General features: G+C 64.8%; 50 protein-coding genes, 1 tRNA gene and 2 pseudogenes (1 of these 53 only partly in view). 22 read left to right on the top strand and 31 right to left on the bottom strand.

The features are described from left to right. From EJC47_RS03115 to EJC47_RS03105, 3 genes are all read left to right on the top strand, one after another. A protein-coding gene (locus EJC47_RS03115) for a substrate-binding periplasmic protein (protein ID WP_126845452.1) crosses the window boundary here: on the top strand, positions 1-248 show its 3' end. 607 nt of this gene lie to the left of the window's left edge; 248 of the gene's 855 nt are visible here — the last part of the coding sequence; its start codon lies off the left edge, out of view; the stop codon is at positions 246-248. Between the two features lie 123 nt (positions 249-371). After that, complete coding sequence (locus EJC47_RS03110; protein WP_171010502.1) at positions 372-2,159, top strand: methanol/ethanol family PQQ-dependent dehydrogenase; 1,788 nt, start codon at positions 372-374, stop codon at positions 2,157-2,159. A gap of 164 nt (positions 2,160-2,323) precedes the next feature. After that, on the top strand, positions 2,324-2,932 hold the full coding sequence (locus EJC47_RS03105) for a LuxR C-terminal-related transcriptional regulator (protein WP_409574469.1): 609 nt from the start codon (positions 2,324-2,326) through the stop codon (positions 2,930-2,932). Positions 2,933-2,934: 2 nt separating this feature from the next. Here EJC47_RS03105 and EJC47_RS03100 read toward each other — a convergent pair whose 3' ends face one another. The 4 genes from EJC47_RS03100 to adh all read right to left on the bottom strand — a co-directional run bounded on the left by EJC47_RS03100 (position 2,935) and on the right by adh (position 8,410). Continuing rightward, a complete protein-coding gene (locus EJC47_RS03100) occupies positions 2,935-5,190 on the bottom strand; it encodes a hybrid sensor histidine kinase/response regulator (protein ID WP_126845450.1) in 2,256 nt (751 codons plus the stop codon). Then, positions 5,190-6,368 (bottom strand): FIST N-terminal domain-containing protein, encoded by a 1,179-nt coding sequence (locus EJC47_RS03095; protein WP_052192057.1) that lies wholly within the window; start codon positions 6,366-6,368, stop codon positions 5,190-5,192. The genes EJC47_RS03100 and EJC47_RS03095 overlap by 1 nt, the downstream gene beginning before the upstream one ends. A gap of 34 nt (positions 6,369-6,402) precedes the next feature. Then, positions 6,403-6,795, bottom strand: coding sequence for a DUF779 domain-containing protein (locus tag EJC47_RS03090; protein WP_126845449.1), 393 nt, complete (start codon positions 6,793-6,795; stop codon positions 6,403-6,405). A 94-nt stretch (positions 6,796-6,889) separates the two neighbouring features. After that, a complete protein-coding gene (adh, locus tag EJC47_RS03085; protein ID WP_033963527.1) occupies positions 6,890-8,410 on the bottom strand; it encodes an aldehyde dehydrogenase in 1,521 nt (506 codons plus the stop codon). A 196-nt stretch (positions 8,411-8,606) separates the two neighbouring features. Here adh and EJC47_RS03080 point away from each other — a divergent pair, with 196 nt between their 5' ends. From EJC47_RS03080 to EJC47_RS03070, 3 genes are read left to right on the top strand one after another with little or no spacing between them, the layout of a single operon-like run. After that, on the top strand, positions 8,607-9,074 hold the full coding sequence (locus EJC47_RS03080; protein ID WP_052192054.1) for a pseudoazurin: 468 nt from the start codon (positions 8,607-8,609) through the stop codon (positions 9,072-9,074). Between the two features lies 1 nt (position 9,075). Further along, the gene (locus EJC47_RS03075; protein WP_033963526.1) at positions 9,076-9,375 is read left to right on the top strand and encodes an EthD family reductase; all 300 of its coding nucleotides are present in this window, start codon (positions 9,076-9,078) and stop codon (positions 9,373-9,375) included. Then, complete coding sequence (locus EJC47_RS03070) at positions 9,375-11,882, top strand: TonB-dependent receptor (RefSeq protein ID WP_126845448.1); 2,508 nt, start codon at positions 9,375-9,377, stop codon at positions 11,880-11,882. The genes EJC47_RS03075 and EJC47_RS03070 overlap by 1 nt, the downstream gene beginning before the upstream one ends. A 124-nt stretch (positions 11,883-12,006) precedes the next feature. Here EJC47_RS03070 and EJC47_RS03065 read toward each other — a convergent pair whose 3' ends face one another. After that, entirely contained in the window at positions 12,007-13,314 is a 1,308-nt protein-coding gene (locus tag EJC47_RS03065) for an MFS transporter (RefSeq protein ID WP_126845447.1), read from the bottom strand. A 73-nt stretch (positions 13,315-13,387) separates the two neighbouring features. Here EJC47_RS03065 and EJC47_RS03060 point away from each other — a divergent pair, with 73 nt between their 5' ends. The 3 genes from EJC47_RS03060 to EJC47_RS03050 all read left to right on the top strand — a co-directional run bounded on the left by EJC47_RS03060 (position 13,388) and on the right by EJC47_RS03050 (position 18,149). Beyond that, the gene (locus EJC47_RS03060) at positions 13,388-14,503 is read left to right on the top strand and encodes an ROK family transcriptional regulator (protein WP_126845446.1); all 1,116 of its coding nucleotides are present in this window, start codon (positions 13,388-13,390) and stop codon (positions 14,501-14,503) included. 97 nt (positions 14,504-14,600) lie between these two features. Beyond that, positions 14,601-17,111 (top strand): TonB-dependent receptor, encoded by a 2,511-nt coding sequence (locus EJC47_RS03055; protein ID WP_185867546.1) that lies wholly within the window; start codon positions 14,601-14,603, stop codon positions 17,109-17,111. A 102-nt stretch (positions 17,112-17,213) separates the two neighbouring features. Beyond that, a complete protein-coding gene (locus EJC47_RS03050; protein ID WP_126845445.1) occupies positions 17,214-18,149 on the top strand; it encodes a glycerophosphodiester phosphodiesterase family protein in 936 nt (311 codons plus the stop codon). 611 nt (positions 18,150-18,760) lie between these two features. Here EJC47_RS03050 and EJC47_RS03045 read toward each other — a convergent pair. The 3 genes and pseudogenes from EJC47_RS03045 to EJC47_RS21305 all read right to left on the bottom strand — a co-directional run. Then, positions 18,761-19,531, bottom strand: coding sequence for an enoyl-CoA hydratase/isomerase family protein (locus EJC47_RS03045; protein ID WP_033963523.1), 771 nt, complete (start codon positions 19,529-19,531; stop codon positions 18,761-18,763). 99 nt (positions 19,532-19,630) lie between these two features. Further along, entirely contained in the window at positions 19,631-20,095 is a 465-nt protein-coding gene (locus EJC47_RS21310) for a substrate binding domain-containing protein (RefSeq protein ID WP_260591458.1), read from the bottom strand. A gap of 82 nt (positions 20,096-20,177) precedes the next feature. Further along, positions 20,178-20,510: pseudogene (locus EJC47_RS21305) on the bottom strand (LysR family transcriptional regulator); the annotation flags it as partial. A gap of 88 nt (positions 20,511-20,598) precedes the next feature. Here EJC47_RS21305 and EJC47_RS03035 point away from each other — a divergent pair. From EJC47_RS03035 to EJC47_RS03025, 3 genes are read left to right on the top strand one after another with little or no spacing between them, the layout of a single operon-like run. Continuing rightward, on the top strand, positions 20,599-21,282 hold the full coding sequence (locus tag EJC47_RS03035) for a glutathione S-transferase family protein (protein WP_260591457.1): 684 nt from the start codon (positions 20,599-20,601) through the stop codon (positions 21,280-21,282). 36 nt (positions 21,283-21,318) lie between these two features. Beyond that, complete coding sequence (locus tag EJC47_RS03030) at positions 21,319-21,993, top strand: peroxiredoxin-like family protein (protein WP_033963521.1); 675 nt, start codon at positions 21,319-21,321, stop codon at positions 21,991-21,993. Between the two features lie 56 nt (positions 21,994-22,049). Then, positions 22,050-22,766 (top strand): SDR family oxidoreductase, encoded by a 717-nt coding sequence (locus EJC47_RS03025; protein ID WP_126845444.1) that lies wholly within the window; start codon positions 22,050-22,052, stop codon positions 22,764-22,766. 94 nt (positions 22,767-22,860) lie between these two features. Here EJC47_RS03025 and EJC47_RS03020 read toward each other — a convergent pair. Further along, a pseudogene (locus EJC47_RS03020) lies at positions 22,861-23,979 on the bottom strand (IS3 family transposase). 217 nt (positions 23,980-24,196) lie between these two features. Continuing rightward, positions 24,197-24,283 (bottom strand) — tRNA-Leu (locus EJC47_RS03015). A gap of 109 nt (positions 24,284-24,392) precedes the next feature. On the opposite strand from EJC47_RS03015, the gene EJC47_RS03010 reads away from it, so the two are divergent. The 8 genes from EJC47_RS03010 to EJC47_RS02975 all read left to right on the top strand — a co-directional run bounded on the left by EJC47_RS03010 (position 24,393) and on the right by EJC47_RS02975 (position 34,628). Continuing rightward, positions 24,393-25,325, top strand: coding sequence for a complex I NDUFA9 subunit family protein (locus EJC47_RS03010; RefSeq protein WP_033963518.1), 933 nt, complete (start codon positions 24,393-24,395; stop codon positions 25,323-25,325). 23 nt (positions 25,326-25,348) lie between these two features. Then, positions 25,349-26,158 (top strand): undecaprenyl-diphosphate phosphatase, encoded by an 810-nt coding sequence (locus EJC47_RS03005; protein ID WP_126845443.1) that lies wholly within the window; start codon positions 25,349-25,351, stop codon positions 26,156-26,158. Between the two features lie 155 nt (positions 26,159-26,313). Continuing rightward, positions 26,314-27,756: an NAD(P)-dependent oxidoreductase gene (locus EJC47_RS03000; protein ID WP_126845442.1), complete on the top strand. Its 1,443-nt coding sequence runs from the start codon at positions 26,314-26,316 to the stop codon at positions 27,754-27,756. 155 nt (positions 27,757-27,911) lie between these two features. Next, a complete protein-coding gene (locus EJC47_RS02995) occupies positions 27,912-28,508 on the top strand; it encodes a DUF2059 domain-containing protein (RefSeq protein ID WP_260591456.1) in 597 nt (198 codons plus the stop codon). Beyond that, the gene (gene gltB / locus EJC47_RS02990; RefSeq protein WP_126845440.1) at positions 28,505-33,016 is read left to right on the top strand and encodes a glutamate synthase large subunit; all 4,512 of its coding nucleotides are present in this window, start codon (positions 28,505-28,507) and stop codon (positions 33,014-33,016) included. Before EJC47_RS02995 ends, gltB begins: the two co-directional genes overlap by 4 nt. A 72-nt stretch (positions 33,017-33,088) precedes the next feature. Next, positions 33,089-33,523 carry a hypothetical protein gene (locus tag EJC47_RS02985; RefSeq protein ID WP_126845439.1) on the top strand — a complete coding sequence of 145 codons (435 nt, stop codon included), beginning with the start codon at positions 33,089-33,091 and terminating at the stop codon, positions 33,521-33,523. Positions 33,524-33,622: 99 nt separating this feature from the next. Next, a complete protein-coding gene (locus tag EJC47_RS02980; protein ID WP_033963514.1) occupies positions 33,623-34,294 on the top strand; it encodes a glutathione S-transferase family protein in 672 nt (223 codons plus the stop codon). Then, positions 34,281-34,628, top strand: a complete 348-nt coding sequence (locus EJC47_RS02975) for a tRNA-binding protein (protein ID WP_081988595.1) — start codon at positions 34,281-34,283, stop codon at positions 34,626-34,628. The genes EJC47_RS02980 and EJC47_RS02975 overlap by 14 nt, the downstream gene beginning before the upstream one ends. Here EJC47_RS02975 and EJC47_RS02970 read toward each other — a convergent pair. From EJC47_RS02970 to EJC47_RS02925, 10 genes are all read right to left on the bottom strand, one after another. Then, positions 34,620-36,104: a hypothetical protein gene (locus EJC47_RS02970; protein ID WP_126845438.1), complete on the bottom strand. Its 1,485-nt coding sequence runs from the start codon at positions 36,102-36,104 to the stop codon at positions 34,620-34,622. The two genes, EJC47_RS02975 and EJC47_RS02970, sit on opposite strands and share 9 nt — an antisense overlap. Positions 36,105-36,214: 110 nt before the next feature. Next, a complete protein-coding gene (locus EJC47_RS02965) occupies positions 36,215-36,634 on the bottom strand; it encodes a hypothetical protein (RefSeq protein WP_126845437.1) in 420 nt (139 codons plus the stop codon). 14 nt (positions 36,635-36,648) lie between these two features. Next, positions 36,649-37,185 (bottom strand): demethoxyubiquinone hydroxylase family protein, encoded by a 537-nt coding sequence (locus tag EJC47_RS02960; protein WP_126845436.1) that lies wholly within the window; start codon positions 37,183-37,185, stop codon positions 36,649-36,651. After that, entirely contained in the window at positions 37,182-37,655 is a 474-nt protein-coding gene (locus tag EJC47_RS02955; RefSeq protein ID WP_126845435.1) for a disulfide bond formation protein B, read from the bottom strand. The genes EJC47_RS02960 and EJC47_RS02955 overlap by 4 nt, the downstream gene beginning before the upstream one ends. Positions 37,656-37,658: 3 nt before the next feature. Continuing rightward, the gene (locus EJC47_RS02950; RefSeq protein WP_126845434.1) at positions 37,659-38,996 is read right to left on the bottom strand and encodes a S41 family peptidase; all 1,338 of its coding nucleotides are present in this window, start codon (positions 38,994-38,996) and stop codon (positions 37,659-37,661) included. Positions 38,997-39,089: 93 nt separating this feature from the next. Then, on the bottom strand, positions 39,090-40,271 hold the full coding sequence (locus tag EJC47_RS02945; protein WP_126845433.1) for a murein hydrolase activator EnvC family protein: 1,182 nt from the start codon (positions 40,269-40,271) through the stop codon (positions 39,090-39,092). 1 nt (position 40,272) lies between these two features. Beyond that, complete coding sequence (locus EJC47_RS02940; RefSeq protein WP_126845432.1) at positions 40,273-40,695, bottom strand: 23S rRNA (pseudouridine(1915)-N(3))-methyltransferase RlmH; 423 nt, start codon at positions 40,693-40,695, stop codon at positions 40,273-40,275. Positions 40,696-40,848: 153 nt separating this feature from the next. Further along, positions 40,849-41,250, bottom strand: a complete 402-nt coding sequence (gene rsfS / locus EJC47_RS02935) for a ribosome silencing factor (RefSeq protein WP_126845431.1) — start codon at positions 41,248-41,250, stop codon at positions 40,849-40,851. Positions 41,251-41,258: 8 nt separating this feature from the next. Beyond that, entirely contained in the window at positions 41,259-41,924 is a 666-nt protein-coding gene (locus tag EJC47_RS02930) for a nicotinate-nucleotide adenylyltransferase (RefSeq protein ID WP_126845430.1), read from the bottom strand. Next, positions 41,888-43,156, bottom strand: coding sequence for a glutamate-5-semialdehyde dehydrogenase (locus EJC47_RS02925; RefSeq protein ID WP_033964679.1), 1,269 nt, complete (start codon positions 43,154-43,156; stop codon positions 41,888-41,890). Before EJC47_RS02925 ends, EJC47_RS02930 begins: the two co-directional genes overlap by 37 nt. Before the next feature lie 77 nt (positions 43,157-43,233). On the opposite strand from EJC47_RS02925, the gene EJC47_RS02920 reads away from it, so the two are divergent. Then, positions 43,234-44,295: a DUF3667 domain-containing protein gene (locus EJC47_RS02920; protein ID WP_126845429.1), complete on the top strand. Its 1,062-nt coding sequence runs from the start codon at positions 43,234-43,236 to the stop codon at positions 44,293-44,295. Positions 44,296-44,394: 99 nt separating this feature from the next. Here the strand turns inward: EJC47_RS02920 and ftsH are convergent, their stop codons facing one another. The 6 genes from ftsH to ruvB all read right to left on the bottom strand — a co-directional run bounded on the left by ftsH (position 44,395) and on the right by ruvB (position 53,012). Continuing rightward, positions 44,395-46,359 carry an ATP-dependent zinc metalloprotease FtsH gene (gene ftsH, locus EJC47_RS02915; RefSeq protein WP_126845428.1) on the bottom strand — a complete coding sequence of 655 codons (1,965 nt, stop codon included), beginning with the start codon at positions 46,357-46,359 and terminating at the stop codon, positions 44,395-44,397. Positions 46,360-46,440: 81 nt separating this feature from the next. After that, positions 46,441-47,466 (bottom strand): tRNA lysidine(34) synthetase TilS, encoded by a 1,026-nt coding sequence (gene tilS / locus EJC47_RS02910; RefSeq protein ID WP_126845427.1) that lies wholly within the window; start codon positions 47,464-47,466, stop codon positions 46,441-46,443. 7 nt (positions 47,467-47,473) lie between these two features. Then, positions 47,474-48,475 carry a tetratricopeptide repeat protein gene (locus tag EJC47_RS02905; protein ID WP_126845426.1) on the bottom strand — a complete coding sequence of 334 codons (1,002 nt, stop codon included), beginning with the start codon at positions 48,473-48,475 and terminating at the stop codon, positions 47,474-47,476. A 58-nt stretch (positions 48,476-48,533) separates the two neighbouring features. Further along, positions 48,534-49,505 (bottom strand): helix-turn-helix domain-containing protein, encoded by a 972-nt coding sequence (locus EJC47_RS02900; RefSeq protein ID WP_126845425.1) that lies wholly within the window; start codon positions 49,503-49,505, stop codon positions 48,534-48,536. A gap of 109 nt (positions 49,506-49,614) precedes the next feature. After that, a complete protein-coding gene (ptsP, locus tag EJC47_RS02895) occupies positions 49,615-51,885 on the bottom strand; it encodes a phosphoenolpyruvate--protein phosphotransferase (protein WP_126845424.1) in 2,271 nt (756 codons plus the stop codon). A 104-nt stretch (positions 51,886-51,989) separates the two neighbouring features. Next, the gene (ruvB, locus tag EJC47_RS02890; RefSeq protein ID WP_126845423.1) at positions 51,990-53,012 is read right to left on the bottom strand and encodes a Holliday junction branch migration DNA helicase RuvB; all 1,023 of its coding nucleotides are present in this window, start codon (positions 53,010-53,012) and stop codon (positions 51,990-51,992) included. Positions 53,013-53,071: 59 nt separating this feature from the next. Between ruvB and EJC47_RS02885 the strand changes: the two genes are divergently transcribed. Beyond that, positions 53,072-53,974, top strand: a complete 903-nt coding sequence (locus EJC47_RS02885; protein ID WP_126845422.1) for a 2-hydroxyacid dehydrogenase — start codon at positions 53,072-53,074, stop codon at positions 53,972-53,974. Between the two features lie 20 nt (positions 53,975-53,994). Here the strand turns inward: EJC47_RS02885 and ruvA are convergent, their stop codons facing one another. The 5 genes from ruvA to EJC47_RS02860 form a co-directional block, all read right to left on the bottom strand. Next, positions 53,995-54,588 carry a Holliday junction branch migration protein RuvA gene (gene ruvA / locus EJC47_RS02880; protein WP_126845421.1) on the bottom strand — a complete coding sequence of 198 codons (594 nt, stop codon included), beginning with the start codon at positions 54,586-54,588 and terminating at the stop codon, positions 53,995-53,997. Positions 54,589-54,630: 42 nt separating this feature from the next. After that, positions 54,631-55,116 carry a crossover junction endodeoxyribonuclease RuvC gene (gene ruvC / locus EJC47_RS02875; protein ID WP_126845420.1) on the bottom strand — a complete coding sequence of 162 codons (486 nt, stop codon included), beginning with the start codon at positions 55,114-55,116 and terminating at the stop codon, positions 54,631-54,633. A 477-nt stretch (positions 55,117-55,593) separates the two neighbouring features. Beyond that, the gene (locus EJC47_RS02870) at positions 55,594-56,337 is read right to left on the bottom strand and encodes a YebC/PmpR family DNA-binding transcriptional regulator (RefSeq protein ID WP_033964702.1); all 744 of its coding nucleotides are present in this window, start codon (positions 56,335-56,337) and stop codon (positions 55,594-55,596) included. Between the two features lie 74 nt (positions 56,338-56,411). Continuing rightward, the gene (locus EJC47_RS02865; protein ID WP_126845419.1) at positions 56,412-56,651 is read right to left on the bottom strand and encodes a DUF2312 domain-containing protein; all 240 of its coding nucleotides are present in this window, start codon (positions 56,649-56,651) and stop codon (positions 56,412-56,414) included. 63 nt (positions 56,652-56,714) lie between these two features. Then, the gene (locus EJC47_RS02860) at positions 56,715-57,008 is read right to left on the bottom strand and encodes a DUF1244 domain-containing protein (protein ID WP_126845418.1); all 294 of its coding nucleotides are present in this window, start codon (positions 57,006-57,008) and stop codon (positions 56,715-56,717) included. Positions 57,009-57,180 lie beyond the last annotated feature (172 nt).

The following is a 57,180-nucleotide window of genomic DNA, read 5'->3' as shown; positions in this document are numbered from 1 at the left end:
TCGCAATGGCGACGCGCGCGCAAGTCGAGCACGCGCTGTCGAAGGGCGGCGACGCGATCGTTGCGCGCAAGGGGCCGATCCCGGCGCTGACCAGCCCGGGTTGGGACATCGGCCTGGCGGTGAAGGACGACAGCCGCGATCTCGGCGACCGGCTCGACACTCTGCTTCCCGAACTGATTGCCGACAAAACCGTTCCGGCGATCTTCGACCGGTACGGCGTGACGCTGCGCGCGCCGCTCGCATCGTGACCGCCGCCTAGGCCCAAGGTCCAATTGGCGGGCGCGCGTACCGTGATAGCGTGAAGCGATCGTACTGCAGCAGCAGCCGACCTCGCCGGAAATGGCGGGCGTAAAGAACAACCAGGGGAGAAGATGATGAAGCGCATTGTGCGACAGACGTCGATTTTCGCAATCGGAAGCGCGCTGCTCGCGGCACCGCTCGTGGCGGCACCCGATGCCGCACCGGGGGAGGCCGCTGCGCCGGGGGCGGCGGTCGGCCCGACCGATGCAGACTTGATGAACGACGCCAACACCCCGGGCGACGTGCTCACCTACGGCATGGGGCCGCGCGCACAGCGTTTTAGTGCGATCTCCACGATCAACGCCGACAACGTCGCCAAGCTCGTTCCCGCTTTTGCCGCCTCGCTTGGTGGGGAGAAGCAGCGTGGGCAGGAATCGCAGCCGCTCGTCTATGACGGCACGATCTACGTCACCGGCTCCTATTCCCGCGTCTTCGCCTTCGATGCGAAAACCGGCGAGGAGAAATGGGAATATGACGCGCGTCTGCCCGATGCGATCGTGCCGTGCTGCGACGTGGTCAATCGCGGGGCAGCGATCTACGGCGACAAGATCATCTTCGGCACGCTCGACGCCCGGCTCGTTGCGCTCAACCGCAACACCGGCAAGGTCATCTGGAACAAGCAGATCGCCGACTACAAGGCCGGCTACAGCTTCACCGCCGCGCCGATGATCGTCCACGGCAAGATCATCGTCGGCAATTCGGGTGGCGAATTCGGCGTGATCGGCGAGATCCAGGCGCGCGACGTCAACACCGGCGAGCTGATCTGGACGCGTCCGACGATCGAGGGGAACATGGGCACCCTGGGCGGCAAGGAAAACGGAATGACCGGCAAGCTCAATGCGAGCTGGCAGGGCGACCAGTACAAGCAGGGTGGCGGCGCGACGTGGTTGGGGGGCACCTACGATCCCGATACCAACCTGATCTACATGGGCACGGGCAATCCTGCGCCCTGGAACAGCCATTTGCGCCCCGGCGACAATCTCTACACCGCCTCTACGCTCGCGATCGATCCCGACACCGGCCAGATCAAATGGCACTATCAGACCACACCGCACGACGGCTGGGATTTCGACGGAGTCAACGAATTGATCCCGTTCGACGCGATGCGCGGCGGAAAGATGATGAAGCTCGGTGCCAAGGCCGACCGCAACGGCTATTTCTTCATTCTCGACCGCACCAACGGCAAGTTGCTGCAGGCCACCCCGTTCGTCTCAAAAACAACTTGGGCGACAGGCTATAACTTGAAGACCGGCAGGCCCAATTATGTCGAGGCCAACCGACCCGGCCCGCCCACCGCGGAAAAGGGAACGACCGTGTTCGCGGCCCCCGCCTTCCTTGGTGCCAAGAACTGGATGCCGATGTCGTACAGCCAGCAGACCGGTCTGTTCTACGTGCCCAGCAACGAATGGGGCATGGATATCTGGAATGAGCCGATCGCCTACAAGAAGGGTGCGGCGTTCCTCGGTGCCGGCTTCACGATCAAGCCGCTCTATGAGGATCATATCGGTGTGCTCCGCGCGATCGATCCGGCGACGGGAAAAATCGCGTGGGAATATAACAACAAGGCACCGCTATGGGGCGGCGTGCTGAGCACGGCAGGCAACCTCGTGTTCACAGGCACGCCCGAGGGATATCTCAAGGCGTTCGACGCCAAGAGCGGCAAGGAATTGTGGAAGTTCAACACGGGATCGGGCGTGGTCGGCACGCCGATCACCTGGGAAACCGATGGCGAGCAATATGTCGCGGTGATGTCGGGCTGGGGCGGCGCGGTGCCTTTGTGGGGCGGCGAAGTCGCCAAGGCGGTGCAGCACATCAATCAGGGTGGTGCGCTGTGGGTGTTTAAGCTGCCGAAATCGTGAGCGGCACGGCTCTATCCGGCGTCGAGCGGAGCCGTGCGGCGGGGGTGGCAAATGCCGCCCCCGTTTCGCTTTCCCGCGCAATCGGACTACGCTCGGCAAGCGGAACGGCGCAACAGGGGGATCTGGATTACGTGGAACGCGTGCTCATCGCCGACGACCATCCGATGGTGCGCGATGGTTTGCGCACCGTCATCGCGGTGGCGTTCGATCAATGCGAGCTGTTCGAGGCCTCCTCGCTCGACGAAGCCAGCGCGGTGATCGCGCGCGAGGGCGATTTCGACTTGGTGCTGCTCGATCTCAACATGCCCGGCGCGGTCGGCTTTTCCGGGCTGATCGCGCTACGCGAGCGCTTCCCCTCGGTACCCGTGGTCATCGTCTCGGCGGCGCAGGAGCGCGGTCTTGCACGCGGTGCGCTGGCGGCGGGGGCGGCCGGGTTCATCCCCAAATCGCTGCGGCGCAGTGCGATCGTCGATGCGCTCAAGACCGTACTCGCGGGGGATTTCTATGCCCCGGAGATGGACGAGATCGAGGCCACCGAGACGCTCGAGGATGCCGACATCCAGCGCCGCATCGACAGCCTGACGCCGCAGCAAAAGGTCGTGCTGCGGCTCGTCGTCGCGGGCAAGCTCAACAAGCAGATCGCCTATGAGCTCGATGTCTCGATGACGACGGTCAAGGCGCACGTCTCGGCGATCCTCGCCAAGCTCAAGGTGTTCAGCCGCACGCAGGCCGTCATCCTCGTCAACAAGGTGAAATTCGGGACCGACGCCTGACATTACTGCGTGAGCCGCGTGATCAGCGCGCGGAGCTGCGCGGGCTTGACCGGTTTCTGCAGGACGTGGAAGCCCGCCGCAGCGAGATGATCGCGCAATTCGGGGGTACGATCGGCTGTGATGATAATCGCGGGGATCGCGGCACCCTCCGCAGCCCGCAAGCCCTCAATCGCGCCGACCCCGGTCTGGCCGTCGTCGAGGTGATAGTCGGCAATGAGGAGATTGGGCCGCGAGATGTTGGCTTGCGCTATCCCGGTCGCCATGTCGCGTGCGTTCAGCACGGTGCAGCCCCACCCCTCGAGCAGAGCCGACATGCCTTCGAGGATCAATGTCTCATTGTCGATCACGAGCACGACCCGATCGTTGAGCAGCCCGCTGCGCGATGGCGCGACGGTATGCGACACGTGCGCGCTGGGCGTGCCGAGCGGAACCTCCACCCCGAAGCGCGAGCCCTCGCCGAGCGCGGAGCGGACGGTCAGCGCATGGCCGAGCATCCGCGCCGCACGCTGAACGATCGCCAGCCCCAGCCCCATCCCGCGATCACGCCCATGCGCGCCGATTCGCCGGAATTCCTCGAAGATCTCGACATGATGCTCGGGCGCGATCCCCGGGCCGGTGTCGACCACCTCGACCTGCAGCATTTCACCCTCGACGCGAACCGAGACATCGACCGACCCGGCCTGGGTATAGCGTAACGCATTGCCGATGAGGTTCTGCAGAATCCGCCGCAACAGGCGCGGATCGGAGCGCACCCAGAACACACCGTCATCGATCCGCAGCGTCAACCGACGCTCGCGCGCGACGGGTGCGAATTCGGCTTTCATGCTGCGCAGCATTTCGTCGAGCGCGAAGTCGATCGGTTCGGCGACGATCGCACCGGCATCGAGCCGGGATATCTCGAGCAGCGATTCGAGCAGATCCTCGACCGAATCGAGCGCCGACCCCGCCTGGCGCACCAGCGCGCGCGTCGGCAAGGCGAGCCGCCGGTCACTCAAGGCGGCGACAAACAGCCGCGCAGCGTTAAGCGGCTGCAACAGATCGTGGCTCGCCGCAGCGAGGAAACGCGTCTTGGAGATATTGGCTTGTTCGGCTGCAGTCTTGGCGTCGCGCAGTGCCGCCTCGACCGCGAGGCGCTCGGCATTTTCGCGGCTGAGCTCGCGATTGACCGCGTTGATGTCGGCGGTACGTTCCTCGACACGGCGTTCGAGCGTCTCGTTGGTCTCGCGCAGCCGCTCGGCGGCGCGCAGGCTTTCGGTGATATCGCCTAAGCTCATCACCATCCCGCCATCGGGCATGCGTGCACGGTGAACCTCTACGACCTTGCCGCTTCGGTAACGTCGGAGCGAGACGGCATCGCGCACGCCGTCTTCGAGCCAAGCGAGCGGCAGGTCTGGCTCCATCGGTCCGTTCAACGCCACACATCCCGCGACCAACCCGTCATGCGTCGCGACGATCGCGATCCCATCGGCGGGCAGACCGATTACTGCGAGCAGGGGATCGTTCCACGCGACCAGCCGGCGCTCGGCATCGTAGACGCACACGCCCTGCGGGATCGTATCGAGCGTCGCCTGGAGGATCGCGCTCTTCTCGGCGAGTTCACGCGCGCGCAGCCGCGCATCCTCGGCCTTCACTTCCGTGATGTCGGTATAGACGCCGACGATCCCGCCCTCGCTGGTGCGCAATTCGTTGATCTGGATCCAGCGGCCGTCGGCAAGCGCGTGGACATGCCCGCCGCTCGCGACCATGCGCTGCGCCATCCGCTCGGACACCCAGCGGTCGTGTGCGACCATCGCCCCAAGCGTGGTGCCGTCCTTGCCGATCATGTCAGTGATTTCGGAAAAGGAGATTCCGGGGACGATCCGGTCGGCGATCTTGGGCCACAGGCCGAGATAGGTCTGGTTGCACAGCACAAGCCGATCATCGGCATCGAAAATCGCAAAGCCTTCGTTGATGCTCTCGATCGCATCGCGCAAGCGGCGTTGCGCATCGTCGGCCGTCTCCTTGGCGATCCCGAGCGCCGCGTTGCTGCGCGCCAGCGCGTCGAGCGCCTGTTCCAGATCGGCGGTACGCTCGCGCACCTTGCCCTCCAGCGAGATCGCGGTCTCGAACAGCGAGAAGGCATTGCCCTGAAGATCGGTTGAGCGTTCGACGCGGTCGATCAGAGCGGTGTTGATGCGCTTGAGTTTGACGATCTCAGCCTCGAGCGCCGCGATCCGCGCGGCATCGTGGCTTTGGGGCACGGCGATCCGCGTTGCCATCAGTCCCCCCAGCCGATCGCCAGGCCGCTGAAGGTCTGGTTGACGTGGAGCGCGTGGAACTGCTCGCCATAGGTGTTGAAGCCAGTGACGCGCCGTTCGACGAACATGCGAGAGACTTTGCGGGTCAATTGCCGCTGTTCGGCCTCGATCTTGTTGAGCACACAGTCGAACCCGACGATCCGGTCGATCCCACCGACACTGCGATCGAGATCGTCGAACAAAGTGCCGAGCCCGTCGAGAATGTTGCGTGCCTCGCCCAGCGTCAGCACAACACCTTCGTCGATCGCGCAATAGAAGGTCAGACTGCCGTCGGGATTGGCCGACTGGATCGATCGGACATAATATTCGCCGCCGGCGCGCACCATCGGCGGGTGCGAGGCAAAGACTGCGGGGCCGAGCTGGTTGACGGTCGTCCCGGTCAGCCGCGCATATTCCTCCGCCGCCGGTTCGGCGTTGATCTCGGTAACGACGCGCCCCACCGGATCGGCCCCGGTGATCACCATCTTGACCTGTCCCGGCGCATAATGCTGCGAGCGAAACACCTGCATCGGTCGCGCCGAGGACAGGATCGCGACGAGCGCGGCATCGCGGCGGAAGGCACCGTCCTGAAAGATGAAGGTCTCCTTGAAGTCGAGCCCGTCGCCGGAAGATCCGCCGATCAGGGGGATTTCGCCGAGCGCATCCTGCACGGTGACGGTGAGCATCTCCTCGCGGTGCGACAGCCCGTCGACCAGGAAGATCGCGGCGCGCGTCACCTCGGGACCAAGCGCGTCCGAGGCGGCGGTCGATTCGGCGACCAGCGCGCGCACGACGCTTTGCGCACGGCTGGCATCGAACGAATCGAGATGATCGAAGCGGACAGCGTTGAGCGTGAAATCACTCGCCGGGAAACCGATCGCAGCGATCGTGCCCTCGGCGATGCCTTCCGGAGTAATTTCACCCGAAGAGGTGCATCCCACCACACACAGCCCTTCGCTACGCCGGTTGATCGCCTCGGCCAGCCCATCGAGCGCGTAGCGACTGGAGCTGAAGATCAGCACGCCGGCAAGCGTCATCGGGTCGAGGGCAGCAAACAGCGCCTGCGCTGCGGCATCGGGATCCGCAAGCCGCGTCGCGGCGGTACGGACCGGGGAACGCAACCGCGCGGGCGGGGGGGCATCGAGCATGAGCGGCATCATGTCATGCCTGCACGGGTGCGTCGATTGCCATGGATCATCCGGCACCGCAGACCGGCACGCCCGCCGCGTCGAGCGCATCGACCTCGGCGTCGCTGAAGACGCGGCTGCGGATGATGAAGCGCAGTCCCTCGGGCCCCTCGAGCGAAAACCCCGCGCCGCGCCCGGGCACGACATCGATCGTCACCTGCGTATGCCGCCAATAGGCGAATTGCGCGGCACCGATCCACACCGGCACGTCGTCGGCGATACGCCCCAGCAAAATGTCCTGCCCACCGACCCGAAACTCGTCCGCAGGGTAGCACATCGGTGCCGATCCGTCGCAGCATCCCCCGGACTGGTGGAACATCACCTGCCCGTGGATCGCGCTCAGCCGATCGATCAAGGCGATCGCGGCGTCGGTTGCGAGAATACGGGCAGGTGGCGTCACGCTCGGCTCCTGAAACGCGGGAAAAAGCGGCGGGTCCGAAGACCCGCCGCAGCCGACGGCCAAGGGAACAGACCGCCGGGCTTCGGTCGATACGCTAGAAAAACCCCATCGGCTTCGGACTGTAGCTGACGAGCAAATTCTTGGTCTGCTGATAGTGATCGAGCATCATGCGATGGTTCTCGCGCCCGATCCCCGATTGCTTGTACCCGCCGAAGGCTGCGTGCGCCGGATAGAGATGGTAGCAATTGGTCCACACCCGTCCGGCCTGGATCCCGCGACCCATGCGATAGGCGCGCGTTCCGTCGCGGGTCCAAACCCCCGCGCCGAGCCCGTAGAGCGTGTCATTGGCGATCGCGAGCGCGTCGGCATCGTCCTTGAACGGCGTCACCGCCACCACCGGGCCGAAGATTTCCTCCTGGAAGACGCGCATCTTGTTGTTGCCCGAGATGATCGTCGGCTTGACGTAATAGCCGCCGCCCAGATCGTCGCCATGCTGCGCGCGCTCGCCGCCCGTGAGGATCTTCGCTCCTTCGTCGCGCGCGATATCGAAATAGGACAGGATCTTCTCGAGCTGGTCGTTCGACGCCTGCGCGCCGATCATGGTCGAAGGATCCAGCGGGCTGCCCATCACGATCTTCTCGACGCGGGCGACCGCCTTTTCCATGAAGCGGTCGTAGATGCTTTCATGCACCAGCGCGCGGCTCGGGCACGTGCACACCTCGCCCTGATTGAGCGCGAACATCGCGAACCCTTCGAGCGCCTTGTCCAGGAAATCGTCGTCCTGATCCATCACATCGGCAAAGAAGATGTTGGGCGACTTGCCCCCGAGCTCGAGCGTGACCGGGATCAGATTTTCGGTCGCATATTGCATGATTAGGCGGCCAGTCGTGGTCTCGCCGGTAAAGGCGATCTTGGCGATGCGCGGGCTCTGCGCCAACGGCTTGCCCGCCTCGACGCCGAAACCGTTGACGACGTTGAGCACACCCGGCGGGAGCAGATCGCCGATAATCTCCATCAAGACCATGATCGACATCGGCGTCTGCTCGGCTGGCTTGAGCACGATGCAATTGCCGGCGGCGAGCGCGGGCGCGAGCTTCCACACCGCCATCAGGATCGGGAAATTCCACGGGATGATCTGGCCGACCACGCCCAGCGGCTCGTGATAATGATACGCGACCGTGTCATGGTCGATCTCGGAAATGCCCCCTTCCTGCGCGCGGATGCAGCCCGCGAAATAGCGGAAATGGTCGATCGCGAGCGGAATGTCGGCGGCGGTCGTCTCGCGGATCGGCTTGCCGTTGTCGATTGTCTCGACCATCGCGATCAGCGGCAGATTTGCCTCGATCCGGTCGGCGATCTTGTTGAGGATCACCGCGCGTTCGGCATAAGAGGTGCGGCCCCACGCGTCCTTCGCCTTGTGCGCGGCGTCGAGTGCGAGATCGATGTCTTCCTTGGTACCACGCGCCACCTGGCACACCGTCTGGCCGGTCACCGGCGAGGGATTGTCGAAATAGCGCCCCTGCACCGGCGCGACCCATTGGCCGCCAATGTAATTGTCATAAGTCGAGCGAATCGCGACCTTGCCTTTCAAACCTTCGAGCGCCTGGTGCAGCATAGTTTCTCTCCTGAATATGAGCCCGGTGGCTGACACCAATGCGGGCTATCTGCCTCTATTGTGCCCAAAACCCACGACCGCGCTATTGCACCAAAGGGCAATTTGCGGACCGTCAGTCTGCCTCCATGCTCGCTCGCGATAACCAAGCGTCCGCTGCCAAGGCCGAGCGCCCGCGCGAGACGATCGTGAGGAGAAGATGATGTCGAGACTGATCGCCGCCGCATTGTGTCTGACTGCCGCGCTGGGAGCGACCGGCGTAAGTGCGAAGGCACCCAAGACCGTGCCCGCCAAGACGATCGTCGTCGAGATGAGGGATAGCGGCCCCGAAGGCGCGATGGTGTTCGTCCCCGCCTTCGTGAAGGCCAATCCGGGCGACACGGTACGCTTCGTGCCGACCAGCCCGGTGCACAATGCCGAGCTGATCCCCACGATGCTGCCCGCCGGCGTCACGCCGAGCAAAGGTGCGATGGGCAAGTCTTTCGATCTCGTTGTCACCACGCCCGGCATCTACGGCATCAAATGCGCACCGCATTATTCAATGGGGATGGTCGCGGTCGTGCAGGCCGGCGACGGCCCGTCCGCCAATCTCGCCGCCGCGCGCGCGGCCAATCTCCCGCCCTTCGCTAAGAAGCGGATGGTCGGCTATCTCGCAAAGGCGCGCTGACATGACCACCTTGCTCGTCACCTATCCCCGAACCGACGGCGCGACGTTCGACCTGGATGCCTATCTGGACCGGCATCTGCCGCTCGTACGCGATAGTTGGACGCGGTATGGGCTGACCCGCGCCTCCGCGTTTATTCCAGAGGAACCCGCTCCGGCCTATGCGGCGGTCGCGGTGCTCGAGTTCAGCGATGGCGCGGCGCTCGACGCCGCGCTGGCATCGCCCGAGGCGGCCACGGTGTTTGGCGACGTCGCCACCTTCACCGACATTGCCCCCGTGCCGCTGCGCTGTACGGCCCGGTGATGGACGGGAGCGCGAAGTCGGAGTGCCCGATCGCGGTGCGGCTGTTCTCGCGCGTCGGCATTGCGGGGGCAGCGCTCGTCTTCCCGCTCGCCGCCTTTGCGCAAGACCAGACCGGCCCCGATATCGTCGTCACCGCCACGCCCCTGTTTGATGTCGGCGAGGGCGCGCTGCGCTTTCCAGCGCAGACCATCAGCGACGAGCAGCTCCAGCGCGCGCATGCCAATGACCTCACAGACTATCTCAAGCGGCTGAGCGGTGGCGTGTTCGTCAATGAAATGCAGGGCAACCCGCTTCAGCCCGACATCAACTATCGTGGCTTCACCGCTTCCCCGCTGCTCGGCACGCCGGAGGGGTTGTCGGTCTTCCTGGACGGCGTTCGGCTCAACCAGCCGTTCGGCGATATCGTCAGCTGGGACCTGATCCCCAAATCAGCAATCCGCTCGGTTAGCCTCGTGCCGGGCTCGAACCCGTTGTTCGGGCGCAACTCGCTGGGGGGTGCGGTATCGATCCGCACCAAGGACGGCAACTCGGACCCCGGCTACCTGCTCGATGTCGGCGTCGGATCGTTCGCACGCCGCACGCTCGAGGCGCAGGCCGGGGGCGCGATGCGCGGCGGGTTCGACTGGTTCGTCAGCGGCAACGCCTTTCACGAGCGCGGCTGGCGCGCCTTTTCGACCTCCAGCGCCTATCAGGGATTCGCCAAGTTCGGCTGGTCGAATGCGACGACGCATCTGCAGCTTTCAACGAGCTACGCGGACACCGACCTCAACGGCAACGGACTGCAAGAACAGCGCCTGCTCGCCGCCGATCGCCGCAGCGTCTACACCCAGCCCGACGTCACGCGGAACCGCTCGGGGCTGGTCAATCTGACCGCAAAGCACACCGTATCGGACGCACTGTCGCTGTCGGGAAACGTTTATTGGCGGCGGATCAAGACCCGCACCTTCAATGGCGACGTCAACGACAATGCGCTCGGCGAAAATCTATACCAGCCCAACGCCGCCGAGCGCGCCGCCTTGGCTGCGGCCAACATTACCGGCTTTCCGCTAAGTGGCGAAACGCAGGGCAACACGCCCTTCCCGCGCTATCGCTGTATCGCCGAGGCGCTGCTCGACACCGAGCCCAACGAAAAATGCAACGGCCTGATCAACCGTTCGGCGACCGACCAGCGCGAATGGGGCGCGAGCATGGAGGCAACACTTACCACGACATTCGCCGGGCTGCACCAGACGCTGACGTTCGGCGCGAGCTATTCGGATAGCCAGGCCGACTTCGCGCAATCCGCCCAATTCGCCTATTTGACTGCCGAGCGCGGCGTGGTCGGCGTCACTGGCCCGGGTGCGTTTGCCGACGGGACGCAGCAATCCGAAACCGCGTTCGACGCGCGCGTCGACCTGCACGGTCGGACCACCAATCTCGGCCTCTACGGCACCGATTCGCTGATGCTGACCGGCACGCTGCGAGTCGATCTGTCGGCACGCTACGATCGCACGAGCGTCGGCAATCGCGACCGGATCACGCCGGTTGCCGGAACCGGTTCGTTGACGGGCGATCATCGCTTCTCCGCCTTCAACCCCGCTATCGCCGTCGCCTGGATGCCGTTCAAGCAGCTCGGCTTCGATGCCGCGATCGCGCAGACCAGCCGCGCGCCCTCGGCGATCGAGCTCGGCTGCTCCGATCCGGCAAGCCCGTGTCGGCTGCCCAATGCGTTGGCAGGGGATCCACCGCTCAACCAGGTGACCGCGACGACGCTTGAGGTCGGCGTACATGGCAGCACGCATGGCCCCCTCACCTGGCGCATCGGTGCCTTTCGCACCGACAGCCGCAACGACATTTTGTTCGTGGCGAACGACGCCGCAGGCTTTGGCTATTTCCGGAACTTTGGCCGCACGCGGCGGCAAGGCGTCGATCTGGATGCGACCGCCACGTTCGGTGCCGTTCGGCTTTCGGGCCATTATACCTGGCTCGACGCCACGTACCGCAGCAGCGAGCACGTCGGTGCCTCGGGCAACAGCAGCAATGACGGCGTCGCCCCCGGGTTTGACGGCACGATCGCCATCAGCAGGGGAAATCGCATTCCGCTAATCCCGCGTTCGATCGCCAAGGCGGCGGTCGGCTGGGATCCGATCAAGCGCCTGTCGCTCGATGTTGACGTTATCGCTGTTTCGGGCGTCTTTGCGCGCGGCAACGAGAACAACGCGCATGTGCCCGACGGCGTTTATTACCTCGGTGCCGGGAGCACGCGACCGTATGCGGTCATCAATTGCGGTGCCGAACTGCACGTTACCAGGGCCGTCACGCTGACGCTCCAGGTGAACAACCTGCTCGACAAGCAATATGCCACCGCCGCACAGCTCGCGGCGACTGCATTCGACGGCACTGGCCGTTTCGTAGCGCGCCCCTTCGCCACCCCGGTGATCGGCGGCGAGCGCCCGCTATTATCCTCGACCTTCTACGCACCCGGCGCGCCGCGTTCGGTGCAGGTCAGCGCTCGCATTCGACTTTGAGCGGAGAGAAGACAGGTAAGGCGTCATCGCCAGAAGACAGGCGAAATGCGCTTAAATTTCATAGACTAAGCCGCGTGACGGCAAATAAGCGTCAGCCTCAGATTTCGGTCATGAACCGAGGCATTCATCGGCGTCTGGAGGACGCAAACTGCAAGTACAAGACGCAGATCGCACCCAGGACAGGAATACCAAGCGCGCCCGACAGGACAAATGAAGGCGGAATCGGCGGACATAATGGGCAAACCGGGAGGAGCTTGGCGACGAGGACGGCAAGCAACGCGGTGCCCAACCCGGACGCGGCCTTCAACGTCGCGACGAACAGCCCGATCGGAAAGGCTTCGCCGACAATCCCGTTGCCGCGTTCCGATTGCACGCTCATCGCCAGAAGCGCCCAGATGGCGGTGTTCATGCCCGCCTGGCTTCCGCCAAGCAATGCGAGAAAGATCATGCCAGCGGTCGAGGTCAGGCTGAACGCGAAGCAGCCAATCGATAGGATGAGGCCAATATGAGATACGGCCAAGACAGTGCGCGTCGGAATGTGCCGCGCGACGATCATCCAGAGAGGTAGCGCAACGCCCTGGCCAAACGTCATACTGGCGAGCGCCCAACCCGCCCAGGCCGCATCCCGCATCACGGCGTGGCCGAAGAACGGAAGCGCGCGCGAGAAAAAGGGGATCAACATGCTCTGGATGGCGACGACACACAGCGCGAAGCGATAGGCAGGATTGGCAAGCAAACGTCGCAGCATCGTTATGGCCGGGACTTTAAGCGGCTTTCTTTCGCCATCCGCGAGCCGCGCGGTCGCGATTTGCGCGAAGATCAAGGTCGATGCGTAGAGGGCACCGCCGACGACGCCGAAGATGACAAAGGCATGGCTGCGCCCCGCCTGATCGCCAATTGCCAGAACCTTGGCCAGCGCCAAACCGACTCCGCTCCCGCCAAGCGCGCTGAAGATAAGACGCAGCGCGGAGACGTCTCCGCTATCCCGCTCGGTTCGAACGACTCGCAAGAGCAGGGTGTTATGCCCGACATCGCCCAGCGTGTAGCCGATCCTGCTTCCGACGACGGCGGTCACGGTTAGGGCGGTGCCGCCAAATCCTGGTGCTGCGAAAATGAGCGCGAAACCGGCACCGCACAATGGCGCCGCGACCCGGATCAGGCGTGCTTGCGCATCGCGCCGTCCGGTCCAGTCGGATCGATAGGAAATCGCCAGATCGGCCAGGCCGTCCCACACCATCAGCGACGCGAGCAGTGCACCGGCATATGCTGCAGACAGGCCCGCATTGAACACGAGAAAATAGAGCAGGACGCTCTCGAAGGCGTTCCAGAGGAAACTCTTGCCCAGATTGCCCGAACTGTAAGCGAGCTTGGTCGAGAGCGGAATCGGCTCGGTTGGCAGGGATACGCCCGAAGGCTCGGAGAAGCGGGACATGGCCCGATCGCCATAAAGGGCTCACCCTTCATTTTTTTGACGCACTGCAATTGTATAATCGGGCGTTATGCGCATGTCTTCGCCCACCAGGCTCATTCTCAGCGAAGCGCAACGGCGCGTCGTGCAGCATTTGCGCATCCATGGCCCGACCGCGCGCGTGCACCTCGCCCAAACGCTCGGCATCAACCCCGCCACCTTGACGCGTATTACACAGCAGCTTGTCGAGGATATTCCGACGAATTCCGAGACGGGTCGCGGACGCCCGACGATTCCCGTCGCGATCGCCGGCGATGGCGGATGGTCGGTCGGCGCGACCGTACACCCGGGATGGCTTGAGCTTGTCGCAATCGATTTTCGGGGCGAGATTCTGTTCGAGGATACGCTGCCTTTTACGCAAAATGATCCGAGGGTTTTCGCAAGGACGGTCGAGGCGCGACTGCGCACTCTGGTCGCGCAGCGCAGTTTCATGCGGGGCCGCTTCCTGGGCCTGGGCGTAGCGGTCGCGGGGTACGCGATCGATGGCGATCGTAACCGTCGCGCGGTCGTCGATTGGATCGCGCCGTGGGACAATATTCCGTTGCGGGAGGTTCTAGGCGATGTGCTGGGCATGCCCGTGTGGATCGAGAATGATGCGGCTGCGGCGGCGCTGGCTGAATTCTATCGCCCGGAAATTATCCGCCAGCACCGTTCGATCCTCGTCTTCTTTCTCGGCCATGGTGTCGGCGGCGGCCTGATCGCGGAGCGCGACCTGTTCTCCGGCGAGTTCCACAATGCGGGCGAGGTCGGACGGCTCTTTCCGGGCAGCGAACCAAGGCCGTCCGGGGTCGATCTTCTGGAAACCCTGCGCCGGGCAGGTGCCGATGTCGCATCTCTCGCTGACCTGCACGGCCTTTTGGACCCGTATCGCGCGGTTTTCGACACATGGATCGCACGTGCTGCAAAGCAACTGACCGCAGCCACGCATAGCGGCGTCGCGTGGCTGGACCCCGGCGCGGTGGTCATTTCAGGCGCGCTGCCTCAATCGGTCCTGGATAGGCTGGCGGCGCAGGTGACCGAGCATTGCAATCGCCTTTTCAGCGGGCTCCGTGCGCCAACGCCACAGATCTACGCATCCCGCCTTGGGAGTAAGGCCGTCGTGCTGGGTGCCGCGCTCGCTCCGCTACACGACGTGCTTGAAAGTAGGCGTTGACCGCATTTGGAACTCTCTGATTTAATTTCATGAAATCAATTAAAACTGTCACCGAACCCGACGAAAGCGCCCCTCGAACAAATTCAAGGGGATTATCATGCGAATCAAGACAAGCCTGCTCACCAATGCCGCCGTCATGGCGCTCTTTGCCGGTGGCCCGGCGCTGGCCGAGACCGCGCCCAGCGACCAGGCGAACGCCGCGGCTCCCGCTAAGGCCGAAGCCGAACAGCCGGTCGATATCGTCGTCACCGGATCTGCTCGCGCGCAACGGCGCTTCGACGTTTCCTACGCGGTCAATTCGCTTTCTTCGGACGATATCAAGAAACTCGCGCCCCAGAGCATGGCGCAGCTGCTCAGCGTCGTCCCGGGCATCCAGGTCGAATCAACCGGCGGCGAAGTGCAGAACATCACCCGCGTGCGCGGCATTCCGACCGACCGCGGCTATCTCTATTTCCAGCAGGACGGGCTGCCGCTGTTCCACGATCTCGACGGGTATTTCTTCAACGCGGGCGACGGGATGAACCGTCCCGACCTGATGACCCAGCGGGTCGAGGTCGTGCGGGGCGGCCCGGCACCGATTTATGCGAGCGGTGCGGCCGCGATCGCGAACGTGATCACCCGCACCGGCAGTGATAAACCGCAGGGCGAGGCGCAGGTGACGGTCGGGACCACGGGCCTCTACCGGCTCGATGCCTATCAATCGGGACCGCTGGGTCACGATACCTATTACGCGGTCGGCGGCTTCCTGCGACAGAATGACGGCTACCGCAATGCCGGCTTCCCGTCCGATCGCGGCGGGCAGATCCGCGCGAACTTGAAGCATGATTTTGCGAATGGTTTCGTCAAGCTCTCGGGCCAGTACACCAACGACAGCAACATCTTCTATCTCTCGCTGCCGACTGCCGATCCCCGCAATCCCTCCGTCAGCCTCAATCCCTACCTCAATTCGCTGACGGGTACGCTCGACACCCCGGCGCTGCGCTCGGTGAACATCGCGTATCGCAACGGCGCGGGCGTCGTGCAGAATCAGAGCGGGGATCTCGCCAATGGCCGACATATGCGCTTCGGCAACGCCCAACTGGATTATGAGGGTGACTTCGGCGGGTGGCACGTCTCCGCCAAGGCCGGTTATACCGAGGGGCGCTCGCACTTCGACGCGCTGTATACGACCTCCAATCCGCTGGTCGCCACCACCTTTGCAAACAGCAATCTGGCGGCGGCGCAGGCGGCGTTCGGCAATGTCGCGTATCTGGGCTATGCCTTTGCGGGCACCAACGGTGCCTCGCTTTATGATCCCGCCAGCCAGTCCGGCCTCGTGCTTTCGGCGCAATATCGTTCGACCGACGCGAAATTCTATTCCGGCCAAGGCGACGTGAGCGTCACGCGCAAGTTCGACACCCCCTTGGGCAGCCACGATATTCGCGTCGGCGTCTATGGCGCGGACTGGGGTAGCAGCGTCTTCGCCGTCTATCAAAACTACCTGCTCCAGGTCACTTCGCAGCCGAAGACCTTGGACCTCGTCGCTTACGGGGCCGATGGATCGGTCAAGGGCTATGTCACCGACAATGGCGCGCTGAACGACGCGGCGTCGCTGGTCGGCGGCAAATATGATGCGCAGATGGTCGCGGTGTACGGAACCGACACATGGGACGTTACCGACCGCCTGCGGATCGACCTCGGCCTTCGGCAGGAATGGTATAGCTATAACGGCTTTTCCCAGACCACGGGCTCGTACAATCTCGGCAACGCGGCGACGCTCGCCGACAATGCGACGCGAGGCTTCACCGGCGCGATCGTCACCACGAAGTTCAAGCCCAAGGCGACGAACTGGACGGCGGGCGTGAACTACGATCTCAGCCGCCGCTTCGGCATTTACGCGCGCGCATCGCAACTCGAAGTGCCCGCTTATGCGTCCGCCGTCGCGATCACCGGTTCCTCGTTCACCGCATCGAAGGCAAAGCTCTACGAGGCAGGGGTGAAGGCGCTGGTCGGGCATTCCTACCTGTATCTCACCGGTTTCTATACCAAATTCGATCCATTGAGCGCCAGCTTCACCACCTTCAACCCTTCCACCGGGCGCAGCGACCAGATCGTCGCCTTCGTCGGATCTGCCGAAGATAAGGGCATCGAGGCGGACGGGCTTTTGCGGGTCGCGGGTCCGTTGTCGGTATCTGGCGCGGTTACGGTGCAGGACCCCAAATACATCAACTTCACCAGCACCACAGGGGCCAGCGCCGGCGCAGTGGCCGGCAAGCAGATCGTGCGGCAGCCCAAAATCTACGGCAACATCCGTCCGAGCCTCGATTTCAAGTTCCATGGTGGTGACCGACTGAGCGTCTACGGCCGCTACGATTACGTCGGAAAGCGCTATGTCGATGTGACGAACACCACCGCGCTGCCGGCCTATGGCTATTTCAGCGCGGGCATGACGTTCGATCATGGACCCTGGAACTTCCAGATCGTCGGCGACAATGTCACCAACGCGCATGGCCTGACCGAGGGCAATACCGCAGGCGATACTCTGTCCGGTCAGGGCACGCCCGACGCGATCTTCGGCCGTCCCCTGTGGGGCCGCAATGTCCGCTTCGTGGTCGGCCTGAAATGGTGATCCTTCCACGCTGACCTGTCGGCCCGGACGGGATCGTCCGGGCCTTTTCCTGGCGCGCGAACCTTCGCCCGAAGGCGCGCTTCTCCCATTTGGGCTCTCTCTATGAAAATTCTCCCCTTCACCGCCGCCCTCGCGCTGTTCGCGAGCAGCGCAGCGGGCGCGGCGACACCGCGCGACATCATGGCCAACGTTCGCAATCCGCAGGGCGGGCTGGTCGTCGTCGCGCATCGCGGCTGCCATGCGCCCGCCCCGCATCATGGGTATGGGCCCGCGCCGGAAAACTCGGCGCTCGCCTTGCAGCGCTGCGCGGCGATGGGCGTAGACATGATGGAAACAGACGTACGCGAAACGCGCGACGGCTATCTCGTCATCATGCACGACGACAGTGTCGACCGTACCACCGACGGCAGCGGCAAGGTCGCCGATCTCACTTTGGCGCAGATCAAGCTATTGCACCTGCGTCAGGGAGAAGGCGGCCCGGCGGCGGCAATGACCGATCAGGCCGTGCTGACGCTCGACGAGATGCTGGAACTCGCGAAGGATCGGATCGTCCTCAACCTCGACGTGAAGGACGCCGTCTATCCGCAAGTCATCGCCGCCGCGCGCAAAGCCGGTGCGCAAGATCGCGTGACGCTCAAGACGCGGGTCGGTGCCGGATCGCTGCCGCTTGCAGCAATGGCACCGTATGACGAAGTGGCGTTCCTGGTGATCCCGCAGGATGTCGATGATCGCGACCTCGCCATCGCCGATATCATCTCCGCGCAGATGGCGGGCAGCGTGAAGCCTGTTGGCATCGAATTGCCGTATCGCCTGCCACTGTCGATGCTCGCGACGGTTTCGGCACGCGCGCGATCGCTGGGTGTGCGGCTTTGGGTGAACATGCTGGACGGCAATTTCGTGGTCGGCGCGGGCAGCGACCGCGACGCTCTGCGGGCCCCGGATGCGGTGTGGGGTGCGCTCGTCCGCGCCGGTGCCTCCATGTTGCTGACCGACGAACCCGAAGCAATGCTTGCGATGCGCAATGCCAAACGACGCTGAATGGGCTTCCACGGATGCCGCGTGTTGCCAGACGCCGGACTGAGAGCATGTGGCACTTCCGGGAACGGCATCGGGGCGTGAAATACTGCTCTGCAAACCAATGGCAGCTCTGGACTTTAGCAGTCGCTTGCGCCCGTCCGTCGAACCGCGAAAACAGGTGCCGCCAGCTTCGTGGCGGCGGTGACCCACGAGCGGCCACTCCCGAGACTTTTTCGCCTTCCCAACTTCCGACATCCATTCGTCGCTGCACGCTCAAACTACAGCCCAGCTGGAAGGGCGAAACCTGGGACAAAGCCGTCATTCGCAGGTCCGATGGAGAAGGGCGGTTTGCGGAGGGAGCGGACATTCGCCGGGCTTCCGGTATTCGGCTTGCGAACGAGCAGACTTCGCTGATTGCCGACCGGCAGGTTTTGCAAAGCCGCAAGCCATAACAGCCGGTTCAAATATATGCTTGGTGGTTACGTCGATGGCTCAGCGAACGCTGGTCACGACCAATATAGCCCATCCGGCCCGGAATGAGTAAAGGTCCGCTTCTGAGCGAAGCGGACCTTCAAGAATTCCCGGTCAGGGGGACGCCACCGACCGCGCGTTGCCGAGCGGCGGTGCAAATGTCAGGCTTGGGCCGCCATCGTGCGGGCGACGTCCGCAGCGCTGATGCCTTCCAGCGCAAGGCCATAGCCGCCATCCGCCTCAATCAATCGACGCAGTCCCTGGGTGAGTGCGATCCGCGTATAGCGGCCGGTGAGCGGCGGCAGCGCTGCGATGCCGTCGGCGATCTCGTGCGCGCGGGCGAGCAGGCGGTCGGCCGCCACGATCTCATTGACCACGCCCCAGTCCTTCGCTGTCCCGGCGTCCAAAACTTGCCGGGTGAGCAGGAAATAGCGCCCGCGGATCGATCCGATCACGTGCGGCCACAGGACATGCACGCCATCGCCCGGAACGATGCCGAACTCGAAATGCGGCTTGTCCTGGAACACCGTCTCTGGCGTGGCGAGGACGATATCAGTGAGCAGCGCATATTCGCTGTGCAGCAGCACTGGCCCGTTGAGCGCGGCGATCATCGGCACTTCGATATCGAGGATGTTCGACAGCACCTTGCGGCCTTCGCGCAGGATCTTGTCATAGCCCCGAGGGGTGAAGAAATCGAAGCCCTCGGGATCGATCGCATCCATGAAGGCATCGCCGGAACCCGTCAGGATTACGACGCGATTGTCGCGATCTTCGCCGATCGCATGGAACAGGTCGACGAACTGCTCGTGGGTATGGCCGTTGAAGACGAGCTTGCCGCCGTCGGTGTGCAGGGCGACTTCGAGCACGCCATTGTCCTTGCGGGTCAAGCGGGCGTTGGGAAAGGCGTCGCGATAGGTGTCGAACTTGGCCATGACGGCTGATCCTTCTGTCTGTGCCGGCCCCGTCGGTCGGCGTGCGGATCAGCTAGGCCATTCCGGATGGACGCGGATGACAGCCTGAAGTGATAATCTTTATGCCTGCACGGAATGACCGTCTGCCATCACCGTTTCCACGAAGTTTGCGAACTCGCGGGCCTTGGCGCTCGCCATTCGGCCCGCAGGGAACACGGCCCACAGGTCGAGCGACGGAAGCGACCAGTCGGTCAGGACGCGCCGCACCGCGCCGCTCGCCAGTTCAGGCGCAAACATCCAATCCGAGGCGATGGTGACGCCCATGTCGGCGAGCACGGCGGCGCGGAGCCCTTCGGCCGCGCTTACGCGCACGCGACCGCGCACCGCCACCGAAGACTCGGTGCCGCCGGAGCTGAACGACCAGACGCTGACCGTCTGGCCGTAGACTACGGCTTCATGGTCGGCGAGGTCGGCAGGGTTCTTCGGTTCCCCGGCGCGCGCGAAATAAGCCGGTGTGGCCAGCACCGATCTGCCGCCGGTTGCGAGTTTGCGCGCGGTCGCCGTGGAATCCGCCAGCGTGCCCATGCGCAATGACAAGTCGACCCCCCTCGGCGACAAGGTCGATGACGCGGTCATCGAGGATCACGTCGATCTCCAGTTCGGGATGCTGTTCCAGAAAGCGCGGCAGTAGCGGCACGATGTGCAGCCGCGCGAAAGTCGTCGCCGCCGAGACGCGCAGGCACCCGGACAATCCGGCGCCCGCGCCGCGCGCTGCAAGTTCGGCCTCGTCGGCTTCCCGGATGGCGGCGCGCGCGCGCTCGAAGAAGCGCTGCCCTGCTTCGGTGGGGGTCAGGCCGTGGGTCGAGCGAATCAGCAGGCGGACCTGAAGCCGGTCTTCCAGTTGTGCGATCGTTTTGGAGACGGCCGGCTGACCGACGTTCAGATGTCGGGCGGCGGCAGAGAAGGAGCCCGTTTCCACCACGCGGACGAAAGTCGCCATTGCTTGATATCGGTCCACGTCATTCCTCCTGGGAATGAGCATTATTGCTTCAAGGCCGCTGCCCTGTCGAGCGACGAAGAGGCATCTCATGGCAGCGCTCCCGGATGGTCGGGAGCGCGCCGGGATGATGACGATGCTAGAAGTCTATGCTTTTGCGACGCCCAACAGCGTCAAAGTGCCGATCGCGCTGGAGGAGCTGGGGCTCGACTATGCGCTGCGTTCCGTGAATGTCCGCCAGGGCGAGCAGAAAGCACTCGATTTCCTGGCGCTCAACCCCAATGGCAAGGTGCCGGTACTGATCGATCCCGATGGTCCCGACGGGCGGCTGGTGTTGACCGAGTCCGCCGCGATCCTGATCTATCTCGCCGAAAAGACCGGAATGCTCATGCCATCGGCCGGCGAAGGGCGCGCGCGGGTATTCGAGCAGCTGTTCTTCCATGCCTCGGGGCTGGGGCCGGCGTTCGGCCAGTCGGGATTCTTCCAGCGCTTCGCTGCCGAGCCGCAGCCGATCGCCATCGAGCGTTTCTCGACAGAAGCGAAGCGGACCGTTTCGGTTCTGGACCGCGTGCTGGCGGAGCGCCGCTTCGTCGCGGGCGATGCGTTCACAATAGCGGACATCGCCCATTTCGGTTGGCTGTGGCGGCGCGCGTTTGCCGGCGTCGCGCTCGACGACACGCCCAACGTCGCGCGCTGGTATGCCGAGGTCGAGGCTCGCCCCGGCGTCCAGCGTGCGATCGAACGCGTCAGCGCGCTCGTTCCGCAAGACCATTAATTCCGCTTCCCGGCATTCGCTCCAAGGAGACTTCTCATGACTCTTCAAGCCAGGCTTGATGCCTTCAAAGCCGATTTCCGCGCCGGAAAGCCACCCTATGCCGTGCCGCCCGAGGTAATCGACACGATGGACCGCGCGACCACCGAACTGATCGCCAGCGGCGCTGCTGCGCGGGCACTCAAGGCCGGCGAGGCGGCACCAGCCTTCACGCTCAACGATCCAGACGGCACGCCAGTCGCCTCCGCCGATCTGCTGGCGAAGGGGCCGCTGGTGGTCAGCTTCTACCGCGGTGTTTGGTGCCCCTATTGCAACATGGAGTTGCAGGCGCTCCAGGCGGCGCTGCCCGAGTTCAAGAAACTTGGTGCCAGCCTCGTCGCCATATCGCCGCAGACCGCCGTCAACAGCCGCAAATCCGTGCGCCAGAACGAACTCGGTTTCCCGATCCTTTCGGACCCGCGCAACGATGTGGCGGCGGCGTTCGGCCTGCGTTTCGCGATGCCCGACTATCTGGTCGACCTGTACAAGACGCTGAAGAACGATCTGCCGACGTTCAACGGCGATCCGAGCTGGACGCTGCCGATGCCGGGGCGCTTCGTCATCGGCCAGGATGGCACGATTCTCTATGCCGAGGTGAACCCGGACTATACGCGCCGCCCGGAACCCGAAGACATGCTCCCCACACTGCGCCGCGCTGCCAACGTCGCTGCCTGAAGCCCGTAGCGCTTCGGGTGCGAAAGCACCGGGAGCACGTCTGTCCGGAGAAGACCATGACCCGAACCTTCCTCATCACCGGTGCCAGCAAGGGCATTGGCCTCGCGCTCGCCCATCGCCTCGCCGCTGACGGCCAGCAGGTCGTCGGCATTGCCCGACAGGCGACCGCCGATTTCCCCGGCGCGCTTGTACCCGTCGATCTTGCCGACACGGCCGCCACCGATGCAGCACTCGCCGATCTTACCCGCCGCTTCGCGTTTGATGGCGTGATCAACAATGTCGGGCTCGTCCGTCCGCAGCGGCTCGGCGAAGTCGAGCTAGCTGCGCTGGAGGAAGTAATGCGGGTGAACCTGCACCCGGCGCTCCAGGCCGCGCAGGCGATCCTGCCGGGCATGAAGGATCGCGGCTGGGGCCGGATCGTCAACATTTCCAGCCTGACCATCCTGGGCAGCCTCGAACGGACCGCCTATGCCGCGGCGAAGGCGGCGCTCGTCAGCTTCACCCGCAGTTGGGCGCTGGAACTCGCGACCACCGGCGTTACGGTCAATGCAGTTGCGCCCGGGCCGACCGAAACCGAGCTGTTCCGCGCCAACAATCAGCCGGGCAGTGAAGGCGAGCGGCGCTACCTCGCGGGCGTTCCCATGCAGCGGCTCGGAAAGCCTGATGAAATCGCCGCGGCCATCGCCTTTTTGCTCTCGGGCGATGCAGCTTTCATCACCGGCCAGACACTCCACGTCGACGGCGGAGCCTCGATCGGCAAGGCGACGCTGTGATCTCGTCGGGCCTCGCTATCGAGGTGGCGGCTTCGGACATTGCGGTCATCTCTTGGTCCGATGCCCATGGCCCCTTTTGACGTGCTCCACATTTTCAGGCCGCTGATAACTTAGCTTCGGTGTTCATATGCCGCTGGCGGGGGCGGTTCGTAAACTCGGCGGGTGCCAACCCGCCAAGGCTGCTGTGCGGACGCACGGTGTTATAGATCGTCCGCCATGCCTCAATGATCCGTCTCCGCAGCCAGCGATGGGAACAGGTGCTCGTTCAGGCACTCGTCGCGCAAGCGACCATTAAAGCTTTCGACGAAGCCGTTCTGCTGCGGCTTGCCCGGCGCGATGTAATGCCACTCGACCCCGGTCTCCTGGCACCAGGCGAGAACGGCGTGACTGGTGAGCTCGGTGCCATTGTCGCTGACCACCATGCACGGCAGTCCGCGACGTTCGGCGATGGCGCTCAGCTCGCGGACGACGCGCCGACCTGACAGCGAGGTATCGACGATGCACGCCAGGCATTCCCGGCTGTAATCGTCGATCACGTTGAGCATACGGAACCGCCGGCCGCAGGCCAACGAGTCAGATACGAAGTCGAGCGACCAGCGCTGGTTGGGTTCCTGCGGGATCGCCATCGGCGCCCGCGTGCCGAGCGCCCGCTTGCGGCCGCCACGCTTGCGCACCGTCAGCCGCTCCTCGCGATACAGCCGATACACCTTCTTCAAGTTCATGCCTTCCCCCTCGCGCCTGAGCAGGATCGCCAGCCGACGATAGCCGAACCGACGGCGCTCGTTGGCGATCTCGCGCATCCGTTCGCGCACAGCATCGTCCTTCCCGCGAAGCGGCTCATATTGCCACGCCGACCGATTGACCCCGACCAGCCTGCAGGCACGACGCTCGGAGAAGCCGTGATCGGCCATCAGCTTCTCCACCGCAGCGTAGCGCTCCGCAGACCGGGTCAGTTTTTTCCCAGCAGATCCTTCAGCGCCGACACGTCCAGCATCGATTCCGCCAGCAGCCTCTTCAGCCGTCGGTTCTCATCTTCCAGCGCTCGCAATCGTGCCGCGTCGGACACCGTCAGTCCGCCGTACTTCGACTTCCAGGTGTAAAAGGTTGCATCGCTGATCCCGTGCTTCCGGCACAGATCGGCCGTCTTCGCGCCAGCTTCATGCTCGCGCAGTACCCCAATGATCTGATCCTCGGTAAATCGGCTTCGCCGCATCACTCGTCTCCAACTGACGAGCTAATTACCAATGGCATGAATTCTGGGGAGCACGTCACCAGCAGACACAAAATGAGACCTCTTTTGTGTCTCTTTTGCTGAATTCCGCTGGATCAACCCGGACGGTTGCCAGCGATCGTCAATGAATTTGTGCTTTGAAGCCAGCCGCTTGCCCGGCGTCCCTGGACGCTCCCAGATGGAACGAACAGAAAACAAATGGTGCCCGGAAGAGGACTCGAACCTCCACGCCCTTGCGAGCGCCAGCACCTGAAGCTGGTGCGTCTACCAATTCCGCCATCCGGGCACTGGGTAGGGAGCGGCCCTTAGGGGAGCGGAGTCGGCCTTGTCAACACGGGCGTTGCTGGGGCAAGGGACAAATTACCGGTTCAGACGGCATTTACGAGGCGCACCACATGAAAGACACACTGGTTACGCTGATTGGCGGCGGGGGTTTTCTCGGCCGCTATGTCGCGCAAGCCTTGCTCGCACGGGGCGCGCGCGTGCGAATCGCGCAGCGCGATCCGCGCCAAGCCTTCTTTCTGAAGCCGCAGGGCGGGCTCGGCCAGACGCAATTCGTCGCCGCTGACCTCGCCAAGCCCGAATCGATTGCGCGCGCGGTCGCCGGGTCGGATGCGGTGGTGAATCTGGTCGGCATCCTGGGCGGGGATTTCCAACGGGTGCATGTCGAGGGCGCGCGCATCGTCGCCGAGGCCGCGAAAGCCGCAGGCGTTGCCCAGCTGGTGCAGATTTCGGCGATCGGGGCCGATCCCGCATCGCCCTCGGCCTATGGCCGTTCCAAGGGCGAGGGCGAGGCGGCGGTGCGCGCGGCCTTCCCCAGCGCTACGATCCTGCGCCCGTCGATCGTGTTCGGCCGCGAGGACCAATTCATCAATCGCTTCGCCAAGATGATTGCCAGCGCGCCGGTCGTGCCGGTGCTGCGCGCAGGAACCAAATTCCAGCCAGTGTACGTTGGCGACGTCGCCGACGCGGTGGTCGCCGCGATCGAAAATCCGGCGCTGTCGGCGGGCAAGACGCTGGAGCTGGGCGGCCCCGACATTCTGTCGATGGGTGCGCTGGTGCGCTGGATCGCCAAGGCGGTCCGCCGCACGCCGCATATCGTCGAATTGCCCGACGCCATTGGCGGGGCGATCGCAGCGTTCGGCTTCCTGCCCGGCGCGCCGATCACATCCGATCAATGGAAGATGTTGGCAAACGATAATGTCGTTACCACCACGAACGGGCTAACCGCGCTGGGAATCACCCCAACGCCGCTCGACGCGGTGGCGGCGGGGTGGCTGGTGCAATATCGCAAGGGCGGACGGTTCGCGGTGCCGGCATCGGCCTGAGCGCCGATTAACAGGGGATTTTCGTGAACGAGATCATCAACATCATCCTCCTCGGCATTGTCGAGGGGGTGACCGAGTTCCTGCCCGTCTCCTCGACCGGGCATCTGATCCTGGCGACCAAGCTGCTGGGCTATGATGCGGCGCGCTGGGAGGTGTTCAACATCGTCATCCAGCTCGGCGCGATCCTGGCGATCGTGGTGCTGTACTGGCGCACCTTCTGGGCGGTCGGCATGGGGCTGCTGCGGCGCGATCCGGTGTCGATCCGCTTCGTGCGCAACGTGCTGGTGGCGTTCATCCCCGCCGCCGTCATCGGCCTCGCCATCCACAAGCAGATCGAGGCGCTGCTCGGCAATGCCGAGGTGGTGTCGATCGCGCTGATCGTCGGCGGCTTTGCGATCATCGCGGTCGAACGCTTCGCCCCCAAGAGCAACATCGTCGGCGTGGCGGATATTCCGCTGCCCAAGGTCATCGGCATCGGCTTCCTGCAATGCCTGGCGATGGTGCCGGGGGTGAGCCGTTCGGGCGCGACCATCCTTGGCGCGCTGGCGCTGGGGGTGGAGCGGCGCACTGCCGCCGAGTTCAGCTTCTTCCTCGCCATCCCGACCATGCTGGGGGCAACCACGCTCGAACTGGTCAAGAACCGGCATGAGCTGGTCAGCGGGCACGGCGTCGGGCTGGCGGCCATCGCACTCGGCTTCGCGGTCGCCTTCGTCGTCGCGCTGATCGTGGTGAAAGCCTTTGTCGGTATCGTCACCCGATTCGGGTTCATCCCCTTTGCCTGGTATCGGATTGTTGCGGGAAGCATCGCCCTCGCATGGCTTTTGAGCATTTAGGGCCGGTTCGGAATTATACAAGCTAGACAAAACCGGTTTTGGCACCCCTCACATCAAACGACGCATTTTATAGGTCACATAGGCTGTCCTAAATGCCGTTTTGGTCGTGACAATCCGCGTAAGCCACGGTATCTGCGCCCTCGAAAGGGGCGCAGATGGCCGACACGTCGCTACTGAAGTTCGTCGATCGCGAGCAGGCTTATCCAGCCAAACGCGAACCCGAGATCCGTGCCGAGGATTTCCGCGAAATCGCCGAGCGCTATGCCGCGCCCGAAGCGGAGGATCAGGCCGGGCGCTGCTCGCAATGCGGCGTCCCCTATTGCTCGGTGCATTGCCCGCTGCACAACCACATCCCCGACTGGCTGCGCCTCACCGCGGAAGGCCGCCTGCGCGAAGCCTATGAGCTGAGCAATTCCACCTCGACCATGCCCGAGATTTGCGGCCGCATCTGCCCGCAGGACCGGTTGTGCGAAGGCAATTGCGTCATCGAATTTTCCGGCCACGGCGCGGTGACGATCGGGTCGGTCGAGAAGTTCATCACCGATACCGCCTGGGAAGAAGGCTGGGTCGAGCCGCTCGTGCCCGGCACGCCGCGCGGCCAATCGGTCGGGGTGATCGGTGCAGGCCCCGCAGGGCTCAGCGCCGCCGAATATCTGCGCGTCAGCGGTTATGACGTGCACGTCTATGATCGGTACGATCGTGCAGGCGGGCTGCTGACCTATGGCATCCCCGGCTTCAAGCTGGAAAAGCCCGTCGTCATGCGCCGGGTCGACCGGCTGAAGGCAGGCGGCATCGTCTTCCACGAAAATTTCGAGGTCGGCCGTGATGCCACGCTCGACGAGTTGCGCCAGCGCCATGATGCGGTGCTGATCGCGACCGGCGTGTACCGCGCCCGTGCGATCAAGGCAGCGGGCGTCGACAAGAACGGCGTGGTCGATGCCCTCGCCTTCCTCACCGCCTCCAACCGCAAGAATTTCGGCGACGCCGTGCCGGAGTTCGACGATGGTCGCCTCAATGCTGCGGGCAAGCATGTCGTCGTCATCGGCGGCGGCGATACCGCGATGGATTGCGTGCGCACCGCGATCCGCCAGAATGCGGCGTCGGTAAAATGCCTCTACCGCCGCGACCGCGCCAACATGCCCGGCTCGCAGCGCGAAGTGAACAACGCCGAGGAGGAAGGCGTCGAGTTCGTCTGGCTCTCCGCGCCGGAAAGCTTCACCGGCGGTGAGGCGGTCGGCGGCGTGAAAGCAAGCGGCATGCGCCTCGGCGCACCCGACGCCTCGGGCCGCCGCGCGCCCGAAATCGACCCGCAAGGCGGCTTCGATTTGCCCGCCGATCTCGTCATCAAGGCGCTCGGCTTCGATGCCGAGGATCTGCCGAAACTGTTCGGCGCGCCCGAACTCGGCACGACGCGCTGGGGCACGGTGCTGGTCGACAACAAAACGCTGATGACCTCGCTCGACGGCGTGTTCGCAGCCGGAGACATCGTGCGCGGTGCAAGCCTCGTCGTCTGGGCGATCCGCGACGGCCGCGATGTGGCGGCGAGCATGCACAAATATCTGAAGGCGAAGGCCAAAACTGAGAGGATAGCGGCATGAAATACGGTTGTATCGCAGCGGTAGCCTTCGCCTTGGCTACGCCACCGGCATTTGCCCAAAGCGTGCCGGAAGCAGCCGCCCCGGCCACCACGCAACCCGCAACTCCCGTCGATCCAGCCCGGTTAGCCGTAGCGCGTCGGGTGGCGGAACGGCTCTTGCCCCCCGGCATCTATAAGAAGCTCATGTCCACCTCGATGGACGCCATGATGGGGAACCTTGGCGGTGCGATGAAGGCTATGCCGCTCCGCCAGATCGCGCAGATTGGCGGCATGAGCGCCGAGGAAGCGCAGAAGCTCGACAAGGTCGATCTCTCGCAGGTCATGGCGATCTATGATCCGCATTGGGAGGAGCGCCAGAAACTGACGATGCACGCGATGTTTGGTGCGATGGGTGACTTCTTCACGACGATGGAGCCCGAGCTTCGCGAAGGAATGGCAACGGCCTATGCGAACCGCTTCTCGCTCTCCGAGCTGAACGATCTGGATCGCTTTTTCGAAACGCCCACCGGCACCAAATATGCGGCAACCGCCACGACGATCATGACGGATCCTGCGGTCATGAATACGATGAAGGACCTCATGCCCAAGATGATGCAGCAGATGCCGCACTTCTTGGAGGCGGCGAAGAAGGCGACCGCGGCGCTACCGCCGCCGCGAAAGATAAAAGACCTGAGCCCGGCGGAAAAAGCGCGACTGGCGAAGGCGCTGGGTATGGATGAGAGCAAGCTGCAAGACCCCAAGGGCACATCATGATCGACCAACGCGCCTATCTCGCCGAACACGGCATGTACCGCCCCGAATTTGAGGGCGACGCTTGCGGCGTGGGCCTTGTCGCGGCGACCGATGGCACGCCGTCGCGCCGGGTCGTGCAATCCGCGATCGATGCGCTGAAGGCCGTATGGCATCGTGGTGCCGTCGATGCCGATGGCAAGACTGGCGATGGCGCTGGCCTGCATATCGACCTGCCGCTCAAATTCTTCGACGATGCGATCGCTGCCTCGGGCCACCGCCCGCTGCCCAACCGGTTGGCTGTCGGCATGATCTTCCTGCCGCGCACCGATCTGGGCGCGCAGGAGGACTGCCGCACGATCGTCGAAAGCGCGATCATCGAGGAAGGCTATACCATTTATGGCTGGCGCCAGGTGCCGGTCGATGTGTCGGTGATCGGGCAAAAGGGCCTCGCCACGCGCCCCGAGATCGAACAGATCATGATCGCCGGTCCGCTACCCGAAGAGCAGAGTGCCGCCGAGTTTGAAAAGAACCTCTATCTCGTCCGTCGCCGGATCGAGAAGCGCGTCATCGCCGCGCAGATCCAGGGCTTTTACGTCTGCTCGCTGTCGTGCCGCTCGATCATCTATAAGGGCCTGTTCCTCGCCGAATCGCTGTCGATCTTCTACCCCGATCTGCGCGATGCGCGGTTCGAGAGCCGGGTCGCGATCTTCCATCAGCGCTATTCGACCAACACCTTCCCGCAATGGTGGCTGGCGCAACCGTTCCGCACGCTGGCGCACAATGGTGAGATCAACACCATTCGCGGCAACAAGAACTGGATGCTCAGCCACGAGATCAAGATGGCGAGCCTGTCGTTCGGCGAGCAGTCCGAAGACATCAAGCCGGTGATCCCGGCGGGCGCATCCGACACCGCCGCACTCGATGCTGTGTTCGAGGCGATCTGCCGCTCGGGCCGCGACGCGCCGACCGCCAAGCTGATGCTGGTGCCCGAAGCCGTGTCGGACAATTCCGACATGCCCGCCGATCACCTTGCCATGTATCAATATCTGGCGAGCGTGATGGAGCCGTGGGACGGCCCCGCCGCGCTGGCGATGACCGATGGCCGCTGGGCGGTGGCGGGCATGGACCGCAACGCGCTGCGCCCCTTGCGCTATGTCCGCACGATCGACGGTCTGGTAATCGTCGGCTCGGAAAGCGGCATGGTCGTCGTGCCCGAATCGACCGTGGTGGAAAAAGGCCGGCTCGGGCCGGGTCAGATGCTCGCGATCGATCTCGATGAAGGCGTGCTGCTGCACGACCGCGCGATCAAGGACCGCATTGCGGGCGAAGCCGATTATGCCGGGATGATCGAGGCGTTCCAGCGGATCGAAGCGCTGCCGCAGCCCGAGCACGACCCGATCACGCGCTTCGACCGCGCCGAGCTGACGCGCCGCCAGATCGCCGCCGGGCAGACGCTCGAAGATATGGAGCTGATCCTCGCGCCGATGGTCGAAAGCGCCAAGGAAGCGATCGGCTCGATGGGCGACGATACCCCGCTCGCGGTCATCTCCGACAAGCCGCGCCTGATCAGCCAGTTCTTCCGGCAGAATTTCAGCCAGGTCACCAACCCGCCGATCGATCCGCTTCGCGAACGCCATGTGATGTCGCTCAAGACGCGCTTCGGCAACCTTGCCAACATCCTCGACACCGAGGATCGGCGTGATGGCGTGCTGGTGCTGCAGTCGCCAGTGCTCGACGGCACCACCTGGGCGCAATTGAAGACGCATTTCGGCGCACAGGCAGCCGAAATCGACTGCACCTTCGAAGCCGGTGGCGGCCCGGAGACGCTGCGCGCCGCGATCGCGCGCATCCGTGCCGAAGCAGTGACCGCAGTCCGCCAGGGCAAGAGCGAATTGTTCCTGACCGACATGGCGATCGGCCCGGACCGGATCGGCATCGCCGGCGTGCTCGCGGCGGCGGCTGTCCATACGCACCTCGTACGGATGGGGCTGCGCTCTTATGCCAGCATCAACATCCAGACGGCCGAATGCCTCGACACGCATTATTATGCGGTGCTGATCGGTGTCGGCGCGACCACGGTCCACGCCTATCTCGCCGAGGCCGCGATTGCCGACCGCCATGCGCGCGGCCTGTTCGGGGATCTGACGCTCACCGAATGCCTCGCGCGGCATCGCACCGCGATCGACGAGGGCCTGCTCAAGATCATGTCGAAGATGGGGATCGCGGTGATCTCCAGCTATCGCGGCGGCTATAATTTCGAGGCGGTCGGCCTCAGCCGTGCGCTGGTCAACGACCTGTTCCCGGGGATGCCCGCGAAGATTTCGGGCGAGGGCTATGCCTCGCTCCACCTCAACGCGCAGTTGCGGCACGACAAGGCGTATGACTCGGCGGTGGCATCGCTGCCGATCGGCGGCTTCTATCGCCAGCGCCACACCGGCGAAACGCACGCTTATTCCGCGCAACTCATGCACTTGCTGCAAACGGCGGTGTCGACCGACAGCTATTCCACCTATCTGCAATTCTCGCGCGGGGTGGAGGGGCTGCCGCCCATCTATCTGCGCGACCTGCTGCAGTTCAACTTCCCGGCCGAGGGCGTGCCGGTCGATCAGGTCGAGGCGATCACCGAAATCCGCAAGCGTTTCGTGACGCCGGGCATGTCCTTGGGCGCACTCAGCCCGGAAGCGCATGAAACGCTCGCCATCGCGATGAACCGCATCGGTGCCAAGGCGGTGTCGGGCGAAGGCGGCGAGGACAGCGCGCGCTATCAACCCTATGCCAATGGCGACAACGCCAATTCGGGGGTGAAGCAAATCGCCAGCGGGCGCTTCGGCGTGACGGCGGAATATCTCAACGCCTGCGACGAGATCGAAATCAAGGTCGCGCAGGGGGCAAAGCCCGGCGAGGGCGGGCAATTGCCCGGCTTCAAGGTGACCGAGTTCATCGCCAAGCTGCGCCATGCGACGCCGGGCGTGACGCTGATCTCGCCGCCGCCGCATCACGACATCTATTCGATCGAGGATCTGGCGCAGCTCATCTATGATCTGAAGCAGATCAACCCGATCGCGCGCGTGTGCGTGAAGCTCGTTTCCTCGGCGGGGATCGGCACGGTGGCGGCGGGCGTGGCCAAGGCGCATGCCGACGTCATCCTGATCGCCGGGCATGTCGGCGGGACCGGGGCCTCGCCGCAGACCAGCATCAAATATGCCGGAACGCCGTGGGAAATGGGCTTGTCGGAGGTCAACCAGACGCTGACGCTCAACGGCCTGCGCGGGCGGATCAAGCTGCGCACCGATGGCGGCCTCAAGACCGGGCGCGATATCGTCATCGCCGCGATCCTGGGCGCGGAAGAGTTCGGCATCGGCACGCTGTCGCTGGTGGCGATGGGCTGCATCATGGTGCGGCAATGCCATTCCAACACCTGCCCGGTCGGCGTGTGCACGCAGGACGCCGCTTTGCGCGCCAAATTCGGCGGTACGCCCGAAAAGGTCATCAATTTGATGACCTTCATCGCCGAGGAAGTGCGCGACATCCTCGCCCGGCTCGGCTTCCGCAGCTTGGATGAAGTGATCGGCCGCACCGAATTGCTGCGGCAGGTCAGCCGTGGCGCCGAGCATCTCGACGATCTCGACCTCAACCCGATCCTCGCCAAGGTCGATGCACCCGACGATCAGCGTCGCTTCAGCCTGAAAACGCGCCGCAACGAAGTGCCCGACAGCCTCGATGCGCAGATGATAAAGGACGCCGCCGCCGTCTTCACCCGCCGCGAGAAGATGCAGCTGACCTATTCGGTGCGCAACACGCACCGCGCGGTCGGCACGCGGCTGTCGAGCGAGATCACGCGGACCTTCGGCATGTCGGCCCTCGCCGACGGGCATGTCCATGTCCGCCTGCGCGGCTCGGCCGGGCAGAGCCTCGGCGCGTTCCTGTGTAAGGGCATCACGCTCGAAGTGTTTGGCGACGCCAATGACTATGTCGGCAAGGGCCTGTCGGGCGGCAACATCGTCGTTCGCCCGGTGGTCAGTTCGCCGCTCGCCAGCCAGGACAACACCATCATCGGCAACACCGTGCTCTACGGCGCAACCTCGGGCAGCCTCTATGCAGCGGGTCAGGCGGGCGAACGCTTCGCGGTGCGCAATTCGGGCGCGACCGTGGTGGTCGAAGGCTGCGGTGCCAATGGCTGCGAATATATGACCGGCGGCACCGCCGTCGTGCTCGGCCCGGTCGGTGCCAATTTCGGTGCAGGCATGACCGGCGGCATGGCGTTCATCTATGATGCCGACGGCAGCTTCGCGCGGCGCGCCAACCCCGAGAACATCACCTGGAACCGCCTGTCCTCGCTGCATTGGGAAGCGGTGCTGCTCGGCCTGGTGCGCGCGCATCATGCCGCGACCGACAGCAAATGGTCGGGCGCGTTGCTCGACGATTGGGGCCGCGCGGTCGACCATTTCTGGCAAGTGGTGCCCAAGGAAATGCTGACCCGCCTCGCGCATCCACTCGACGACCGGGTCGAGCAGATCGCCGCCGAATGATCGACCGGGCGCGCGAATCATGCTAACGGTTCGCGCGCTCGGCCCATGTTCCAGGCCAGATTCGAGGTTGTCATGCGTCCTTTTCTGATCGGTGTGTTCGCACTCGGCCTGGCGGGGCCAGCCTTCGCGCAGGACCGCGCACCGCAACCGCCCGCAGTCGATGCGCAGCAACTCGGCTCGGCGCTCTCGACGCCACTTGTCCAGGAAGGCCTTGCGGCAACCGTCGACGAATTCGCGGATGCCTTGCTCCAGACCCATGTCGGCCCGCTGGCGCATTATGCCGATCCGCGCGCGAATGTCCGTCCCGACAACACCCTTGGGGATCTGGCAGCACGCTCCAACCCCAATTACCGCCGCGACCTGCACGAAAGCGCGCGCGGTGCGATCGCCGCAACCGGGCGTGCGATGCAGGATGTCGCCAGCATGAGCGCCGAGCTCAAGCGCACTTCCGACCGCATCCATCATCTGCTCGACCAGACGCGGGCGGAAATGGAGTCGCTACGCTAACGTCCGGATTGGCGTCCGACATCTCGGGACGGGGTCGATCGAACGAATCCCGCGCCAAGCCATCTTCCCCCACCGCCGCGCAGCTTCTACGACGGGCCTATGTGGCAACTCTTTCAATTCCCCCTCTGCCCGTTCTCGCGCAAGGTGCGCCTGCTGCTCGGTGAAAAGGGCGTCGGCTGCGAACTCGTCCGCGAAAACCCGTGGGAACAGCGGGACGAGTTTCTCGACCTGAACCCGGCGGGCCAGGTGCCGGTGATGACCGACGCGCTCCGCAGCATCCGCCTGATGGATTCGATGGCGATCTGCGAATATCTTGAGGAAACCGTCGAGAAAAACGCGATGCTCAACGGCACGGCGGTCAACCGCGCCGAAATCCGCCGTCTCGTCGCCTGGTTCGATTCGCAGTTCTTCGCCGACATCGTCGCGCCGCTGCTGCACGAACGCATGGAAAAGCGCCTGGTCACCAAGGAACCGCCCGATGCGCGCCGCCTGCGCGACGCGATGAAGGCGGCGGTGCGCCACCTCGATTATACCGATTATTTGCTCGACCATCATAATTGGATGGCAGGATCGACGATGAGTCTGGCCGACCTCGCCGCCGCGGCGCAAATTTCGGTCGCCGATTATCTCGGCGGAATCGACTGGAAGAATCACGAACAGACCGCGAAATGGTATCGCGGGTTCAAGAGCCGCCCGAGCTTCCGTCCCTTGCTGTCGGAACGGATGGAGGGCATCGTGCCGCCGAAACATTATGACGATGTCGATTTCTGAGCGCGCCACCTTCGACGATTTCCTGAAGCTCGACATCCGCGTCGGGACGATCGTCGAGGCCTTGCCCTTCCCGGAGGCGCGCAAGCCGGCCTATCGGTTGAAGATCGATTTCGGGCCGGAGATCGGGATCAAGCGGTCCTCGGCGCAAATTACCAAACGCTACACGCTGGAGGAATTGCCCGGTCGCCAAGTGGCCGCGGTGGTGAATTTTCCACCGCGCCAGATCGGTCCGGTGATGTCCGAAGTGCTGACGCTGGGCTTTCCCGACGAGGATGGCGAGGTCGTCTTGATTCAGCCCACGCTGCCCGTGCCCAATGGCGGCCGCTTATACTGACCCCGTACGCTGCCGATCCCGCTCCGCGCGCCGCGTCCACCACAGGATCAGCACCAGCGTCGGCAGCGCGACGTCGAGATACAGCGCAAAACCGAACCACGGCTGCCACCCCCAATAGACATTGGCCAGTGTATTGAACTTGCCGTGCGCGAACAGGCCGACAAAATTGCGCGTCCACACCGGCATCGCCATGTTTTCGGGCGCGAAGATGTCGGTCGATGCGATCACCAGATTGACGATCATCGACAGCGCGAGCAGTGCCGCCGCCGCGCGCTTTGCCGCGCGCGAGCGCAGCGATGCCCAGAACGGGGCGAGGCCGAGCGCGAGAAAGGGAATCGCTGGCACCGAATGGCGCGGCCCGGTTGACGCGCCGCCATCCCAATAGGCGTAGGACGCATTGAGCGAGAGTACGATCACGATCACCGCGACCGCCAGCACGCCAAGGTCGCGCGTCGCGCGATCGCGCAGCAATAGGATCACGCCCGCCGCACCCATTGCGAGCGCGGGTGCCACCCAGAACAATCCACGCCGGAGTCCCAGGGTAATGCCAAGCAGCGCTTCCGGTTTTGGATAGGTCAGGCCGAACAGCCCCTGGTTCATCCCGCTAAACCCGACCACGCCGCGATAGCCGGTCATGAACGGGGTTCCGAAGGCAAACTGATTATAGGCCAACATCGGCAGCACCGCGACCACGGCCGCCGCGACCGCCAGCGCGTACAATCGCCACCGCATCGGCCACACCGCCCCCCGGCTGCGCCACAAGGCCCATAGCCCGATGGCAATGCCGCCCAAGGCCGCCTGAAATTCCACCGCAACCGCCCAGCCAAGCGCCAACCCGGCCATCACCGGATAGCGCCAGCGCCCAAGCTCCTTCGCGCCCGAAGTGCCGCGCCAGATCGCCCAGGTCGCGATCAGAAACAGCGCCGCGACCGAAGCGTGGCCGAACATCGTGGTCGACCAGCCCCATATCACCGATCCCAAGGCATAGCCCAGCGCCGCAAACAGCCCGGCGGCTGGGCTGCCAGTGAGTCCGGTGCCGAAATCGAACAGCAGCACGGTGGCAAAGGCCGTCAACACCGCCGCCCCGAATGCCACCGCCAGCCACAAGCGAAGCCGCAGGAAATTCGCGAGCCGGAGATTGGTGATGTCGATCACCTCGTCATAGGACTGCGCTCCCGCCAAATGGTCGGCCGCCCAAACCACCGGTGCCGCCATCAGCGTCATGCCGGGGGCCTTGTCCATATAGTAATGCGTGCCCGTCTTGGTCGCGAACTGCGCTTTGTCGATCGTCAGCGTCTCATAGCGATCGATCGTCGCCTCACCGCGTTCGACCAGCGCGAGTGCGCCAAACAGGCGTGTGGCGTTGTTGGGATTGAGCTCGAACGAGCCGAACCATATGCACGACAGCCACACCAGCGCGAACAGCAGAAGCGCCGCCGCATGGGGCGCGCGAACGGTCGTGTCAGGCTCTCTCATGTAATCAGGCGAACAGCCATTGGCCGAGCGAGCGGCCCAAGGGAAGTGCAGAGCAACTCCCAATCAGCGACGCCCCCGTTCGCATCTCGCGCACTTGCACGCTCAACCCATTACGGCAAAGAGGCTTCTATGGCGCGCTGGTCAGCTTTGGCGTCCTGCTTTTCGCGCTTATAGCGTTGGCCGGCCTGCGCGAAGCAGCCGGTCGATCCGCCGGCACCTACCGTCGAGCAACTGCCGATTCCCGTCGCACCAACCCGATCATTGGCCGCTGACTTGGCCGCCCAGCTCTCGTTTTCCGGCGTGACCTTCAATTCGCGCAATTCCTTGGGGATGCGGAACTGCTCGCCAGGCTTGCGGCGGACGCACACCACGATTTCATTGCCATCGGCATCGGTCGGGCACTTTTGCGTGCCGTAGATCACCAGCGTAGGTACCGGCACGTTCTGCGCCGCGAGCGGCGCGAAACCGCCCAGGCCAATGCCCGTAAGCAATGTCGCCGCCAGCGCTGTCTTCGTCGTCAGGTTCGCCATGATCCTGTCTCCCGTCAAATCCGTTTCGCGGTCGCGATGGCAACCTTGCACCCCAGCCGGATAGCCGCGCTGAGCAACGGATACCCAACAGCGTTTTCCGCACCTGCCGCCAGCGCCGTTTCGCGATGTTCGACCTCTTCGGCCTGAAAATCGCGGATGGCGGCCGAAAGCTCCGGATCGCAGTCACCTAGCACATCGAGTTGCTCGGCATAATGCTTGTCGATCTCGGTTTCGACGGCGGCAGTGCAGGCCATCGCGGCTTCAGGGCCCATCGCCGCCGTTACCGCCCCAAGCGCGAAACCGGCGACATCCCAAAACGGTTGCAGCACGGTCGGGCGCACACTGCGCCGCGCCATCATCGAATCGAAAAACGCACGGTGGCGTTCTTCCTGATTGGCCATGCCGGCAATCGCGCGCGCCGCCGGGCTGCGATCGCCCAGCACCGCAAGCTGACCCGCATAGATGCGCGTCGCGCCATATTCGCCTGCTTGATCGACCCGTACCATAGATGCGGTTGCACGCTTCGGGTCGCCAGGTTTCCAACGGGTCATGCTGCCTTCCTCCGCATCAGCGCGAAGATGGCGAGCGCGCCCGCACTCGAAAAGAGCGCATTGTATCCAGCGAGCGAAATATGGAACAACGTCCATTGCGCCACGTCGCAGCGGATGATCGGCGCGTTCATGATGCTGTCGAGCGTGATTGGGCCCGATACGGTGGAGGTGCAGGCAGTAACGCCCGCCCACCAATGATATTCGACCCCGGCATGATAGACGCCGATCAGGCCACTCAGCAAAATCGCCAAAGCTGCCAGCCCGACGAGCGCGGTCCGCGCCGCCCGTCCCGGCACGACGAACGCCAGCGCCGCCAGCACAAGCGCCGCGATGTGCGGATACCGCTGCCACCAGCACATCTCGCACGGATAGAGCTTGCCGATATATTGAAAGGCCAGCGCACCGCCGAGCAACGCCAGCGGAATCAGCAACGCGAGCAAACGTGCGGCGCGAAAACGGTCCCGGATCATCGCTTACTTCGCCGCCGTCACGGATTGGGTCGAAGAGAGCCGCGCGAGCGTCTTCAGCGCATAGCTCAGCTGGAAGTCATCGATCCCCTTGGCTTTCAACTCGTCTGCGGTGGCGGCAAAGCGCGGATCAACCTTGCCATCTTCCTCCAGCGCGCCGTTATTGGCCTTCACCTCATTGATGAGATGCCGCCGCAAATCGTCTTCGCGGAACACGGGCCGCGATTTGTAATCGGGGTCGGAAAGCTGCGGCACCGCGATATCAGGCTCGATCCCGCCCTCCTGCACCGATCGTCCCGAGGGGGTATAATAACGCGAGGTGGTCAGGCGCAGCGCGGCATTGTCGCCCAGATCGATCACCGTCTGCACCGATCCCTTGCCGAACGAGCGTTCGCCCATCACCAGCGCGCGGTGGTGATCCTGCAGAGCCCCCGCGACGATTTCCGACGCGGACGCGGTCCCGGCGTTGGTCAGCACGATGATCGGCACGCCATGCGCCAGATCGCCCTTCACATAGGATTCGGCGTAAAACGGCTCGATATCGGCCTTGTCGCGACCGCGCTGCGAGACGATTTCACCGCTGCTGAGGAAGTTGTCGGCAACGGCGATCGACTCGTCGCGCAAGCCGCCGCCATTGTCGCGCAAATCGATGATGTAACCGAGCGGATCATGGCCGAGTTGCTTGACGATGCCCCGGATCGCGCCCGTAACCGCCTCCCCGGTATGTTCCGAAAAGGCGGTGATGGTGATGACGCCGACGCCGTCCTTTACGCTCCATTTGACCGGCTTCTGCACGATCTTCTCGCGCACCAGCGTGACCTGGATCGGCTTGTCGCGACCTGGACGCAACAGCGTCAGCGCGACCTTGGTGCCCGGCGCACCGCGCATCTTCTGGATCGACTCATCAAGCGAATCGCCGAAGATCAACTTGCCATCGATGTGGGTGATATAGTCGCCCGACTTGATCCCGGCGCGCGCGCCCGGCGCATCGGGCTGCGGCGACATCACCTTGACCGCGCCATCCTCCATCGTGACGGTGAGCCCGAGCCCGCCATAGCTCCCCATCGTCTGGATCTTGAGGTTGTCATAGTCGAGCCCGGTCTCATAGGCGCTGTGCGGATCGAGCGCGGCGAGCATCCCCTGGATCGCCCCCTTGACCAGCACCTTGTCGTCGACCTTGTCGACATATTCCGCCTTCACGCGGTTGAACACGTCGAGGAACACCGACATTTCGCGGTACGTGCCGGTGTCGACCGCCGCCATCGCACTGGTGCCGATCGGCACCATGGCCAGCACCGCGGCAATCGCGGAGGCCTGAAACAGCGAGGTGGTAAAGCGCGACATCGTTTCGATACTCATACGAGCAAGAGGGTATCGCCACACCGTAGCGGGGTTTCGTCGCAGATCAAAGCATGCTGGCCCTGAACGCAGCGTGACTCAGCCGATCAGCGCGGTCATGTCCACCGCGCGATCGCGCCGCCGCAGTTCGACGGTCACGCGCGGAGCCTCGCCACGCTGGGCCTGACCGATCGGCGCGCCCTGCCCGACGGCTTCGCCGATCCGCACGCTGACGCTGCCGAGCCCTGCCACCAGCGACGTCCAGCCGCCGCCATGATCGATAATGACGATCGCCCCATAATCCCGAAACGGCCCGGCAAAGGCGATGCGTCCGGCAGCGGGCGCGACGACTTGCGCACCCGCGAGTGGCGCAAGCGTCAGACCGCGCGACCGCACGCCCGCCGCCGACACTTCGCCAAGGCCGGTTACGATTTTGCCCTGGACCGGCAGACGATAAGGCGGGGCGGCGGACGACCAGTGCCCCTGGTCGACCGGTGCCGCGACTTCCCCCGGCCGCGGCGGACGCGGCAACGGTCCCGGGAGCGATTCCAGGCTCTCCCGCGTCGCCGCCTGATTGCCGATCGTATCCATCAGATCGACGATGTCGCGGGCCTTTTCGCCGAGCGCGATGGCCCGGTCGGATTCGAACAGCGCATCGCGCCCCAACGTGCGCGAGCGCAAGCGGTGTTCCGCCTCCAACCGCGTCAGCGCCAGCCGCTGTGCCTCCAGCCGTGTGCGACTTTCGGCCAGCGCGCGCGTCGCCAGCGCAGCCTGTTCCTGCAGCGCCCGCGTGTGCGCAAGATCGGCGCGGACATCGGCGGTGCGCGCGCGGATGACCGGCAGCGTGCTCGACAGCACCGCGCGGACGTGAACCAGATCGTCGACCGAACCGGGCTGGACCATGCTGATCACCGCGGGACGCCGCGCGAGCGATTGCAGCGCCGCCATCAGGCGCGCGACCGGCGCTTGCTTCGCGGCGAGCCGCGCGCGCTGATCGGCCAGCAACCGGTCAATGATCGCGATCCGCGCTTGACCGGCGGCGATGTCGGCCTCGGCCTGTTGAATCCGCGCGGCGACGGCGGCCTCCTGCGCGCGCGCCTGCGCGGCCTGGTCGCGTTCGATGGCGGCGGCGCGTTCCAGCCCGGCCGAACGCGCGGCGGCGGCAGCCGATTGCGCCTTGGCCTCGGCCAGTCGCTGACGTTGGTCGGCGGTATCCTGCGCCGGTGCTACACTCGCACCCGCCAGCGCCAGCGCACCGATCAAAAAACCCCGCCCGCGCATCTTACCCCTCGCGGTGATAGGGATGGTTGGCAAGAATACTGGTCGCGCGGTACAATTGCTCCGCCAGCATCGCGCGCGCCAGCAAGTGCGGCCAGGTCGCCCGCCCGAAGCTCAGCAACACATCGGCCTCAGCGCGCTGCGCATCGTCAAAGCCATCCGCCGCCCCGATCAGAAAGCGCGCCTCGCGCACGCCGCCATCGCGCCACTTCTCCAACGTCGCCGCAAGATCGCGCGAGGGCAGCACCTGCCCCGTCTCGTCGAGTATCACGACGCGCGTGCCCGGCTCGACCGCAGGCATCTTGCCGCCGGTATCGGGCAATTCCGTCATCTTGAACGGCCAGGTCAGCCGCTTGACATAGCGCTCGACCAATTCGGCCTCCGGCCCGCGCCCGATCCGACCACGGGCAACGATGTGGAGCAGCATTGTTGACTCCGTTGCGAGAGGTCTCAGCCCACGACTTCCCCGGCGAAGGCCGGGGCCCAGTCGCAGAGACCGCTGCTCGTGAGCGCTGCGCGCACCATCTCACCGCTCACGACTGGGGCCCGGCCTTCGCCGGGGAGGCAGAAGATCGTGCGATCAATCCGCAATCGCCGGGGCGACCGGCGGCGTCGGCGCATCGCCAAACGCCCACATCCGTTCGAGATTGTAGAAGGTGCGCACTTCGGGACGGAACAGATGCACGATCACGTCGCCCGCATCGAGCAGCACCCAATCGGCGGTCGGCAGACCTTCGATGCGGGTCGGGCGGCCAAGCTCGGCCTTGATCTTTTCGGCGAGCTTCTGCGCCATCGACGCGACCTGGCGAGTCGAACGCCCACTGGCGATGACCATGTAATCCGCGATGCTCGATTTGCCCGCGAGCGGGATCGAGATGGTGTCGACCGCCTGATCGTCGTCGAGCGACGCGAGCACGAGCCGATGCAGCGCCTCGACCTCATCGGGTTCGGACGCGCGATAAACAGGAGAAGATGAGGCCAAGACGATTCCTATGCAGAAGGTGGGGACGGTTCATCTGGCAGGAAATGCCGCTGCCAGGCGGGGTCGGCAGCACGAAGCTGCGTCGCGGAGTGCGGGTCGGGGCGGAAGCGCAACAGCACGAGTGCCGGCAATCTCCACTGCGTCCAGTTCTTCGCCTGGTGTGCGGGCCGACGTGCGCGCCGCAACCAGCCCATCGCGGGAGCCGCGAGAGCAGCATGTTCATACCCCGGACGCGCGATAACCGCAATCGGAACCTCACGCGCGATCCGGCGCCACCCTTTCCACTGGTCGAACTGCGCGAGATTGTCCGATCCCATCAGCCAGATGAACTGCTTCTTGGGGAAGAGTCGCCGCAATTTGGTGACCGTATCGACGGTGTAGCGGGTGCCGAGACGCTGCTCGATCGCACTCACCCGGATCGGCGCATGCCGCGCCACGCGCGCCGCCGAGGCGAAGCGCGCCGCGAACGGTGCCATGTCCCCGCTCTTCTCCTTCAACGGATTGCCGGGCGACACCAGCCACCACACTTCATCAAGCGCGAGCGCCTCCAGCGCCGCCAGGCTGATCGCGCGGTGCCCCGCATGCGCTGGATTGAACGAACCGCCGAGAATGCCGATGCGCGTCCGTGTCGCCGTCTTCAACCGCGCACCTGCCCGGTGCCATAGCCGACCCATTTGTAGGTCGTCAGGCCCTCGAGCGCCACTGGGCCGCGCGCGTGCAAGCGCCCGGTGGCGATGCCGATTTCGGCACCGAGCCCGAATTCGCCGCCATCGGCAAATTGCGTCGAGGCGTTCCACAGCACGATCGCACTGTCGACTTCGGCGAGGAAGCGCGTCGCGACGCGTTCGTCATTCGCGACGATCGCGTCGGTGTGGTGCGAGCTGTGGCGCGCGATGAAACGCAATGCACCGTCGAGGCCGTCGACCAGCCCCGCCGAGGCAATCGCCTCGAGATATTCGGTGTCCCAGTCGGCATCGGTCGCGGACACCAGATCGGGCACCAGCGCGCGCAGGCCGGGGCCGCCGCGCACCTCGCAGCCAGCATCGCGCAAAGCGGAGACCAGCCCCACCGGATCGGGATAAGCGCGATCGATCAGCAACGTCTCCATCGCACCGCACACGCCGGTGCGCCGCATCTTGGCATCGACCACGATCGACCGGGCCATCGCCGGATCGGCCGAGGCATCGACATAGATGTGGTTGATGCCGTCGAGATGCGCGAGCACGGGCACACGCGCCTCGGCTTGGACGCGCGCTACCAGCCCCTTGCCGCCGCGCGGTACGATCAGGTCGATCGCGCCTGCGCCCGCCGATCCGTCGGCCGCCAGCATCGCGCCGACGGCGGCCCGGTCGGTGGTGGGCACCAGTTGCGCGGCATCGGCGGGGATGCCTTCGGCCACCAGGCCCGACACGAGCGCGGCGTGGATCGCGCGGTTGCTCTCGATCGCCTCCGAGCCCCCGCGCAGAATCACAGCATTGCCCGCCATCACCGCGAGCGCGGCGGCATCGGCGGTCACATTGGGGCGGCTTTCATAGATAATGCCGATCACGCCGATCGGCACGCGGACGCGGCGCAGGCGCAGGCCGTTGGGGCGCTCGCTCTCGTCGATGATCGCGCCGACCGGATCGGCCAGTCCCGCAACGGCGGCAACGCCGTCCGCCATCGCCGCCACGCGCCCGCTATCGAGCTTCAACCGGTCGAGCATCGCGTTCGACAGACCGGCTTCCGTCGCCTTGGCCATATCGGTGGCGTTGGCGGACAGGATCTGCGGCGCGGCATCGCGCAGCGCCTGCGCGGCCGCACGCAACGCAGCCGCCTTGGTCGCTGTCGGCAGCGTCGCCAGCGTGCGGGCAGCGGCGCGAGCGCGGTTGGTCATGTCGGCGAGCAGAATCGTGGCATCGTTCATGAAACCGTCGCTATCACGAGCAAGGCCGCCCCCGCAAAAGCTATCGCATTCGCAAAAGCCGCTGCTATGCTCCGCGCATGTCGGGGGAAATCGGGGCAGCGGGCGATATCGCAACGGGCATGCTGGTCGGCCGTGTGGCCGAACCGCATGCTGGCGAAATCGTCCATCGCGCACATGAGCATGGGCTTTGCCTGAATTGCGGAACGTCGCTGCACGGCGACTTTTGCCATGCCTGCGGCCAGGCCGGGCATGTCCACCGTTCACTGCACTCGATCGGCCATGATCTGCTGCACGGCGTGTTCCACTTTGAAGGCAAGATCTGGCGCACCTTGCCGATGCTGGCATTCCACCCCGGTGCACTGACGCGACGCTATATCGCGGGTGAGCGCGCACGCTTCGTCTCGCCGCTGGCGTTGTTCCTGTTTTCGGTGTTCCTGATGTTCGCGACGATCCACGCGATCGCGGGGGAACTCGGCATCGGCATGCCGCCCGAGGCGCGCACCAGGGCGGTGCAGAACATCGATGCCAATATCGCCAAGAACACGGCGCGGCTCGCCGAGCTGCAAGCAACGCCCAATGCGCCCGGTGCCGCGGAAAAAATCGCTGAGTTGAAGGACGATATGACCTCGCTCACCGCAGCGCGCAATGTGATGTCGGGCAAGGCAATGCAGGACATCCCGCTTAGCTTCGACGACGTTCACACCAGTTGGCACGCGCTCGACAAGGGGCTGGCCAAGGCGAGGGAGAACCCGGGACTGGTACTCTACAAACTGCAGTCGAGCGTGTACAAATATAGCTGGGCGCTGATCCCGATCTCAACGCCGTTCGTGGCGTTGCTGTTTCTGTGGCGGCGACGCTTCCAGATGTACGACCATGCGATCTTCGTGACCTATTCGATCGCCTTCATGATGATGCTGGTGGTGACGCTGACGCTGCTATCGACCGCAGGCGTATCGTCGTGGCTGATCGAGCGGGCGGCGCTGATCATTCCCCCCGTCCACATGTTCGCACAATTGCGCGGCGCTTATGGGCTGCGCAAGCGGTCGGCGCTGTGGCGCACTGTCGCCCTTCTGATCTTTGCCTGGGTCGCGTTGCTCGCCTTTGCCGCGATGCTGCTCGTTATGGGGCTGATGGAATAGCCGCTTGGCGGCAGCGGATTTCGGCTGCGGCTTATCCCATAAAAAAGGCCGCGCCCGATGCTTCGGACGCGGCCTTTTCTTGCCTCTTGGTGCCTGGCATCAGGCTCCGGCAGGTGCCGGATTGCCGAAGCCGCTGCCACCCTTGGGCTTGCGCGTCTTGGGGATCGACGTGCCAGCCCCCGGCACCGATGGCGATTTGGGGCCATCGTCGCGGCTGATGCTGCCCTCGGCGACGAGCTTGAGGATTTCGTCGCCCGACAGCGTCTCATATTCGAGCAAGGCACCGGCCAGCAGGTGCAATTGGTCGATATGCTCGGTCAGGAGATGCTTGGCGCGGTCGAGCCCGCCCTGAACGATCGCCTTGATCTCATCGTCGATAAGTTGCGCGGTCTGGTTGGACATGCGCACCGGTTGCGAATTCGAATAGCCAAGGAAGGATTCGCCTTCGGGCTGGGCATATTCGACCGGGCCGACCTTATCGGACATGCCCCATTTGGTGACCATGTCACGCGCCAGGCCAGTGGCATATTGAATGTCCGACGAAGCACCCGACGACACCTTGTCATAGCCGAAGATCACTTCCTCGGCGACGCGCCCGCCCATGGACACGGCAAGGTTCGCGTACATCTTGTCGCGGTGATAACTGTACGAATCGCGCTCCGGCAGGCGCATCACCATGCCCAGCGCGCGGCCGCGCGGGATGATCGTCGCCTTGTGGATCGGGTCCGAGGCCGCTTCGTGGATCGAGACGATCGCATGGCCGGCCTCGTGATAGGCGGTCATCCGCTTTTCTTCGTCGGTCATCACCATCGAGCGCCGTTCCGCCCCCATCATGACCTTGTCCTTGGCTTCTTCGAACTCGCTCATCGCGACCAGCCGCTTGCATTTGCGGGCCGCCAGCAGCGCAGCCTCGTTGACGAGGTTGGCGAGATCGGCACCCGAGAAGCCGGGCGTACCGCGGGCGATGACGCGCGCATCAACGTCAGGGGCCAGCGGCACCTTCTTCATATGCACTTCGAGGATCTTCACGCGGCCTTCAATATCGGGCCGGGGCACGACGACCTGGCGATCGAACCGGCCCGGACGCAGCAAAGCGGGGTCGAGCACGTCGGGCCGGTTGGTGGCGGCGATGATGATGATGCCTTCATTGGCCTCGAACCCGTCCATCTCGACCAGCAATTGGTTGAGCGTCTGTTCGCGCTCGTCATTGCCATTGCCGAGGCCAGCACCACGATGGCGGCCGACCGCGTCGATTTCGTCGATGAAGACGATGCACGGGGCCGACTTCTTGGCTTGCTCGAACATATCGCGCACGCGGGAAGCGCCCACGCCGACGAACATCTCGACGAAATCCGACCCCGAAATGGTGAAGAACGGCACGCCCGCCTCACCCGCGATCGCGCGGGCGAGCAGCGTCTTGCCGGTGCCAGGCGAGCCGACCAGCAACGCGCCCTTGGGGATTTTGCCGCCGAGGCGCGCAAATTTGGTCGGGTCCTTGAGGAACTCGACGATCTCCTGCAGTTCCTCACGCGCTTCGTCGATGCCGGCGACATCATCGAAGGTCACGCGGCCTTCCTTCTGCGTCAGCATCTTGGCGCGGCTCTTGCCAAAGCCCATCGCGCCCGAGCCGGTGTTCTTCTGCATCTGGCGCAGCACGAAATAGCCAAGACCGAGAAACAGGAAGAAGGGCAGCGAATTGACCAACAGGATCTGCCAGATCGGCGCGCCCTCTTCGGGCTTGGCACTGATCACGACGCCCTTTTCGCGCAGGCGATCGGTCAGGCGAGGGTCCTGCGGCGCGAAGGTACGGAATTTGGTGGTGTCGTTATACGTGCCCGTGACGACTTCGCCGGCGATGTTCACATCGTGCACTGCGCCGCTCTCGACCTTGTCGAGGAAGGCCGAATAGGGGATCTGCGCCGCGGCCGCGCCGGGCTCGCGATTGCCGATCAGCGCGACGAACAGTGCCAGCGCGACCAGGATGCCAACCCAGATGAGCAGCGACTTCATCCACGGGTTAGGCCCGCCAGTGTCGGAGCCGGGCTGCTTGTCGTTGTCGTTCATGCGGAAACGTACCTTTCTCGATCTCTCAAGATAGGCGCGTGCGGATTAATGGCAATGGAATGTGCCAAGCAAATTCGTCGATCAGAGCGAGCGACGCGGTGGTTGTGGGGCAAAACGCCACACTTTTCCCCACACCGACACCATGATTCCCCCCTGAGTCGCGGTCGTGCCCGCCAAGAGCGCGTCCAGCAGCGGTTCGATATTGGTCGAGTCGTCGAAAATTGGACGGAAGATACCATTGGCCGCGCGCACCGAATGGATCGCGGAACGGCACATCCGGCGTTGCACCTCACGCGGCAGATCGGACAGGTCCAGCCAGCTTTGCAGGTCAGGATCGTCAATCCGTTCGGGCGTGACCTTCCGCGTCGTCCATAGCCACGCCTCAATCTCGCGCAGCGTCGCATCGGCCTCGGCGACATACGCCGCCGAGCGTGCGAGCTGCGCGGCATCAAGCCATGGCGTGTCGCGGAGCAGCGCGCGAAAACGCGTGCGGTCATAATGCGGATCTGCATTGCTGGGGTCATCGACGAAGGGCATCGCCGCTGCGACCACCAAAGCCCGCAATTCCGCCACGCGCCATCCGAGGAGCGGGCGGACCAAATCGACCCCGCCGCATCGGCCGGGAGCAACCACTTCGCGCCGCTGTCGTGCGCGGATGCCCGCCAGCCCTGCCACACCCGACCCGCGTGCGGCGCGCATCAGGAAGGTTTCGGCCTGATCGTCGGCATGATGCGCGGTAGCAAGGCAGCTCGCGCCGATCTCGGCCGCCCAGCGCAGCAGCAGCTCATAACGTACAGCCCGGGCGCGCGCCTGCACCGACCCGGATCCAATCGGCTCTGCCACCACGAGTGTGGTGTGTGGCACCCCGGCGTTGGCACACCAGGCGGCGACCATCCGCGCCTCGGCGGCAGCGGCGGCGCGCAAGCGGTGATCGACCGTGGCGGCGTGGACTTGGCCCGGAAACGCCGCCGCCGCGAGCGCGAGCATCGCCATGCTGTCGGGCCCGCCCGACACCGCCAGCGCGATCGGCGCATCGGGCGGGACGACACCCCCCAGCACCTGCGCAAGATCACCGCCGAACCGCTCGACCGCTGCCCGGTCGAGCATGCTCATCTCACGAACAATTGGCCGCCGCGCGGCCCTTGGCGACGCCGGCCTTCATCTTGGGGTCGGCATCGACCTTGGCACCGTAGGTCCGCGTCAGCTCGGTATAGACCTTGCACACTTGTGCGGCGGGCTTGTCGAGTTTCACCAGTGCCTGGGCCAGATAATAAAGGCTTTCGGGCGCGCGGTCGCCATCGGGCCATTTCTTGTAATTGTCGTAAAAGGCAAGGCTGGCAAGCGACGGCTTGCCATCTTCCAGATACGACCGGCCCAGCAGATTCTGCGCATAGCTCGCGCGCTTGTGGGTCGGGAATTTGGTGGTGACGATGGTAAACTGCGCCTCGGCCTCAGGATAGAGCTTCGCCGCCCACAGCCGGTAGCCATAGAGATAGGTGTCTTCGGCAGCGTCCCCCGTGTCCGGCCGATCGATCGCGGCGAGCTTCGCCCCGCGTTCGGGATCCTTCGCAACAACCGTGCGCACGACCGGCGGCGGGGTCACACCGCCCTTGGTCGGGGCTGGCCTGGTCGCCGTCGGTTTGTCGGCGGGCCGGTCCGCTACGGGGCGTACCGGAGTGGGGCGATCATCGGCACCGGGCGACTGGATCGGTGCGGGCTCTGCTGCGGCTGCGGCCGCCGCTGCCGCAGCCGCTGCATTCGCTTCGAGCGTCTTCAATCGCCCCTCGACCAGTTGCAGGCGATGCTGATTGGTTTCGATTTGCGCGGTCATGCCGCGCAACTGCGTTTCCAGCGAATCGACGCGCGCGGTCAGGTCCGCGACCGGGCTGGTGGGCGAGCCCGACAGGATCGTGTCCGGGTTGGTCGGCTGGTTCTCGGGCTGGACATATTGCCCGCTTCCGCCCGGAAACACCTTGCGCTGCACCGCGCGCATCTCGCCTTCGAGCCGGTCCACCCGCCCCTCAATTGCAGCGCCGGTCGTGCGCTGGGCAAATGCTGGCTGGGGGGCCAGGGCAGTTCCAGCCACGACCAGTGCAGAGATCAGATAAGTGCGCATTCGACACCCCCCGGTGTAAATAGAAATCGCGCAACGAACCTCGCCATTGCGCAGACGATCATGGTTTCGGCGTCGCGCCCGGCGTGGGCCCGGTCGGCTCCGGGGCGACGGGAGCGGCGATGTTGAGCGGCGGTTCGACCGAGGCCGAACCCGCACGATCGCGATGCGCGGCGGGGCTTGCCGTGCTCCGCGATGCCGCACGCGTCGGGGCGGCGGGCGTCGGGGATGCGGCAACGGCCGGATTAGGCTGTGCTGCCCCGCGTGCCCCGAGCGTCGCCGCGTCGATCGGCACGTCCTTGATCGCAACCTTGCCGTCACCAAGCGGCGCGACCTGCGTTCCGCCCACCGTCACCTGCAATTTGTCGGGACGCCCGACATTGATCATCGGGCCGACAGCATCGCCGGGCACCGCATAGGTGTCCCCGGCCTTCATTGTGCCGATGAACAAGGTCTTTCCGGCCTTGTCATAGACTTTCAGCCACACCTCGTCGGTCGCGGTCAGCACCACGGCACCCGTCGGCGCGGCAGGCGTGGGTGCAGCCGTCGGCGCGTCCGCGACCGGTGCGGTTGGCTCGGCAGCGGGCGTCGTGGCCACGCTCTCCTCGCCGCGAAACAGGTTGGTCCCGTAAAACACCCCGACCCCAACCAGCAGTATGATCGCCACCAGCAGCGTCACCATCGCCAGACCGCGCGTCGGCACGCGCGATGGCTCGTCGATCTGATAGGCCTCATATTCGGTTCGCCGGACCGCATTGGGCTGATCGCTGGCACCGCGCACCTCGCGCGCGATCGCGACTTCGTCGATCCCGACCGCACGGGCATAGGCTTTGGCGAAACCCACCGAATAGGTGATCGACGGCAAGGTCGCGTAATTGCCGAGTTCGATCGCTTCGAGCTGGCGCACCGGTACGCGAGTCCGCGCAGCGATCTCGGCGAGGGACAAGCCCTGCGCCTCACGCGCCTCGCGCAGCTTTTCCCCGGCAGTCTTGGGGAACAGCGTTGCCTCTTCGGACGGTAACGGATCGGTCATGCGTCTCTCCGGCAGGATGGGTGCGGCCCAATCTTTGTCCTGCCCTGCGATCGTGTCTCACAAAGGGGGGCAGACAAGTCAACGGCCTGTCGCATCCTCCATCGCCCGATCACGCCAGTTCAACGCCGTTTTCGGTCGCCCAAGCCGAAAGCGCGCCGCGCATATCGCGCGGAGGTGCCTTGAGCAGCTCCGCCATATGCGCCGTCAACGCCGCCCGATCGAGCGAGCGCACCATCGCCTTGATCGGCCCGACCGCTGCAGGCGTGATCGACAGCCGATCGATCCCAAGCCCGATCAGCGCCATCGCTTCCAACGGACGCCCGCCCATTTCGCCGCACACCGTCAACTGCACGCCCGCCGCCCGCGTCGGTTCGACCAGCTTGAGCAGGAAGCGCAAGATCGCGGCGCTCAACCAGTCATAACGTTCGGCGAGCTTGGGATTGGCGCGATCGGCGGCGAAGAGAAATTGCGTCAGGTCATTGGTGCCGACCGACAGGAAGGCAATATTGGGCAGCAGCACGTCAAGCTGCTCGGCAAGCGCCGGCACTTCAAGCATCGCGCCATAGCGGATGTCGGTCGGCAGCTTCTTGCCGCGCGCGCCGAGCCAATCGCGCTGCGCCTCGAACAACGCGCGCGCCTCGTCAAACTCCCACGGCTCGCTGACCATCGGGAACATGACGTTGAGCGTCCGCCCGGCCGCCGCCTCCAGCAGCGCGCGCGCCTGCACCTTCATCAGCCCGCCGCGTTCGAGTGCGAGCCGGATCGCGCGCCAGCCCATCGCCGGATTTTCTTCGTCGGCATCTTCCTTGTTGAGATAGGGCAGCGCCTTGTCGCCGCCGATATCGACCGTGCGGAACACCACGGGCCGATCGCCCGCCGCATCGAGCACGTCGCGGTACAGGCGCTGCTGGCGCTCGCGCGAGGGCAAGGTGGCGGAAACGAGAAACTGGAATTCGGTGCGGAACAGGCCGATGCCGTCGGCACCGGTCACATCGAGCGCCGAAACATCGTCGCGCAGCCCGGCATTGACCATCACCGTCAACCGGTGGCCGTCCTTGGTGACCGGGGCCTCGCTCTTCAGCGCAGCGAACACCGCACGGCGTTTCTGGCGCAATTCCAGCGCGGTCTGGAACGCTTCCTCCATCGCCGCCGATGGCCGCGCAAAGACGTTGCCTGCGGTGACATCGAGCAGCAGCAAATCGCCCTCGCCCACCAAACGCCGCACGTCGCGCACGCGGCCAAGCACCGGCACCCCCATCGCGCGGGCGACTATGGTGACGTGCGCGGTGAGCGACCCTTCTTCGAGCAGCACGCCCTTCAGCCGTCGCCGATCATATTCGAGCAGTTCGGCCGGCCCCAGATTGCGCGCGATCAGGATCGTGTCCTGCCGCAAGCCCATTTGCGCGGCGGTGCCCATTTGCCCCGACACGATCCGCAACAGCCGGTTCGACAGATCCTCGAGATCGTGCATCCGGTCGGCGAGCAAGGGATCGTCGATCTGGCGCATCCGCATCCGCGTGCGTTGCTGGACGCGCTCGATGGCCGCTTCCGCCGTCAGCCCGGAATCGATCGCCTCGTTGATGCGCCTCGCCCAGCCCTCGTCATAGGCGAACATCTTATAGGTCTCGAGCACCTCTTCATGCTCGCCACCCACGCCGAATTCGGCTTGCGCGGCGATGCGCTCGATCTGCTCGCGCATCTTGTCGAACGCTGCATAGACGCGGTGGCGCTCGGCCTCGGTATCCTCGGCGACGATATGTTCGACATGGACGCGCGGCTGGTGGAACACGGCATAGCCGCTCGCCATGCCGTCGACGAGCTTCAACCCGGCGATGCGCATCGGCGCGGTCGATTGCGGGCGCATCGTCGCGGCACCGCTGGCGTCGACCAGTTCGGCATTGGCGATGAGTTCGCTCAGCACCATCGCCACGGTCTGCAAGGCCTCGATCTCGACCTCGTCATATTTGCGCGGATCGACATGCTGGACCGACAGCACGCCGACTGCGCGTTCACGCCGGATGATCGGCACGCCTGCAAAGCTGCGGAACTTTTCCTCGCCGGTTTCGGGGTTGTGGACGAAGTCGGGATGGCTCGCCGCTTCGTCGAGGTTGAGCATTTCGACCGTCTGCGCGATCGTGCCGACCAGACCTTCGCCCAAGGCCAGCTTGGTGACGTGCACCGCCTCCTGCGCCAGCCCGCGCGTGGCGTAAAGTTCGAGTACGCCCTCGCGCAGCAGATAGATCGAGCAGACCTCGCTCGCCATCGCCTCGCCAACGATGTTGACCACCGCATTGAGCTTGGCCTGCGCAGGCGTGCGCGAGGCCATCACGTCATGCAGACGACGGAGGATTTCGCGGGCGGAGGCGGCGGCGCTTGGCATGGTACCCGGCTAACAGATTGGTGCAGGGCTTGGCTATCGTGCGACGCACAAGATTTGTTTGGGGGGCTCTTTCTTATTCCCCTCCCGCTTGCGGGAGGGGAGTTTTACACGTCGAACAAGCTTTCCTGCGCGCCTTCGGGCGGGGTCAGGCCAAGATGCTTCCACCCGCCCGCATTGAGGCAACGCCCGCGCGCGGTGCGCGCGATCAGGCCGAGCTGGATGAGATACGGCTCGATCACTTCCTCGACCGTGTCGCGCGGTTCGCTTAAGCCCGCCGCAAGCGTCTCCACGCCGACCGGCCCCCCGCGATAAATGTCGGCGATCATCATCAGATAGCGCCGGTCCATCGCGTCGAGCCCGATCCGGTCCACCTCCAGCCGGTTGAGCGCGGCATCGGCAGCACGCGCATCGACCACATCGTGCCCCGCCGCATGGGCAAAGTCGCGCACGCGCCGCAACAACCGCCCGGCGATGCGCGGCGTGCCGCGCGAACGCCGCGCCACCTCGGTCGCGCCGTCGGGCGAAATGGCAAGGCCGAGCAGCCCCGCCGCGCGCGTGACGACACTGGTCAATTCCTCGACCGTATAGAAAGACAGCCGCACCGGAATGCCGAAGCGATCGCGCAAGGGGGTGGTCAGCAAGCCCTGTCGCGTGGTCGCGCCGATCAGCGTGAAGCGCGGCAAATCGATCCGCACGCTGCGCGCGCTTGGCCCCTCGCCGATCATCAGATCGAGCGCGCGGTCCTCCATTGCGGGGTAGAGCACTTCCTCGACCGCCGGTTGCAGCCGGTGGATCTCGTCGATGAAGAGCACGTCGCCATCTTCGAGATTGGTGAGCAGGGCGGCGAGATCACCCGATTTGGCGATCACCGGGCCCGAGGTGGCGCGGAAGCCAACGCCCATTTCGCGCGCGACGATCTGCGCCAGCGTCGTCTTGCCAAGGCCGGGGGGCCCGAAGAACAGCACATGGTCGAGCGCATCGCCCCGCGCCCGCGCAGCCGTAATGAAGATCCGCAGATTCTCGCGCGCAGCCTTCTGCCCGACGAAATCGTCGAGCGACTTCGGACGCAGCGCGGCGTCGACGTCCTCGGCGGTGCGGGCCGGGGTGAGGATGCGATCGTCGGTCATGACGCGGCGATAGCGTGCCGGGGCTGGGCGCGGCAAGGCACAGGCGCTAGGATACCGGCATGACTGTCCTGCCCGAGCTGTTCGTCGCCTCGTCGCTTGCGCCCAGCCTGATCGCAGCCCTGGAAGAGCGCTTCACCCTGCACCGCCATGCCCCACCGCCGAGCACGCGCGCGATCGTCGGCGGCGGGACGATGCTGCTCGATGCGGCGCTGCTCGAGCGGTTGCCCGCGCTCGAAATCGTCGCGATCCACGGTGTCGGGCATGATCGCATCGATCTGGCGGCAGCCAAGGCGCGCGGCGTGCGCGTGACCACCACGCCCGACGTGCTGACCGAGGATGTCGCCGACCTCGCCATCGCCCTGTGGCTGGCGGTCGAGCGCCGGGTGGCCGCCAACGATGCGGTGGTGCGCGGTGGCGGCTGGGGCGTGCCGCTCGGCAGGCGGGCGAGCGGGCGCACGATCGGCATCTTCGGGCTGGGCAAGATCGGCCAGGCGATCGCGCGGCGGGCCGCGTCGTTCGGGGGCGAAATCCTCTATACCGCGCGCCACGCCAAGCCCGAGCTGCCGTGGCATTTCGTGCCCGACATCGCCGCACTGGCCGAGGCGAGCGACGTGCTGATCCTCGCCGCGCCGGGCGGGGCCGCGACGCAGAGCATTGTCGATACGGCGGTGTTCGAACGGCTTGGGCGCGGTGGCGTTTTGATCAATATTGCGCGCGGCAGTCTGGTGGACGAAGCCGCGCTCATCGCCGCGCTGGAGCAGGGCGTCATCGCGGGCGCAGGTCTCGACGTGTTCGCCGACGAACCGCAGGTGCCCGACGCCCTGAAAGCGATGCCGCAAGTGGTGCTCGCCCCGCATCAGGGCAGCGCCACGATCGAGGGCCGCGCCGCGATGGAGGCGCTGGTGCTGGCGAATCTCGATGCGCATTTTGCGGGCGAAGTATTGCCGACGGCGATCGTGTAACCGCCCGCATCGGCGGGGGGTCACTTCGCCGCCTTCCTGAGCGCGAGGCGCACCAGCGCGTCGAGCGTCGCACCGCCGCCCAGTTCCTCCTCCGCCGCTGCCACCGCGCCGCTGGCTTCGGCCGGGCGGAAGCCGAGGTTGAGCAGCGCCGACACTGCATCCGCGCCCGCGCCGACCGGGGCCACCGTCACGCCCGCGCCGCCGATGGCGACGCCGCCGATCTTGTCCTTCAATTCGCGCACGATGCGTTCGGCGAGCTTTGGGCCAACGCCATTGGCGCGAGCGACCATCGCCTTGTCCTGCGCGGCAATCGCGCGCGAAAGATCGGCGGGTTCGAGCGCCGACAGGATCGCCAGCGCGACGCGCGCACCCACGCCCTGCACTCCGGTGAGCAAGCGGAACCAGTCGCGCTCAGACGCGGTCGCGAAGCCGACCAGGCGGATGAAATCTTCGGCGACCAGCATCTCGGTGTGGAGCATCACCGCCTCGCCGACCGGGCCGATCGCGGCGAGTGTCCGCGACGATGCGCCAACCAGATAGCCGACCCCGCCAACATCGACCACGGCATGGTCGAGTCCTGTCGCGTCGAGGCGGCCTTTAAGATGGGCGATCATGTCCGGTACGTAACAGGAACGCGCCGCCCGAGGAAAGCAAAATCAGGGGATGCGCCGCGCGCTCGCCAGATGGTGCGCGTGGCAAATCGCCACCGCCAGCGCATCGGCGGCATCGGGTCCGTCGATCTTCACGCCGGGCAGCAAGCGGCTGACCATGGCATGCACCTGCACCTTTTCAGCACCCCCGACGCCGACCACCGCCTTCTTGATCAAGCGCGTGGCATATTCGCCGACATCGAGCCCAGCGCGCGCGCCAGCGCATAGCACCACGCCGCGCGCTTGCCCCAGCTTCAGCGTCGATTGCGGGTTGGCGTTGACGAACACTTCCTCGACCGCGCACGCATCGGGCGCGTGATCGATCAGCAATGCGCTCAACATCGCATCGAGATGGGCGAGGCGGCGGGGGAGCGAGGCGGCGGTGTCGGTCTTGAGCTTGCCATTGGCGACATGGCTCAGCCGGTTGCCCTCGGCGCGGATCAGGCCCCAGCCGGTGATGCCGAGACCAGGGTCGAGGCCGAGGATCAGCATTTTTTTTGGTCCACGCGAAGGCGCGAAGGCGCGAAGCAGGGAGTTCGCGCGGAGACGCGGAGACGCGGAGGAGAAGGGAGACAAGGTGCACGGACCCCGCGCGCGCCGTCACCCCGGGCTTGTCCCGGGGGCCACCGATCGCCGAGACCATCGGCCACAGGATAAGCGGCACGGTGGATGCCGGGACGAGCCCGGCATGACGTAGGGAGTGTGTCGGTCGATACGGGGCGCAACATCTCCGCGCCTCCGCGGCTCCGCGCGAACCGGGTCCCGCTTCGCGGCTTTGCGGCTTCGCGTGAAAAGATCGGGCGACTGTCGAAGATCAGCATAAAATTCCCTCTCCCCTCGGGAGAGGGAAGGAGGAGCGGAGCGACGGAAGGGTGAGGGTGACCGGGTGTGCGACGTCGCCCTCACCCTTCCCGCTTGGCTTCGCCAAGCGGGCCCCTTCCCTCTCCCAAAGGGAGAGGGAGTTGAAGGTCATCCCAGTTTCTCGAGGATCGCGTCGGACACTTCGTAATTGCCCCACACGGTCTGCACGTCGTCATCGTCGTCGAGCACGTCGATCAGCTTGAACAGCGTCGCGGCATCCTCCTCGCTGACTTCGACCATAGTCTGCGGCCGCCAAGCGAGCTTCGCGCCTTCGGGTTCGCCCAGCACCGGGGTGAGCGCCGTCACGACTTCGTGCAGCGATTCGTTCGAGGTCCAGATCTCATGGCCCTCCTCGCTCGACTGTACGTCCTCGGCACCTGCCTCAAGCGCCGCTTCGAACACCTTTTCGGCATCGCCTGCCGACGCCGGATAGGAGATCAGGCCCATCCGGTCGAACGCATGGCTGACCGATCCCGATGCGCCGAGGTTTCCGCCATTCTTGGCCATGCCGGTGCGCACGTTGGTGGCGGTGCGGTTGCGGTTGTCGGTCAGCGCCTCGATGATGAGCGAAACGCCGCCGGGGCCGAAGCCTTCGTAGCGGATTTCCTCGTAATTCTCGGTATCGCCCTTCGACGCCTTGTCGATCGCGCGCTGGATATTGTCCTTGGGCATCGACTGCGCCTTGGCGGCGTTGATCGCCATGCGCAGGCGCGGGTTCATGTCCGGATCGGGCAAGCCCATCTTGGCAGCCACGGTGATTTCGCGGCTGAGCTTGGAAAACATGCCCGAGCGCTTCTTATCCTGCGCGCCCTTGCGGTACATGATGTTCTTATATTTGGAATGGCCTGCCATGCTTACCCCGCAAAGTGGTACTTTGCGGGGACCCCTTAAGGCGTTTGTGGTCCCCGCTCAATGTTGGTGGTGCCTCAGTCGAGCCCGAGCGCCTGCTTGTACGTCTCGAGCAGCGCCTCGGCCTCGTCGCGGTGATGCTTTTCCATCTTGCGCAGGCGGACGATGGTGCGGATCGTCTTGACGTCGAAGCCGGTCGATTTGGCTTCGCCGTACACGTCCTTAATGTCGTCGGCGATGCCCTTCTTTTCCTCTTCGAGGCGCTCGATGCGCTCGATCAGCAGGCGGAGTTGGTCGGCGGCGATGATGTCGCTCACGGCGTTGTTCCCTGAATGTGAATCACTGAAAGGGGCGCGCTTTAGGACAGCGCGCGCGCGCCGTCACGCATTCTTCGCGACGCTTTGGCGCATCCGCTCGAGCTGTTCGGGCGTCGCCTCGCTCTGATGCGCGGCTTTCCACTGCGCATAGGGCATGCCGTAAATAATTGCGCGCGCGGCATCTTTGGTCAGCGTACCGTCGGCTTCCTCGACCCAGTCCGACAGGCAATTGCGACAGAAACCGGCAAGCCCCATCAAATCAATATTTTGCGCGTCGTCGCGGTGGCGCAGGTGCCGCACCAGCCGCCGGAACGCCGCCGCCGCCACGGCATCATCGAGAGTCTCCAAATCGGCCATTATCGTTGCTCCACGGTTGATCGGGCGGAAATAGGGGTTAGAGCAGCACGCGCACAAGCCATCCCCAGGGCGAGAATTATTTCATGATACAGGCAATAGCCCCGCGTTCGCGCAAGGTCCGCATCCTCGCGACGCTCGGTCCCGCAAGCAGCAGCCCCGAAATGATCGCAGC

The organism is Sphingomonas sp. TF3 (assembly GCF_003985085.1).
Classification (GTDB): Bacteria; Pseudomonadota; Alphaproteobacteria; order Sphingomonadales; family Sphingomonadaceae; genus Sphingomonas.
This window is presented reverse-complemented; position numbering and strand designations above follow the sequence as displayed.

Excerpts from the sequence above, each read along its gene's own strand:
- EJC47_RS03110 (WP_171010502.1), top strand. The coding sequence starts at position 372 with ATGATGAAGCGCATTGTGCGACAGACGTCGATTTTCGCAATCGGAAGC.
- EJC47_RS03105 (WP_409574469.1), top strand. The coding sequence starts at position 2,324 with ATGGTGCGCGATGGTTTGCGCACCGTCATCGCGGTGGCGTTCGATCAA.
- EJC47_RS03100 (WP_126845450.1), bottom strand. The coding sequence starts at position 5,190 with ATGGCAACGCGGATCGCCGTGCCCCAAAGCCACGATGCCGCGCGGATC.
- EJC47_RS03095 (WP_052192057.1), bottom strand. The coding sequence starts at position 6,368 with ATGATGCCGCTCATGCTCGATGCCCCCCCGCCCGCGCGGTTGCGTTCC.
- adh (WP_033963527.1), bottom strand. The coding sequence starts at position 8,410 with ATGCTGCACCAGGCGCTCGAAGGTTTGAAAGGCAAGGTCGCGATTCGC.
- EJC47_RS03080 (WP_052192054.1), top strand. The coding sequence starts at position 8,607 with ATGATGTCGAGACTGATCGCCGCCGCATTGTGTCTGACTGCCGCGCTG.
- EJC47_RS03075 (WP_033963526.1), top strand. The coding sequence starts at position 9,076 with ATGACCACCTTGCTCGTCACCTATCCCCGAACCGACGGCGCGACGTTC.
- EJC47_RS03070 (WP_126845448.1), top strand. The coding sequence starts at position 9,375 with ATGGACGGGAGCGCGAAGTCGGAGTGCCCGATCGCGGTGCGGCTGTTC.
- EJC47_RS03065 (WP_126845447.1), bottom strand. The coding sequence starts at position 13,314 with ATGTCCCGCTTCTCCGAGCCTTCGGGCGTATCCCTGCCAACCGAGCCG.
- EJC47_RS03060 (WP_126845446.1), top strand. The coding sequence starts at position 13,388 with ATGTCTTCGCCCACCAGGCTCATTCTCAGCGAAGCGCAACGGCGCGTC.
- EJC47_RS03055 (WP_185867546.1), top strand. The coding sequence starts at position 14,601 with ATGCGAATCAAGACAAGCCTGCTCACCAATGCCGCCGTCATGGCGCTC.
- EJC47_RS03050 (WP_126845445.1), top strand. The coding sequence starts at position 17,214 with ATGAAAATTCTCCCCTTCACCGCCGCCCTCGCGCTGTTCGCGAGCAGC.
- EJC47_RS03045 (WP_033963523.1), bottom strand. The coding sequence starts at position 19,531 with ATGGCCAAGTTCGACACCTATCGCGACGCCTTTCCCAACGCCCGCTTG.
- EJC47_RS21310 (WP_260591458.1), bottom strand. The coding sequence starts at position 20,095 with ATGGGCACGCTGGCGGATTCCACGGCGACCGCGCGCAAACTCGCAACC.
- EJC47_RS03035 (WP_260591457.1), top strand. The coding sequence starts at position 20,599 with ATGGCAGCGCTCCCGGATGGTCGGGAGCGCGCCGGGATGATGACGATG.
- EJC47_RS03030 (WP_033963521.1), top strand. The coding sequence starts at position 21,319 with ATGACTCTTCAAGCCAGGCTTGATGCCTTCAAAGCCGATTTCCGCGCC.
- EJC47_RS03025 (WP_126845444.1), top strand. The coding sequence starts at position 22,050 with ATGACCCGAACCTTCCTCATCACCGGTGCCAGCAAGGGCATTGGCCTC.
- EJC47_RS03010 (WP_033963518.1), top strand. The coding sequence starts at position 24,393 with ATGAAAGACACACTGGTTACGCTGATTGGCGGCGGGGGTTTTCTCGGC.
- EJC47_RS03000 (WP_126845442.1), top strand. The coding sequence starts at position 26,314 with ATGGCCGACACGTCGCTACTGAAGTTCGTCGATCGCGAGCAGGCTTAT.
- gltB (WP_126845440.1), top strand. The coding sequence starts at position 28,505 with ATGATCGACCAACGCGCCTATCTCGCCGAACACGGCATGTACCGCCCC.
- EJC47_RS02985 (WP_126845439.1), top strand. The coding sequence starts at position 33,089 with ATGCGTCCTTTTCTGATCGGTGTGTTCGCACTCGGCCTGGCGGGGCCA.
- EJC47_RS02980 (WP_033963514.1), top strand. The coding sequence starts at position 33,623 with ATGTGGCAACTCTTTCAATTCCCCCTCTGCCCGTTCTCGCGCAAGGTG.
- EJC47_RS02975 (WP_081988595.1), top strand. The coding sequence starts at position 34,281 with ATGTCGATTTCTGAGCGCGCCACCTTCGACGATTTCCTGAAGCTCGAC.
- EJC47_RS02970 (WP_126845438.1), bottom strand. The coding sequence starts at position 36,104 with ATGAGAGAGCCTGACACGACCGTTCGCGCGCCCCATGCGGCGGCGCTT.
- EJC47_RS02965 (WP_126845437.1), bottom strand. The coding sequence starts at position 36,634 with ATGGCGAACCTGACGACGAAGACAGCGCTGGCGGCGACATTGCTTACG.
- EJC47_RS02960 (WP_126845436.1), bottom strand. The coding sequence starts at position 37,185 with ATGACCCGTTGGAAACCTGGCGACCCGAAGCGTGCAACCGCATCTATG.
- EJC47_RS02955 (WP_126845435.1), bottom strand. The coding sequence starts at position 37,655 with ATGATCCGGGACCGTTTTCGCGCCGCACGTTTGCTCGCGTTGCTGATT.
- EJC47_RS02950 (WP_126845434.1), bottom strand. The coding sequence starts at position 38,996 with ATGTCGCGCTTTACCACCTCGCTGTTTCAGGCCTCCGCGATTGCCGCG.
- EJC47_RS02945 (WP_126845433.1), bottom strand. The coding sequence starts at position 40,271 with ATGCGCGGGCGGGGTTTTTTGATCGGTGCGCTGGCGCTGGCGGGTGCG.
- EJC47_RS02940 (WP_126845432.1), bottom strand. The coding sequence starts at position 40,695 with ATGCTGCTCCACATCGTTGCCCGTGGTCGGATCGGGCGCGGGCCGGAG.
- EJC47_RS02930 (WP_126845430.1), bottom strand. The coding sequence starts at position 41,924 with ATGGGTCGGCTATGGCACCGGGCAGGTGCGCGGTTGAAGACGGCGACA.
- EJC47_RS02925 (WP_033964679.1), bottom strand. The coding sequence starts at position 43,156 with ATGAACGATGCCACGATTCTGCTCGCCGACATGACCAACCGCGCTCGC.
- EJC47_RS02920 (WP_126845429.1), top strand. The coding sequence starts at position 43,234 with ATGTCGGGGGAAATCGGGGCAGCGGGCGATATCGCAACGGGCATGCTG.
- ftsH (WP_126845428.1), bottom strand. The coding sequence starts at position 46,359 with ATGAACGACAACGACAAGCAGCCCGGCTCCGACACTGGCGGGCCTAAC.
- tilS (WP_126845427.1), bottom strand. The coding sequence starts at position 47,466 with ATGCTCGACCGGGCAGCGGTCGAGCGGTTCGGCGGTGATCTTGCGCAG.
- EJC47_RS02905 (WP_126845426.1), bottom strand. The coding sequence starts at position 48,475 with ATGCGCACTTATCTGATCTCTGCACTGGTCGTGGCTGGAACTGCCCTG.
- EJC47_RS02900 (WP_126845425.1), bottom strand. The coding sequence starts at position 49,505 with ATGACCGATCCGTTACCGTCCGAAGAGGCAACGCTGTTCCCCAAGACT.
- ptsP (WP_126845424.1), bottom strand. The coding sequence starts at position 51,885 with ATGCCAAGCGCCGCCGCCTCCGCCCGCGAAATCCTCCGTCGTCTGCAT.
- ruvB (WP_126845423.1), bottom strand. The coding sequence starts at position 53,012 with ATGACCGACGATCGCATCCTCACCCCGGCCCGCACCGCCGAGGACGTC.
- EJC47_RS02885 (WP_126845422.1), top strand. The coding sequence starts at position 53,072 with ATGACTGTCCTGCCCGAGCTGTTCGTCGCCTCGTCGCTTGCGCCCAGC.
- ruvA (WP_126845421.1), bottom strand. The coding sequence starts at position 54,588 with ATGATCGCCCATCTTAAAGGCCGCCTCGACGCGACAGGACTCGACCAT.
- ruvC (WP_126845420.1), bottom strand. The coding sequence starts at position 55,116 with ATGCTGATCCTCGGCCTCGACCCTGGTCTCGGCATCACCGGCTGGGGC.
- EJC47_RS02870 (WP_033964702.1), bottom strand. The coding sequence starts at position 56,337 with ATGGCAGGCCATTCCAAATATAAGAACATCATGTACCGCAAGGGCGCG.
- EJC47_RS02860 (WP_126845418.1), bottom strand. The coding sequence starts at position 57,008 with ATGGCCGATTTGGAGACTCTCGATGATGCCGTGGCGGCGGCGGCGTTC.